At 66.2% G+C, this 55,184-nt stretch carries 50 protein-coding genes, 1 tRNA gene and 2 rRNA genes (2 of these 53 cut by a window edge); 26 read left to right on the top strand and 27 right to left on the bottom strand.

Annotated features, from left to right (window positions below):
• Positions 1 to 1,354 carry the 3' portion of an ArnT family glycosyltransferase gene (locus tag ACZ5CM_RS02035; RefSeq protein WP_464640809.1) on the top strand. 221 nt of this gene lie to the left of the window's left edge, so only the last 1,354 of its 1,575 coding nucleotides appear in the window; its start codon lies beyond the left edge, outside the window; its stop codon occupies positions 1,352 to 1,354.
• Positions 1,347 to 2,105, top strand: a complete 759-nt coding sequence (locus tag ACZ5CM_RS02030) for a glycosyltransferase family 2 protein (protein WP_464640808.1) — start codon at positions 1,347 to 1,349, stop codon at positions 2,103 to 2,105. The genes ACZ5CM_RS02035 and ACZ5CM_RS02030 overlap by 8 nt, the downstream gene beginning before the upstream one ends.
• A 102-nt stretch (positions 2,106 to 2,207) precedes the next feature.
• Here ACZ5CM_RS02030 and ACZ5CM_RS02025 read toward each other — a convergent pair whose 3' ends face one another.
• From ACZ5CM_RS02025 to dapE, 5 genes are all read right to left on the bottom strand, one after another.
• The gene (locus tag ACZ5CM_RS02025; protein ID WP_464640807.1) at positions 2,208 to 3,191 is read right to left on the bottom strand and encodes a quinone oxidoreductase family protein; all 984 of its coding nucleotides are present in this window, start codon (positions 3,189 to 3,191) and stop codon (positions 2,208 to 2,210) included.
• Between the two features lie 102 nt (positions 3,192 to 3,293).
• Entirely contained in the window at positions 3,294 to 4,571 is a 1,278-nt protein-coding gene (locus ACZ5CM_RS02020) for a lytic murein transglycosylase (RefSeq protein ID WP_464640806.1), read from the bottom strand.
• 95 nt (positions 4,572 to 4,666) lie between these two features.
• Positions 4,667 to 6,916, bottom strand: coding sequence for a ribonuclease R (rnr, locus tag ACZ5CM_RS02015; protein WP_464640804.1), 2,250 nt, complete (start codon positions 6,914 to 6,916; stop codon positions 4,667 to 4,669).
• A gap of 31 nt (positions 6,917 to 6,947) precedes the next feature.
• Complete coding sequence (locus ACZ5CM_RS02010) at positions 6,948 to 7,562, bottom strand: TIGR04282 family arsenosugar biosynthesis glycosyltransferase (RefSeq protein WP_464640802.1); 615 nt, start codon at positions 7,560 to 7,562, stop codon at positions 6,948 to 6,950.
• A gap of 23 nt (positions 7,563 to 7,585) precedes the next feature.
• On the bottom strand, positions 7,586 to 8,731 hold the full coding sequence (gene dapE, locus ACZ5CM_RS02005; protein ID WP_464640800.1) for a succinyl-diaminopimelate desuccinylase: 1,146 nt from the start codon (positions 8,729 to 8,731) through the stop codon (positions 7,586 to 7,588).
• Positions 8,732 to 8,967: 236 nt separating this feature from the next.
• Here dapE and ACZ5CM_RS02000 point away from each other — a divergent pair, with 236 nt between their 5' ends.
• Positions 8,968 to 10,053, top strand: coding sequence for a Hint domain-containing protein (locus ACZ5CM_RS02000; RefSeq protein WP_464640799.1), 1,086 nt, complete (start codon positions 8,968 to 8,970; stop codon positions 10,051 to 10,053).
• Between the two features lie 21 nt (positions 10,054 to 10,074).
• Here ACZ5CM_RS02000 and ACZ5CM_RS01995 read toward each other — a convergent pair whose 3' ends face one another.
• The 7 genes from ACZ5CM_RS01995 to ACZ5CM_RS01965 form a co-directional block, all read right to left on the bottom strand.
• Positions 10,075 to 10,431, bottom strand: a complete 357-nt coding sequence (locus tag ACZ5CM_RS01995; RefSeq protein ID WP_464640797.1) for a hypothetical protein — start codon at positions 10,429 to 10,431, stop codon at positions 10,075 to 10,077.
• A 1-nt stretch (position 10,432) separates the two neighbouring features.
• Entirely contained in the window at positions 10,433 to 11,260 is an 828-nt protein-coding gene (gene dapD / locus ACZ5CM_RS01990; protein WP_464640795.1) for a 2,3,4,5-tetrahydropyridine-2,6-dicarboxylate N-succinyltransferase, read from the bottom strand.
• 111 nt (positions 11,261 to 11,371) lie between these two features.
• Positions 11,372 to 13,321 (bottom strand): hypothetical protein, encoded by a 1,950-nt coding sequence (locus tag ACZ5CM_RS01985; protein ID WP_464640793.1) that lies wholly within the window; start codon positions 13,319 to 13,321, stop codon positions 11,372 to 11,374.
• Complete coding sequence (motA, locus tag ACZ5CM_RS01980) at positions 13,318 to 14,187, bottom strand: flagellar motor stator protein MotA (RefSeq protein ID WP_464640791.1); 870 nt, start codon at positions 14,185 to 14,187, stop codon at positions 13,318 to 13,320. The genes ACZ5CM_RS01985 and motA overlap by 4 nt, the downstream gene beginning before the upstream one ends.
• Before the next feature lie 27 nt (positions 14,188 to 14,214).
• On the bottom strand, positions 14,215 to 14,865 hold the full coding sequence (locus ACZ5CM_RS01975) for a MotE family protein (RefSeq protein WP_464640789.1): 651 nt from the start codon (positions 14,863 to 14,865) through the stop codon (positions 14,215 to 14,217).
• The gene (locus ACZ5CM_RS01970) at positions 14,862 to 15,263 is read right to left on the bottom strand and encodes a hypothetical protein (protein ID WP_464640787.1); all 402 of its coding nucleotides are present in this window, start codon (positions 15,261 to 15,263) and stop codon (positions 14,862 to 14,864) included. Before ACZ5CM_RS01970 ends, ACZ5CM_RS01975 begins: the two co-directional genes overlap by 4 nt.
• A 9-nt stretch (positions 15,264 to 15,272) precedes the next feature.
• Positions 15,273 to 15,782 carry a flagellar basal body-associated FliL family protein gene (locus ACZ5CM_RS01965; protein WP_464640785.1) on the bottom strand — a complete coding sequence of 170 codons (510 nt, stop codon included), beginning with the start codon at positions 15,780 to 15,782 and terminating at the stop codon, positions 15,273 to 15,275.
• Positions 15,783 to 15,902: 120 nt separating this feature from the next.
• On the opposite strand from ACZ5CM_RS01965, the gene fliF reads away from it, so the two are divergent.
• From fliF to fliP, 4 genes are read left to right on the top strand one after another with little or no spacing between them, the layout of a single operon-like run.
• Positions 15,903 to 17,489, top strand: a complete 1,587-nt coding sequence (gene fliF / locus ACZ5CM_RS01960) for a flagellar basal-body MS-ring/collar protein FliF (RefSeq protein WP_464640783.1) — start codon at positions 15,903 to 15,905, stop codon at positions 17,487 to 17,489.
• Positions 17,489 to 18,088, top strand: a complete 600-nt coding sequence (locus ACZ5CM_RS01955) for an ABC transporter ATP-binding protein (RefSeq protein WP_464640781.1) — start codon at positions 17,489 to 17,491, stop codon at positions 18,086 to 18,088. The genes fliF and ACZ5CM_RS01955 overlap by 1 nt, the downstream gene beginning before the upstream one ends.
• Positions 18,081 to 18,368 carry a FliM/FliN family flagellar motor switch protein gene (locus tag ACZ5CM_RS01950; protein ID WP_464640779.1) on the top strand — a complete coding sequence of 96 codons (288 nt, stop codon included), beginning with the start codon at positions 18,081 to 18,083 and terminating at the stop codon, positions 18,366 to 18,368. Before ACZ5CM_RS01955 ends, ACZ5CM_RS01950 begins: the two co-directional genes overlap by 8 nt.
• Positions 18,365 to 19,111, top strand: a complete 747-nt coding sequence (gene fliP, locus ACZ5CM_RS01945) for a flagellar type III secretion system pore protein FliP (protein ID WP_464640777.1) — start codon at positions 18,365 to 18,367, stop codon at positions 19,109 to 19,111. The genes ACZ5CM_RS01950 and fliP overlap by 4 nt, the downstream gene beginning before the upstream one ends.
• Before the next feature lie 197 nt (positions 19,112 to 19,308).
• Here fliP and ACZ5CM_RS01940 read toward each other — a convergent pair whose 3' ends face one another.
• From ACZ5CM_RS01940 to ACZ5CM_RS01925, 4 genes are all read right to left on the bottom strand, one after another.
• Complete coding sequence (locus ACZ5CM_RS01940; protein ID WP_464640775.1) at positions 19,309 to 20,517, bottom strand: ABC transporter permease; 1,209 nt, start codon at positions 20,515 to 20,517, stop codon at positions 19,309 to 19,311.
• Between the two features lie 6 nt (positions 20,518 to 20,523).
• A complete protein-coding gene (locus ACZ5CM_RS01935) occupies positions 20,524 to 21,795 on the bottom strand; it encodes an ABC transporter permease (protein ID WP_464640774.1) in 1,272 nt (423 codons plus the stop codon).
• Between the two features lie 68 nt (positions 21,796 to 21,863).
• Positions 21,864 to 22,973, bottom strand: a complete 1,110-nt coding sequence (locus ACZ5CM_RS01930; RefSeq protein ID WP_464640772.1) for an extracellular solute-binding protein — start codon at positions 22,971 to 22,973, stop codon at positions 21,864 to 21,866.
• A gap of 77 nt (positions 22,974 to 23,050) precedes the next feature.
• Positions 23,051 to 24,172, bottom strand: coding sequence for an ABC transporter ATP-binding protein (locus ACZ5CM_RS01925; protein ID WP_464640771.1), 1,122 nt, complete (start codon positions 24,170 to 24,172; stop codon positions 23,051 to 23,053).
• A 244-nt stretch (positions 24,173 to 24,416) separates the two neighbouring features.
• On the opposite strand from ACZ5CM_RS01925, the gene ACZ5CM_RS01920 reads away from it, so the two are divergent.
• Positions 24,417 to 25,601: a M24 family metallopeptidase gene (locus ACZ5CM_RS01920; protein ID WP_464640770.1), complete on the top strand. Its 1,185-nt coding sequence runs from the start codon at positions 24,417 to 24,419 to the stop codon at positions 25,599 to 25,601.
• Positions 25,598 to 26,758, top strand: coding sequence for an acetylornithine deacetylase (gene argE / locus ACZ5CM_RS01915; protein WP_464640769.1), 1,161 nt, complete (start codon positions 25,598 to 25,600; stop codon positions 26,756 to 26,758). The genes ACZ5CM_RS01920 and argE overlap by 4 nt, the downstream gene beginning before the upstream one ends.
• 84 nt (positions 26,759 to 26,842) lie before the next feature.
• On the opposite strand, the gene rpsU is transcribed toward argE, so the two are convergent.
• Positions 26,843 to 27,049, bottom strand: coding sequence for a 30S ribosomal protein S21 (rpsU, locus tag ACZ5CM_RS01910; protein WP_464640767.1), 207 nt, complete (start codon positions 27,047 to 27,049; stop codon positions 26,843 to 26,845).
• A gap of 108 nt (positions 27,050 to 27,157) precedes the next feature.
• Between rpsU and ACZ5CM_RS01905 the strand changes: the two genes are divergently transcribed.
• Together ACZ5CM_RS01905 and ACZ5CM_RS01900 are read left to right on the top strand one after the other, a co-directional pair.
• The gene (locus tag ACZ5CM_RS01905; RefSeq protein ID WP_464640766.1) at positions 27,158 to 27,853 is read left to right on the top strand and encodes a COQ9 family protein; all 696 of its coding nucleotides are present in this window, start codon (positions 27,158 to 27,160) and stop codon (positions 27,851 to 27,853) included.
• 40 nt (positions 27,854 to 27,893) lie between these two features.
• Entirely contained in the window at positions 27,894 to 28,877 is a 984-nt protein-coding gene (locus ACZ5CM_RS01900; protein ID WP_464640764.1) for an NAD(P)H-quinone oxidoreductase, read from the top strand.
• A gap of 74 nt (positions 28,878 to 28,951) precedes the next feature.
• On the opposite strand, the gene ACZ5CM_RS01895 is transcribed toward ACZ5CM_RS01900, so the two are convergent.
• From ACZ5CM_RS01895 to ACZ5CM_RS01885, 3 genes are all read right to left on the bottom strand, one after another.
• Positions 28,952 to 29,974: a Fe(3+) ABC transporter substrate-binding protein gene (locus ACZ5CM_RS01895; RefSeq protein ID WP_464640762.1), complete on the bottom strand. Its 1,023-nt coding sequence runs from the start codon at positions 29,972 to 29,974 to the stop codon at positions 28,952 to 28,954.
• A gap of 190 nt (positions 29,975 to 30,164) precedes the next feature.
• Positions 30,165 to 30,290, bottom strand: coding sequence for a type B 50S ribosomal protein L36 (gene ykgO, locus ACZ5CM_RS01890; protein ID WP_005850168.1), 126 nt, complete (start codon positions 30,288 to 30,290; stop codon positions 30,165 to 30,167).
• 79 nt (positions 30,291 to 30,369) lie between these two features.
• Positions 30,370 to 30,444, bottom strand: a tRNA-Val gene (locus ACZ5CM_RS01885).
• A 145-nt stretch (positions 30,445 to 30,589) separates the two neighbouring features.
• Here ACZ5CM_RS01885 and ACZ5CM_RS01880 point away from each other — a divergent pair.
• Positions 30,590 to 31,450 (top strand): N-formylglutamate amidohydrolase, encoded by an 861-nt coding sequence (locus tag ACZ5CM_RS01880; protein WP_464640756.1) that lies wholly within the window; start codon positions 30,590 to 30,592, stop codon positions 31,448 to 31,450.
• Positions 31,447 to 32,367, top strand: a complete 921-nt coding sequence (locus ACZ5CM_RS01875) for a hypothetical protein (protein WP_464640755.1) — start codon at positions 31,447 to 31,449, stop codon at positions 32,365 to 32,367. Before ACZ5CM_RS01880 ends, ACZ5CM_RS01875 begins: the two co-directional genes overlap by 4 nt.
• Before the next feature lie 10 nt (positions 32,368 to 32,377).
• On the opposite strand, the gene ACZ5CM_RS01870 is transcribed toward ACZ5CM_RS01875, so the two are convergent.
• The gene (locus ACZ5CM_RS01870; protein WP_464640753.1) at positions 32,378 to 32,596 is read right to left on the bottom strand and encodes a DUF1674 domain-containing protein; all 219 of its coding nucleotides are present in this window, start codon (positions 32,594 to 32,596) and stop codon (positions 32,378 to 32,380) included.
• A 52-nt stretch (positions 32,597 to 32,648) separates the two neighbouring features.
• On the opposite strand from ACZ5CM_RS01870, the gene ACZ5CM_RS01865 reads away from it, so the two are divergent.
• The 9 genes from ACZ5CM_RS01865 to ACZ5CM_RS01825 all read left to right on the top strand — a co-directional run bounded on the left by ACZ5CM_RS01865 (position 32,649) and on the right by ACZ5CM_RS01825 (position 42,656).
• The gene (locus ACZ5CM_RS01865) at positions 32,649 to 33,956 is read left to right on the top strand and encodes an RsmB/NOP family class I SAM-dependent RNA methyltransferase (protein WP_464640751.1); all 1,308 of its coding nucleotides are present in this window, start codon (positions 32,649 to 32,651) and stop codon (positions 33,954 to 33,956) included.
• Positions 33,957 to 34,013: 57 nt separating this feature from the next.
• Positions 34,014 to 35,759 (top strand): heparinase II/III family protein, encoded by a 1,746-nt coding sequence (locus tag ACZ5CM_RS01860; protein WP_464640750.1) that lies wholly within the window; start codon positions 34,014 to 34,016, stop codon positions 35,757 to 35,759.
• Between the two features lie 22 nt (positions 35,760 to 35,781).
• Positions 35,782 to 37,371 carry a bifunctional phosphoribosylaminoimidazolecarboxamide formyltransferase/IMP cyclohydrolase gene (purH, locus tag ACZ5CM_RS01855; protein ID WP_464640748.1) on the top strand — a complete coding sequence of 530 codons (1,590 nt, stop codon included), beginning with the start codon at positions 35,782 to 35,784 and terminating at the stop codon, positions 37,369 to 37,371.
• A 6-nt stretch (positions 37,372 to 37,377) separates the two neighbouring features.
• Positions 37,378 to 37,863 (top strand): signal peptidase II, encoded by a 486-nt coding sequence (gene lspA / locus ACZ5CM_RS01850; protein ID WP_464640746.1) that lies wholly within the window; start codon positions 37,378 to 37,380, stop codon positions 37,861 to 37,863.
• Between the two features lie 80 nt (positions 37,864 to 37,943).
• Positions 37,944 to 38,459 (top strand): DUF3035 domain-containing protein, encoded by a 516-nt coding sequence (locus ACZ5CM_RS01845; protein WP_464640744.1) that lies wholly within the window; start codon positions 37,944 to 37,946, stop codon positions 38,457 to 38,459.
• A 92-nt stretch (positions 38,460 to 38,551) separates the two neighbouring features.
• Positions 38,552 to 39,895: a M16 family metallopeptidase gene (locus tag ACZ5CM_RS01840; protein WP_464640742.1), complete on the top strand. Its 1,344-nt coding sequence runs from the start codon at positions 38,552 to 38,554 to the stop codon at positions 39,893 to 39,895.
• Complete coding sequence (locus ACZ5CM_RS01835; RefSeq protein WP_464640740.1) at positions 39,892 to 41,211, top strand: M16 family metallopeptidase; 1,320 nt, start codon at positions 39,892 to 39,894, stop codon at positions 41,209 to 41,211. The genes ACZ5CM_RS01840 and ACZ5CM_RS01835 overlap by 4 nt, the downstream gene beginning before the upstream one ends.
• Positions 41,212 to 41,325: 114 nt before the next feature.
• Entirely contained in the window at positions 41,326 to 42,315 is a 990-nt protein-coding gene (locus ACZ5CM_RS01830) for a DnaJ C-terminal domain-containing protein (RefSeq protein WP_464640738.1), read from the top strand.
• Positions 42,315 to 42,656, top strand: a complete 342-nt coding sequence (locus ACZ5CM_RS01825) for a hypothetical protein (RefSeq protein ID WP_464640737.1) — start codon at positions 42,315 to 42,317, stop codon at positions 42,654 to 42,656. The genes ACZ5CM_RS01830 and ACZ5CM_RS01825 overlap by 1 nt, the downstream gene beginning before the upstream one ends.
• A gap of 206 nt (positions 42,657 to 42,862) precedes the next feature.
• Here ACZ5CM_RS01825 and ACZ5CM_RS01820 read toward each other — a convergent pair whose 3' ends face one another.
• The gene (locus tag ACZ5CM_RS01820; protein ID WP_464640736.1) at positions 42,863 to 45,205 is read right to left on the bottom strand and encodes an aldehyde dehydrogenase family protein; all 2,343 of its coding nucleotides are present in this window, start codon (positions 45,203 to 45,205) and stop codon (positions 42,863 to 42,865) included.
• Positions 45,206 to 45,209: 4 nt separating this feature from the next.
• Positions 45,210 to 46,199, bottom strand: coding sequence for a deoxyribose-phosphate aldolase (gene deoC, locus ACZ5CM_RS01815; protein WP_464640734.1), 990 nt, complete (start codon positions 46,197 to 46,199; stop codon positions 45,210 to 45,212).
• A gap of 161 nt (positions 46,200 to 46,360) precedes the next feature.
• Here deoC and mutL point away from each other — a divergent pair, with 161 nt between their 5' ends.
• From mutL to ACZ5CM_RS01795, 4 genes are all read left to right on the top strand, one after another.
• Complete coding sequence (gene mutL / locus ACZ5CM_RS01810) at positions 46,361 to 48,226, top strand: DNA mismatch repair endonuclease MutL (RefSeq protein WP_464640732.1); 1,866 nt, start codon at positions 46,361 to 46,363, stop codon at positions 48,224 to 48,226.
• The gene (locus ACZ5CM_RS01805) at positions 48,223 to 49,470 is read left to right on the top strand and encodes a DNA recombination protein RmuC (protein ID WP_464640730.1); all 1,248 of its coding nucleotides are present in this window, start codon (positions 48,223 to 48,225) and stop codon (positions 49,468 to 49,470) included. The genes mutL and ACZ5CM_RS01805 overlap by 4 nt, the downstream gene beginning before the upstream one ends.
• Before the next feature lie 57 nt (positions 49,471 to 49,527).
• The gene (locus tag ACZ5CM_RS01800; protein ID WP_464640728.1) at positions 49,528 to 50,877 is read left to right on the top strand and encodes an adenylate/guanylate cyclase domain-containing protein; all 1,350 of its coding nucleotides are present in this window, start codon (positions 49,528 to 49,530) and stop codon (positions 50,875 to 50,877) included.
• A 70-nt stretch (positions 50,878 to 50,947) separates the two neighbouring features.
• Positions 50,948 to 51,265, top strand: a complete 318-nt coding sequence (locus ACZ5CM_RS01795) for a DUF3775 domain-containing protein (RefSeq protein ID WP_464640726.1) — start codon at positions 50,948 to 50,950, stop codon at positions 51,263 to 51,265.
• A 70-nt stretch (positions 51,266 to 51,335) separates the two neighbouring features.
• Here ACZ5CM_RS01795 and ACZ5CM_RS01790 read toward each other — a convergent pair whose 3' ends face one another.
• The 4 genes from ACZ5CM_RS01790 to ACZ5CM_RS01775 form a co-directional block, all read right to left on the bottom strand.
• On the bottom strand, positions 51,336 to 52,478 hold the full coding sequence (locus ACZ5CM_RS01790) for a saccharopine dehydrogenase family protein (RefSeq protein WP_464640724.1): 1,143 nt from the start codon (positions 52,476 to 52,478) through the stop codon (positions 51,336 to 51,338).
• A gap of 4 nt (positions 52,479 to 52,482) precedes the next feature.
• Positions 52,483 to 53,538, bottom strand: coding sequence for a saccharopine dehydrogenase (locus ACZ5CM_RS01785; RefSeq protein WP_464640722.1), 1,056 nt, complete (start codon positions 53,536 to 53,538; stop codon positions 52,483 to 52,485).
• 210 nt (positions 53,539 to 53,748) lie between these two features.
• Positions 53,749 to 53,863, bottom strand: a 5S ribosomal RNA gene (gene rrf, locus ACZ5CM_RS01780).
• 75 nt (positions 53,864 to 53,938) lie between these two features.
• Positions 53,939 to 55,184, bottom strand: a 23S ribosomal RNA gene (locus ACZ5CM_RS01775); it runs 1,584 nt beyond the window's last position.

The raw sequence follows: 55,184 nt of genomic DNA, 5'->3' as shown, positions 1-55,184 counted from the left end.
GGTTACCGGCGTCAGTGAATTCGCCGCCCGGCTGGTCGCGCCGCTGTTTGCCGGGGCGACCATCGTCCTGACCGCACGCCTGGCCGGCGAACTCTGGCCCGGCGACCGGCAGGCCGCGCGCCGGGCAGCCATGGTCCTGGCCGGGATGACGATCTTCGGCGCCTATGGCGGGGCGACGATGTTCGACACCATGCTGGCAACCGCCACGCTGGTCGGGCTGCTGGGGCTTTTCCGTGCCTTGACGCGTGGCGGGTGGGGATACTGGGCGCTTTACGGCTTCGGCATTGCCTTCGGTATCTACGCCAAGGGGCCGGTGATCTTCTTTCACCTGATCCCCGCGCTGCTGCTCTATCCCCTGTGGCTGGAGCGCGACCGGCGCCCGCCGTTGAAGTCGGTGCTGGCGGGTTTCGGTCTTGCCCTTCTGGTCGCGCTTGTCCTTGTCGGGCTGTGGCTGGGGCCGGCGCTGATCATGGGCGGGCCGGAATATCGCGAGGCGGTGCTGTGGAAACAGAGCGCGGGACGGGTGACCAACGCGTTCGCCCATGCGCGCGCGTGGTGGTTCTACCTGGCGGTGCTGCCGGCAATCCTGTTCCCGTGGTTCTGGGTTCCGGCCGTCTGGCGGGCCGCCCTTTCCGCCCGGCTGGAGCCGGGGTTGAAATTCTGCCTGTCCTGGGCGCTGGGCAGCGGGCTTCTGTTCGGTCTCATCAGCGCCAAGCAGCTTCACTATCTTCTGCCGGTGCTGCCGGCGGTGGCGCTGATGATCGGCCGCATCCTGCCCGACGACGCCGGGCGCGCGCGCTGGCCCGTGGCGATCGTGCCGGTGATCCTGACCGTCATCGCCGTGGTCGCGATCGATCTGGGGGTGGGCAATGTCGAGGACGCGCAGCGCTTCCTCTCGCCGGGTTGGGCCGTCTGGGTCTGGGCTGCGCTGGTCATCGGGCTGTGCGTTCTGGCGGCGCGGCTGCCGGTTCTGGTCGGCAATTTTGCCCTCGGCCTGGGGATCGTCCTGTCGTTGAATGTGCTGCTTGGCATCTCCGACCCGCGCGAGACCTACGACACCAGCCGGATCGGCGCGATTCTGGCCGAGCGGCAGGAAGAGGGAATCGCCATGAACCAGGGCGGCTATCATGCCGAGTTCAACTTCACCGGCCGCCTGAGGCGCCCGCTGGACATCATCACCACCGAGGATGCCGTGCGGGCCTGGGCGAAGGAACATCCCCGCGGCGTCCTGGTCGGCCAGCCCCGGTATTCGACAATTCCGTGGGAGCCCCGAAAGGTTCTGGTCTTCCGCAACAAGGATTACGGCATATGGTATGTCGAGGATGCGCCGGCCGGGATTGCGGGAGATGAGTGAACGGGACGAAACGATCAGCGTCGTGATCCCCGCGCGGGACGAGGAAGCGGCGATCGAAGGGCTGGTGCGGGAAATCTCGGCGGCGCTGAGCGAGCGCGAACACGAGATCATCGTCGTCGATGACGGGTCCACCGACGGGATGCCGGAAGTGCTGGACCGGCTGGGCGCCGTGATCGGCACGCTCAGGGTGCTGCGTAACGAACGGTCGGTTGGGCAGTCGGGGTCGGTCCGCCGCGGGGTCAAGGCGGCGCGCGGAGCGCTGATCGTGACGCTGGATGGCGACGGGCAGAACCCGCCCGACCAGATCCCCGTTCTTCTGGCGCCTTTTACCTCGGCAAGAGCCGGGCGGCTGGGGCTGGTGCAGGGTCAGCGCGCCGGACGCAAGGACACGCTGGCGCGGCGCTGGGCATCGGGTTTTGCCAACTGGCTGCGCTCGGCGGTGCTGAAGGACGGCGTGCGCGATTCGGGCTGCGGGTTGAAGGCGTTTCGGCGCGAGGTCTATCTGGATCTGCCGTTTTTCGACCACATTCACCGCTTCATGCCGGCGATGGTCCTGCGCGAGGGCTGGGACGTGTGCACCGTGGACGTGACCCATCGCCCGCGCGAGGGCGGGCAGTCGAAATACAGCAATATCGGGCGCGCATTGGTGGGCATTCCCGACCTGATGGGCGCGGGCTGGTTGATCCGCCGGTCGGGCCGGGCGGAGCGGGGCGTGACCCGCGATGTGGCGCATTATCTTCGGGCAGACTGAACCGGAGGCGAGGGCCGGAAATGGGGGGAAGGGGGCTCTGCCCCCTCCGGGCCTGCGGCCCGTTCACCCCCGGAGTATTTCAGGCAAGAGGAAGAGCCGGCTTCAGGGCAGCAGGATGGTGCTGCCAGTGGTTTCGCGTGCCTCCAGCGCCCGGTGCGCCTGAGCCACCTGATCGAGCGGGAAACGCCGGCCGATGCGGATGGTCACATCGCCTGCAAGCACCTTGTCGAACAGCCGTCTTGCCATGGCCTGGCAGGTTTCCTGTTCGGCGATATGGGTAAACAGGGTGGGCCGGGTGATCTTGAGCGATCCTTTCTGCGCCAGCGTGGCAAGGCTGAAGGGGGGGACCGGCCCCGAGGCATTGCCGAAGGAAATCATCATCCCCAGCGGTTTGAGGCTGTCGAGCGAGCCTTCGAAGGTGTCCTTGCCGACCGCATCCATGACCACGTCAACGCCCTTGCCCCCGGTGAGTTCCCGCACCTTTTCGGAAAAGTTTTCCTTGCGGTAGTTGATGCAGTGCGCAGCCCCGTGTTCGAGTGCCAGCGCGCATTTTTCATCGGTGCCGGCGGTGCCGATCAGGATGATGCCTTCCGAGCGGGCCCATTGACAGGCAATCAGGCCGACACCCCCAGCGGCGGCGTGGAACAGGACGGTGTCGCCGCGCCGGATCGGCGTGGTGCGGTCGAAGAGGTATTCCACCGTCAGCCCCTTGAGCATCATCCCGGCGGCGGTGTCGAAATCGATCCCGTCCGGTAGCGGGCAGACCTGGGCCGCGGGCATCACGCGCACATCGCAATAGGCGCCAGGCACACCCGCCGCATAGGCCGCACGGTCACCGGGTTTCAGATGCGTCACCCCTTCGCCCACGGCCTCGATCACGCCGGCGGCCTCCATGCCCATCGGGCTGGGCAGTTGCACGGGGTAGAGTCCGGTGCGCAGGTAGACGTCGATGAAGTTCAGCCCGCAGGCGTGGTGGCGGATGCGGACCTCTCCGGGGCCGGGGTCGCCCAGGGGCCAGTCTTCGAGCTGGAGCACCTCGGGACCGCCGGTTTCGTGGATCACCACCGTTCTTGCCGTGTCGGTCATGGCCATTCTCCCTGGTCTTGTGCGAAGCTTTCGGGCGGATCATGCCGGTTTTTCCGGCGCTGTCCATGGGCGATGCCCTGAAAGGTCGCCCGTTGCGCCGGGTCAGCCGCGGTCCTCGCGCAGCACCTGCAGCATCTCGGGCGAGGCAAAGCCGTCGGGGACCAGCCCGCGCGTCTTTTGCCATCTGCGCAGCGCGTCAATGGTCAGCGGCCCGATGCGCCCGTCGATACCCCGGGTGTCGAAGCCCAGTTCGGTGAGGCGGGCCTGCAGTTCGGCCCGCTCGTCATGGCCGAGCGCGCGGATGTCGCGCGGCCATCCCTGCCGGATGGGATCGCCCCCCATCAGCCGGTCGCCCAGGTGCCCGACGGCAATCACATAGGCGTCGGCCGGGTTGTAGCGTTCGAGAACCGCGAAATTGGAAAAGATCATGAAGGCCGCGCCGCGGTGCCCGCCCGGCAGCAGGATCGAGGCGGGGCCATGATCCGGCACCGGCCTGCCATCCATGCCCAGAACGCCAAGCCGCGCCCATTCCGAGGGCAACCGGGTGATCCTCCGGTCCGCCTGCAGGTAGTCGAAATCTTCCGGCAGGGTCACCTCGACCCCCCAGGGCTGCCCGTATGTCCAGCCGAAGCGGGCCAGATAGCGGGCGGTCGAGGCCAGCGCGTCGGCGGGATCGTCCGACCAGATGTCGCGGCGGCCGTCGCCGTCAAAATCCTCGGCGTAGAGAAGGTAGGATGTGGGCATGAACTGGGTGTGCCCCATGGCGCCGGCCCAGCTTCCGCGCAGGTTTTCGGGCGTGGTTTCGCCCTTTTGCAGAATGGTCAGCGCGGCGACGAGTTCGCTTTCGAAGAAATCCGCCCGGCGGCCGTCGAAGGCCAGGGTGGCCAGCGCCTCGATCACGTTGGTCGAGCCGCGCCAGGATCCGTAGGCGCTTTCCAGCCCCCAGATGGCGGCCACGATCTGCTTTTCGACGCCATAGCGGGTTTCGATCGCGTCCAGCGTGCGGGCATGTTTGCGCATCATGGCGCGGCCGTTGCGGATCCGGGCCTCGGACACCGCCGTTTCGAGATATTCCCACAGCGTCCGGGTGAATTCGGACTGGCTTTCGTCGCGCCGGATGATGCCGGGATCATAAGTCACGCCCCTGAAGGCGCGGTCGAGCACATCCTCGTCCAGGCCCAGCATCGCCGCCCGGTTGCGGAAATCGTCCAGCCATTCGCCGAACTGCTTGCCGGGAAGGGATGCGGGTATCGGGTTCATGCGGTCCTCGGCGATTTCCGGTCGCGCCAGCGGGCGCACAGAAGTGCCGATCGACCCGCCCGCCTGCGCCGCCACGGTCCCGGCGGCGAATGCCAATGCCACAATCAAGGCCCTTGCCATGGAATTGCCCCGTTGTCGTGCCTCCCCGCCATCCTAGCGGCAAGACCGCCCCCGGGAAAAGATGCGGGCATCCCCGGCGCGCAGGACCTTGCCGATCAGCGCCGCCGGCGCGCGGCTTTTCGCCTGAGCCTGTCCTTCTTGCGCGGGCCCGGGCCGGCCTTCCCCCTGCGGCGACCGGCGGGGCGTGGGCCGCGCGGCAGCGGCTTGTCCTCGATCGACAGAAGCTCCAGCTCGATCCCGCCGGTGATCGGCTGGGCCTCGACCAGGCGCACGGTGACGCGCTGGCCGATGGCGATGGTCAGCCCGGTATCCGCGCCCATGAGCGTGCCGGCCTCGCGGTCGAAATGGAAATATTCCCGCCCCAGAGACCGCACCGGGATCAGCCCGTCTGCCCCCGTCTCGTCCAGCTTCACGAAAGCCCCGAACCGGGCGATACCGCTGATGCGACCGGTGAATTCGTTGCCGACCCGTTCGCTCAGATAGGCGGCGAGATAGCGGTCGGTGGTGTCGCGCTCGGCCATCATCGAACGCCTTTCGGTGTCCGAGATATGTTCGGCGGTCTTGTCGAGCTGTTCGATTTCCTCCGGCGTCAACCCATCGCTGCCCCAGCGATGGGCCGAGATCAGGGCGCGATGCACGATCAGGTCGGCATAGCGCCGGATGGGCGAGGTGAAATGCGCATAATTCGCCAGCGCCAGCCCGAAATGGCCGAAATTCTCGGGGCTGTAATAGGCCTGTTGCATCGAGCGCAGGGTGGACAGGTTGATCAGCTCGGCATCTTCCGTCCCGGCCGCCTGGTCGAGCAGCGCGTTCAGGTGGCGGGTCTGAAGCACCTGCCCCTTGGCCAGTGTCAGCCCGGCGGCCTGGGCGATCTCGCGCAGCGCCTCCAGCTTTTCGGGCGAGGGTTCCTCGTGCACCCGGAACAGAAGCGGCGAGCGTTTCGCAATCAGCGTCTCGGCCGCGCAGACATTGGCGAGGATCATGAATTCCTCGATCAGCCGGTGCGTTTCGAGCCGCTCGCGGAAGTTCACGGAAACGACCCGACCATCCTCGGACAGGACGATCTTCCGCTCGGGCAGGTCAAGGTCAAGCGGCTGGCGTTCCTCGCGGGCGCGGTCAAGGGCGCGCCAGGCGGAATGAAGCGGCCTGAGAACCGGGTCGAGCAGCGGCGCGGTGCGCTCGTCCGGGTTGCCGTCGAGGGCCGCCTGCACCTGCCCATAGGTCAGCGACGCGGCCGAGCGCATGAGGGCGCGCACGAAGCGGTGGTCCAGCTTGCGGCCCTCGGCATCGATGCGGATGCGCACGGCGATGCAGGCGCGCGGCACACCTTCGTGCAGGGAACACAGGTCCCCCGACAGGCGCTCGGGCAGCATCGGCACCACGCGGTCGGGGAAATAGGTGGAATTGCCGCGCCTGCGCGCCTCGCGGTCCAGCGCGCTGCCGGGGCGGACGTAATTGGCCACATCGGCAATCGCCACCCAGATTACATGCCCGCCAGGGTTCTTCGGATCGTCGTCGGGCCGGGCGCAGCAGGCATCGTCATGGTCGCGCGCGTCCGACGGGTCGATGGTGATCAGTGGCAGCTCGCGCAGGTCTTCGCGCCCGTTCAGACCCGCGGGCCGGCAGCGGTCGGCCTCGGCGAGCACCTCGGGGGGGAACTGGTCGGGAATGCCGTGCTGGTGAATGGCAATCAGCGACACCGCCTTCGGCGCCGACGGGTCGCCCAGCCGTTCGACCACGCGGGCGCGGGGCAGGCCCAGCCGCCCCCTGGGGCCGGCCTGTTCGGCCTCGACCAGCTCACCGTCCTTCGCGCCGTGGCGGTCGGCCTCGGCCACCAGCCATTCGGTGGCCGCCGCCTTGTCCACCGGCACGATGCGCCCCCCTTCCGCGGTGGCCCGGAAGATGCCCACCACCCGACGCGGGCTGGTGCCGATGCGCCGGATCAGCCGGGCCTCGTAATTGTGATCTTCCTCGTGCACGACCGTCAGGCGGGCGAGGATGCGGTCGCCTTCGCCCAGCGCCGGGTCCGAAGCGCGCGGCACGATCAGGACGATCGGCTCGACTCCCTCGCCATGCCACTCCAGGGGGCGGGCGAACAGGTCGCCATCCGCGTTCGGCGCCTTGACCTGAAGCACCGATACCGGGGGCAGGCGGTCGGGGTCGCGATAGCTGCGCTTGCGCCGTTCGAGGTGCCCCTCGGCCTCAAGCTCTTTCAGCACCCGCTTGAGCTCGATCCGATCGGCCCCCTTGATGCCGAAGGCCTTGGCGATGTCGCGTTTCGAGGTTCGGGTCGGGTGCGCCGAGATCCATTCGAGAATCTCGGCCTTGGAAGGGATGCGCGTCATGCGCCCCGCCTAGCAGAAGGTGCGGGAAAGGTCATGCGCAAAAGCGACCCCCCCGTGGGTCGGGTGGCGGCACCCGCAGGTCCTGGGCCCGGTCCACATCGCGCAGCCGGTCCACCAGCGCCACCCGCAGCCCCGTGACCGAGGCGATGGAGTCGACCAGCGCGTGTTCCGTGGACCACCGCACCCCGGCAAACAGCCGCGCCGGAACCGCCCGCCCCCGCCGGGCGCCGACCAGCCAGAAGCCCCCGTCCAGCGCCGGGCCGAACACCAGATCGGCATGCCCCAGCGCCGCAAAGGCCCGACCGAGATGGGCGCGGCGCAGGCCCGGGATGTCGGCGCCGATCAGGCAGACCGGCCCCGGCACCATTCGCAGCAGCCGCCGCATCCGCACCCCCAGATCCCCCCCGCCCTGCGGCAGCCGGGGCAGGTCGGCCGGCCAGACGCGGCTTTGCAGCCCCTCGCGGTCGGGCGTGACCGCAAGAACCATGTCCCAGCGCCGGTCCCGCAACCTCCGCAACAGCCGCGCCGAAGTCTGCCGGAACCACCACGCCGCGGCGGTGGGGCCGATCTCGCGCCCCAGGCGGGTCTTGACGCGGCCCGGCCGCGGTTCCTTGACCATCACGATCAGCGTCGGGCGGTGGGGCATGGGGCAAGGCATGGCGAGCGGGGTCAGGAGAAATAGTCGCGCAGGATGCGCCCGTAGATGGCCTTGAGCCGGTGGATCTGCGCCTCTTCCACGCATTCGTCCACCTGGTGCATCGTGCGTCCGACCAGCCCGAATTCGACCACCGGGCAGTGATCCTTCACAAAGCGGGCATCCGACGTCCCCCCCGAGGTGGACAGCACCGGGTGGATGCCGGTTTCGGCCTCGACCACCGCAGCGACCAGATCCGAAAGCGGCCCCGGCGGGGTGAGGAAGCTTTCGCCCGAGATCTTCACCTTCACCGCCACCGAGACGCCGAATTCCCGCGCCACCGCATCCGCCTCGGCCTGCAGCCATTGGCTCAGCCCCGCCCCGCTGTGAAGGTCGTTGAAGCGGATGTTGACCGCGGCGCGGCATTGGGCGGGGATCACGTTGGTGGCAGCATTGCCGGTGTCGATGGTGACGATGGCCAGGGTGGAGGGATCGAAATGTTCGCTTCCCTCATCCAGCCTGTGGCCGGCCAGCCGGTCCATCAGCCGCACCATCGCCGGCAGCGGGTTGCGCGCGCGGTGGGGATAGGCCGCGTGGCCCTGCACCCCGGTCACCGTGAACCACGCGGTCAGCGAACCGCGGCGGCCGATCTTGATCATCTCGCCCAGGCGGTCGGGGCAGGTCGGCTCGCCCACCAAGCATGCGGACATGCGCTCGCCCTCGCGCGCCATGTAGTCGAGCAGCGCCCGCGTGCCGTGCTCGGCCTCGCCCTCTTCGTCGCCGGTGACGGTCAGGATGACGGCCCCGTCGGGCGGGGTGGCGCGGACGAAATCGACCGCCGCCGCCACAAAGGCGGCCACGCCCGATTTCATGTCGGTGGCGCCGCGCCCGTAAAGCAGCCCGTCGCGGCGCAGCGCGCCGAATGGCGGCACCGTCCAGGCGGATTCGTCCCCCACCGGCACCACGTCGGTATGACCGTTGAAGCCGAAGCTTCTGGGATGCCCCTTGCGCCCCCAGCGGGCGAACAGGTTGGCCACCCCGCCCCGGTCCACGCGCGCGCAGTCGAAACCGGCCTCGCTCAGCACCCGCTCCAGCAGGACCAACGCGCCCCCCTCCTGCGGCGTCACCGAGGGGCAGCGGATCAGGTCGGCCGTCAGCCGGGCCGGGTCGAGCGGGGTCATGGGGTGGCCTCCTGTGATTGTGCTGTGCAACAATTGTGACGAAAACGGCGCAAAGCCAAGCCCTTCGCAGGGTTTGCGGCTTAACAGGGACGGGGCGCGCGTGATAGTCACGAAGCAAAGGAAAGCGCCGGGGCCGGACAACCGGCAGTGACATGCGCGCGGTCGAGGGGAGGGGTACCCCGGCCGGACGGAACGGGCGGCCGGGCCGCGGCAACCGGCGAGGATGGGGCAGGAAAATGGGCTGGATCGCGCTTGCGGACCATGACGGCCACCGGTTTTGCCCGGGCGGGCTGGACGGAGGTCATGTCGCCGCTGTCGCACCCTGTACCCGGTGGCTGGAGCGCGGCACTCTCGTTGTCGAAACCATCCTGCCCAGCATCGGGAAGCCGACACCGCTGGTCTATTGCGAGCTGCCGGGAAAGGTGCCGTTTCACCTCTCGCTGCAGGCGGTTCCGGGCGGCGGGCTGACCCTGGTCCTGGTGGTCGGCGACGAGATCCTGCACCAGTCCTTCGCCCATTGCGGCCGCGAACGAACCGATGCCGCCCGGATTTCCTATTCCTGGGACATCACCGCAGGTCATGGGCATATCGCGCTGGAACGTCCGGGCCGGGACGCGCTGCAGATCAGGCCGGTTCGGGCCCCGGTGGCACTGCTGCTGGATCATGCCCGAGCACTGATGGCCGATCCGATATGCCGGTATCTGGCGCCTCTGGTGCAGTTCATGGCACTCTCGACCGCAATCGAACCGGTCGGCCCGATGCCGTCGCTGCACCCCGACACGCCGGTGGCAACCCCGCAGGGCTATCGCCCCGTCGGCCAGCTGAGCCGGGGCGATACGGTCCTGACCCCGCAGGGCGAGATCGTGCCGGTGCTGCACCGCGTGTCGCGAACCCTGCCGGCGCGCGGCAACCTGCAGCCGGTGCGTCTGCGCGCGCCCTATTTCGGCCTGCGCAGCGATATCGTCGTGGCCCCTCAGCAGCGCCTGCTCATGTCCGGTTCCGACGTGGAATATCTTTTCAACCACGAGGCCGTCCTGGTCGAGGTCAGCCACCTTGTCGGCGAAACCTCGGTCCTGCCTGACGATACCGGGCCGCTTGCCACCTATACCCAGCTGATCCTGCCGCGGCACGAGGCCGTGATCGCCGCCGGTTCGGCCCTTGAAACCCTCTTTCTGGGTCGGATTCGGCGCAAGAAGGAGTGGCTCGGCGTCAGCGTGCTGCGCGACATGGATCGTCAGAGCCTGCCCGAACACGGCCGGTCGCTGTTTCCGGTTCTGCGCCCCTTCGAGGCGGTCGTTCTTGCCGAACAGCGGGCGGCCTGAAGGGCAGCCCCGCGCCGCACGTCAATCCTCGCCGCCCCCGGCATCATTGTCCGCATCGTCGAAAAACGGCGTCATCCGGGCAACGATCACCGAATTTTCGTCAAGCGCGCGCTGCATCAGCGCCCGCTCCTCGGCATCGACCTCGTGCCCCTGGGCCTCGCGTTCCTCGATCGTGCCGTATCCGGTCACATCCAGCGGCGCCATGTCCGCCTGCTTCAGGATCGCAACCGTTTCACGCACGGCCTCGGCCTCGTCCACGCCCGAGGCATAGCACATCAGCGCCGCGCCGGTCGCCCCCTTCGGCAGGCCGTCGCCGGCCTTGCGCCCGACATGCACCAGAAGCGTGTAGACCTTCTGCCGCGAGGCTTTGCCGGGCATGTCAGTCACGCAGCAACTCGTTGATGCCGGTCTTGGAACGGGTGCGCTCGTCCACCCGCTTGACGATCACCGCGCAGTAAAGGTTCACCCCACCGGTCGAGGGCATCGAGCCCGCGACCACCACCGAATAGGGCGGAACCTCACCATACATCACCTCGCCGGTCGCGCGATCCAAGATCTTCGTGGACTGGCCAATGAATACCCCCATGCCCAGAACCGAACCTTCGCGCACGATCACGCCTTCGACCACCTCGGAACGCGCCCCGATGAAACAGTTGTCCTCGATGATCGTGGGGCCGGCCTGCATCGGCTCAAGCACCCCTCCGATGCCGACCCCGCCGGACAGATGCACGTTCCTGCCGATCTGCGCGCAGGATCCGACCGTGGCCCAGGTATCCACCATGGTGCCCTCGTCCACATAGGCGCCCAGATTGACAAAGGACGGCATCAGCACCACCCCCGGCGCGATATAGGCCGAACGTCGCACCACGCAGTTCGGCACCGCACGGAAGCCGGCGGCACGCCACCGGCTTTCATCCCAGCCGGCGAACTTGCTGTCCACCTTGTCCCACCATCCGCCGCCCTGGGGGCCGCCCTCCTGCAGCTCCATGTCCTTGATGCGGAATCCCAGGAGAACTGCCTTCTTGGCCCACTGGTTGACATGCCAATTGCCGTCGGCCTGCCTTTCGGCCACTCTGAGCGCCCCCGAATCCAGCCGGTTCAGGGTTTCCTCGATGGCTTCGCGCGTCTCCCCCCCGGTAGCCGGGGTGATGGTATCGCGGATGTCCCAGGCCGCTTCGATCGCGGCTTCCAGCTGGGCGTTTGACATGGCCGTCTGCTCCTCCAATTCGGCACCCGTTTCGACCGCCTATAGACTGCGGCAACGCGCAGCGCAACGAACTGTGCGGGCGACATCGCCCGCCGGTCAAGGCGCGGACCGTCATGTATCGGGCACCGGCCCCGACGGGGCGATGGCTTCCGCCTCTTCGGAAAAGCCGAGATCCTTCAATCGCTGCGAGATCGCCGCAACAACCTGCACGGGAAGCTCGATCCTTTCTGCACTCGCCAATGTCAGCGCATGGCGAAGGAAGGTGATATCGTCGCCATTTTCGGTCAGGAGCATGAATACCTTCCCCTCCTCGACCGCTTTCCCGGCCTCCCCCGGTTGTTCACGAGAGCCGGGGCCGCCTGGCGCATGCCGATCATCGCCGCCCCTTGCGACAATCGACAACGCCTCGTCGAACCTTCCGTTCAATGCCAGGGCGATCGCATGCGCCCTTTCAAGCGCATCGCCAAGGTCCGTTCGGCGAAATTCCAGCGCATAAGAAGCCACTAGGTCCGGTATGCTCTCGGGCAAGCTCTCGCGCGTCTGGAAATGGCGCGCAATCATGTCGAGCAGGCGATAAGGCGTTTCCGGCACATCCACATCTCGTGATGCGATTGCTTCCTGCGCCACTTCCATTCCGTTCTCCGAAATCACCCCCGCAAACGGGAACGCTGGCCCCGCTTTCGATGCGGTACCTTCCACGGCCCTTTCCCATGACCTCGAAACGATCCTGGCAGGCTCCAGGCGGTTGTCGGAAACCAGAAGCCTCACGACACGCGGCCCGAGATGGGCGCGCAAGTTTACCGGCAGCGCGAGGAATGCACGCGCAATCTTTTCCCCGGCATCCAGACCCAGGGGCGCATCCGCCAGAAGGCTTTGCCAGAACGTGACGTTGTCGCCGCAATCGGCGGCTGCGAACCGCGCCTGAAGATCCTGCACCTTTCCGCTTTTCGGGAGTGCATCCATGATTTTGGCAATCTCCCTCAGCTGACGCACTTCATCGTCTGCCTCCGGCAACATCGCCAGAACCCGTCCTGCCTCGGCCCCGAAGCCGAAATGGAGATAGGCCTTGGCAAGCCCTTTTCCCGCCTCGGGATTCAGACTGTCGAACTCGCCATACAACCCGGATCTCCGGATCGCCACGGCGCGGGAGAACTTGTCTCCATCAGCCCACTCGGCCACTCGGAGAAACTCCTCTCCCGCGCACAGGTCGCTTTTTCCAGCCGTCCCGTCGAGTTTCAGGGCGGCGTCCAACAACCCCTCATCACGCATCCCGGCGACCGAGATCCGCAGGTTTTCGGCAGATTCCACCCCCGCCTGCCGAACCTGATCGCTTTCCTTGCGTTGCGGTACAGATGATATCTCGCCGGGCGCTTGAACGTCCCTGCCGGTGCGCTTCATGTCACCGTCGACCAGCGCGAATTCATCTGGCTCCCAAAGCTCACCACGCAAAGCGATTTCCTTCATGCGGTCGATCAACCGGTCGCGCCATGCACTTTTCGGCATGACCGGAAACGGGTCGAAGGTGAGCGCCACGCCGTCAACGCGCTTCCGCTTCGGGCTGGACTGCCTGCCGAACCTCTCCCGCGGACCACTCCGAACAAATTCACCCAATGCAAATTCACGCCTGGCGAACTGCCATCGGGCAAATCGATACGGTCCAGCATCGGCCGCCAGGCGTGCAAGGCGACGCTGCGCCCCCGCCTTGGCGGCATCCGCAATATCGATGACCAGATAGCTTCCCTCCTGAAGGAATGTCCTTACCTGGCAGTCGCAGCCCAGCGACAATGCAAGGACCGCTTCCCTGGGATCGGCAACAACCTCTTCCAGTCGCTTTCTCGGAATCCGGTCAAACACGGTTCGCGTGTCGAAAACCAGTCCAGGGGCCGATACGGAAACCCGCACCGATCGGCGGTTGCGCTGTACATCCCACACGGCCCCGGGACGGATCTTCGCCACCAGCCGAGAAAAGCCTGGATGTTCACCCGAGCGAACCGTGACGATTTCCGCCAGTGAGGATGTCGCGAAGGTCAATGCGATCGGAAGAAGCCACCAGAGCCTCATGCGGCCTCCCGCTTTGCAGCATTGAGCGCCTCTTCGATCTCGGCGAATGCAGGCCGGATATGCCTTGGCGTGTTCTGGCGACCGACCTCGACACAGACGGCGGCAGAGTGGTTGTGAAGGTTGGCTACGAGAACTTCGCGGATGAGCTGATAGAAATGGCTGTCTTCCTCGACGACGGCCTTTACCTTTGCGGCAAATGGTCCGACCAGCCCGTATGCAAGAAACACACCAAGAAACGTGCCGACAAGCGCACCGCCGATCAGCTTGCCCAGAACCTCGGGCGGCTGGTCGATCGATGCCATCGTCTTGATCACACCCAGCACCGCCGCCACGATCCCGAGCGCTGGCAGGCCGTCTGCAAGCGTTTGCAGGGCATGGCTGGAGTGCAGGGCATCATGCAGATTGTTTTCCATTCTCTTGTCGAGGATTTCCTCGACCTGATGGGGATCATCGTAATTCATCGTCGCCGACCGCAGGGTGTCGCAGATCAGTTCGACAGCCTCCTTGTCGCCTTGTATCCGCGGGTATTTCCCGAAAATATCCGAGCCCTGCGGATCCTCGATATGCTGTTCAAGTTCCACCGGATTGCGGCGCGCAATGCGGATCAGGACGAACAGCAGACACAACAGGTCGCGATAGTCGTCGGCTTTCCACTTCGGCCCGGAAAATACCTTCGCGATGTCCTTCAGCGTGTGCTTGACCACATGAGGGTCATTTCCGATCAGAAAGGTGCCAACCCCGGCTCCACCGATCATGGCCAGTTCGAAAGGCAGCGTCTTGAGGATGATCGCCATCTTGCCACCTGCAAGCAGGTAACTGCCAAAGACCATCACGAAGATCACTACGATGCCAATGATACCAATCATCCCGGTTCCCCGCCTGTTGCGACGCGCTCAGCCACCGTCGGACCCATCAAGAAGCGCCCGGTACCCGGCCAATTCGTCCCCTTTCGGAGTGGTCGTATTCCGCCCGGCCAGAATGACGCTGACCGCATAGGCGCTTTCCGGGTTCATCCCGGCCATGATCCCAGCCGAGGCCTCGGGCTTCATTCGGGCGAGGAACCCGGCCGCAAAACGTGGATCCATCTGTTCGAACAAGGTAGCCGCATCCTTCGGTTTCATCTGCTCGTAAACCCGGGTCAGCCGGGCCACGTCATCTTCGGCTGCGGCATCCGCCTGGGCGATGGTCGCGCGCAACTCTTCCCGGGCCGAGGTCAGTTCGGCCAATCTGGCCTCGGCCTCGGAGGCGGTGACCGCAAGCTCCTTTTCCCGCCGCGCGATCCGGTCTTCGCGCGCGGCCAGGGTCGCCTCTCTCTTTCGCAGAGCATCTAGGATGCGCTGCAGCTCGGGCTCCCGACAGATCTGAGGGACCGCGTCCCGTTCCTGCACAACCGCGTCTTCGGCAGGGCCGTCAGCCGCCATCTGCCTGGCCATGACCGGCCCGGCCGTGACGGCAAGGCGAACCGCCGCCGATCCGATCATCAGTGCGGCAATCGTGAACAGCACACCGCCGCGAATGCGCGCGCCAGCCGGCTTGTCCGTCATTGGATCCTCTCCTTCTCGCGGTGGCCGTGGCGAATGAACATCGGTCCCCCCGTTTCCGCGGGCTCTGCCGAAGCCGCGGCCGGTTTTTCAGCTTCTTCCGGGTGGGCCTGCGCAGCCGTCACGTCATGCATCGACGCCATGAGAAGCTCGAGGCGATGGGCCACCTTTTCGGCCCGTTCGGTCAGGCCGCCAAGCGCGGCATTGGAAGCCTCGGAGGTTTCGCGCGCCGTATCCAGAGATTGTTTCAGCTCTTCCACCTGGGCCGAAAGCACGGCCACAGCACCGCCGACCCCCTTTTCAAGGCTGTTGAACCGTTTGAGCCGCCTGGCGAGGACAAAGCAGTACAGCCCGGCCCCCAGAGCCCCGGCGACAAGAAGAATGTCGGAAATCAGCTCCAATCCCGCCTCCTAGTTCATCACGAATTCCATGATCAGCAGATCGCGGACCCGCCCATTGCCGGCAACGATGTTGACCCGCCGGAGCATCTGGGCACGCAAGCGCACCAGAATCGCCGGCTCGGACAGGTCCGCCGGCTCCAGCGCGCGCAGATAGCCGTTCAGGACATCGATGATTCGCGGCATGATCCGGGTGACCTCCTCGACCTCGCCGGGCTCCACCTCCAGCTGGGCGCGGAACCGCAGCTGCCGAATGCGCCGATCACCGATCAGCGATACGATGATTGGCTCGATCGGCACGAAGGCGCCCGGGGCAGGTGATTCGGCCACGATGTCCGCGGCTTTCCCCTTCTCTGCCTTCTTGGCCATTTCGGCGGCAGGTGCGGCCCCGATCGGCACAAGGCCGAAGTGAACCGCGGCAAAGCCGATGCCGGCCCCGAATACGGCCAGGATCGCCCAAAGGATCACGCCCCGTTTCTTGTCCTTCTCGCCTTTTTCCGGTTCCGCCACTGCGTCCGTCATCGCGATCTTCCCGCTTGTCCTTGCATCGCCTGTTTAAGCCGAGAACGACTAACCGATTGTTAAGCCCGATCATCCAATGTCGGCCCCGACAGAGAAATGCCCCGACGCGAGGAGGTTCCATTGAATCAGGTCGTTTCCGCATGGGCCCGGCTGGGCCGGGCGAAGCAGATCGCCGTGATGCTTGCGGCTGTGGTGGTGATTGCCGGCATCATTCAGCTGTCCCTTGCGGCCACGACGCCGACGATGAAGCTGCTTTATGCGAATCTTGAAGAAAATTCGGCCGGAGAGGTGATCCGCGCGCTCGATCAGCGGGCGGTGAAATACGAGGTGCGCGGCACTTCCATCTATGTGCCGGCGGCGATTCGCGACGAACTGCGGATGTCGCTGGCGGCCGACGGGCTGCCGGCGGCGGGCGGGCGCGGGTACGAGCTGCTCGATTCGCTCAGCGGGTTCGGAACCACGTCGCAGATGTTCGATGCCGCCTACTGGCGCGCCAAGGAAGGCGAACTGGCCCGAACGATCGTTGCGAACCGCTTTGTTTCCAGGGCGCGGGTTCATATCGCGCGTGACGGCAACAATCCCTTCCAGAGGCGGACCAGACCGACGGCATCGGTTGCCCTGGTTCCCGCCGGAGGCCCGATCACACCTGCCCAGGCGAACGCGATCCGTCACTTGGTCGCCTCTGCGGTGGCCGGAATGGCGGCAGAGGACGTGACCGTCATTGATGCCGATGGCAACCTGATCCCCATGCCCGAATCGGGCAGCGCCACGGCCCGTGCCCAGGATCTGTCGGAAGAAATGCGGACAAGGATTCTCCGCCTTGTCGAGGCTCGGGTCGGTGCAAACAACGCCGTGGTCGAAGTCAGCGTCGATACCGTGACTGCAAGAAAGTCGGTTCGGGAAAGGCGTATCGACCCGGACAGCCGGGTGGCGATCAGCACCGATATCGAGGAGAAGTCGGACGCCTCCACCGGCCCCGCCGGGGCGGTTACGGTGGCTTCGGACCTGCCCGACGGCGAAGCCGCACCCGGAGGCGGGTCGAAATCGCAGGCCAGCGCGACCCGCGAAAGGGTCAATTACGAGGTTTCGGAAACGCGTCTGGAGGTCACCGAAGATCCGGGCGCCATCAAGCGCGTGACCGTGGCGGTACTGGTGAACTGGGTGCCTTCCGAAGGGGGGGATGGCGCGCAGGGGATGCAGCCCCGAAGCGAGGAAGAACTTGCCGCGCTGCGCGAACTGGTCGAGGCAGCGATCGGTTTCGACCCTGAAAGGGGGGATGTTGTCACCCTCAAATCCATGGCCTTTCCGGCACGGTCCGAACAGGGTGTGACTGTCAGCTCGTCCTGGCTCAACCGGATCGATCTGGACCCGATGTCGGCAATCCAGACGGCGGTTCTTGCGCTGGTGGTTCTGGTGCTGGGGTTGTTCGTGATCCGTCCCATCCTGACACGCCCCGCCTCCGGGACGCTTCCCCGTGCTCTCCCGGCGGCCGAGCCCGAGCTGCCGGTCCTGACAGGAGAAATCGCTGATGATCCGGTTTCCGCCCCGGCATCGGCACGGCAGGAAAGCGATACCTCCAACCTTCCGGTCGCCCTCGCGAATGAAGGTGATCCCGTGGAACGTCTGCGCGCGATGATCGGGGATCGCCAGGAGGAAACCGTCCAGATCTTGCGCGGATGGCTCGAAGAACGCGAGGAGACCGCCTGATGGCCATTTCGGACCTCTTCGAGGACTTCGGCAACCGATCCGAGACGGCCGGTGTCGCGACTTTCATATCCACGGACGACCTGGAGGAAAAACGGCTGGAGGCTTTCGAAAACGGGTACAAGTCCGGCTGGGAGGATGCCGTTGCGGCCCTGGCGCAAAACCACGCCCGCATCAGTGAATCGCTGGCAGAACGCCTCCAGGACGTTTCCTTTTCCCGGCAGGAAGCAACGGTCGAGATTCTTCAGGCGCTCGAGCCGCTGTTTTCCCAGCTGCTGTCGGTCGTTCTTCCGGAGCTCATGTTCCGGTCTTTCGGGCAGCACATCGTCGATGAGCTCATGGCAACCGCCCGAACCGTCTCGAACGCCCCGACGGAAATCCTGGTATCCGAGGGGACGGCAGACGCGCTGCGCCCGCTTCTGCCCCGAACCTTGCCGATGAAGGTCGAAGTCCGGGAAACGCCGGATATCGCCCCCCATCAGGCCTGTCTTCGGGTCGGGCGGCAGGAAACGGAACTCGACGCTCAGCGCCTGATGCGGGAGGTCCGGGAAGCCGTCGAGTCATTCTTGTCACAAGCCAGAGAGGAATTCGCCAATGGGTAACCTCAGCAAGGATGCCGCCGATTCAACCAATCCTTTCGAAACCGTTCCGATCGAGATCGTCGTTTCGGTCGGCAAGGCCCGGCCGCTGGTTCGGGATCTGGTGAACCTGCGGGAAAATGCCGTTCTCAGACTGGACCGGCGGATCGAGGATCCGGTCGAGCTTTTCGTCGGCGATCGTCTCGTCGCACGGGGACGGCTCGAAGAACTGGAAGATGGCGAGGCGGGGCAACTGGGTGTGCGCCTGACCGATATCGCCGATTTCTCGGGCAACCTGGAATGAACCGGAAGAATGTCATCCCGGCGGCGGTCGCCGCCTGCCTTCTGTATCTCGCTCTTGCCGATCAGGCCGCCGCCCAGGAGATCAGCCTGTCGCTTGGGCAGGGCGGCTCCCTCTCTGCCCGGACGATCAACCTGTTCCTTCTGATCACGGTTCTCAGCATCGCCCCTGGCATCGCGATGATGGCGACCAGTTTTCCCTTTCTGGTCACGGTCCTCGCCATTCTCCGGCAGGGCATCGGCCTTCAGCAATCCCCGCCGAACATGCTGATCGTCAGCCTTGCCCTGTTCCTGAGCTACTTTGTCATGGAGCCCACGTTTACGGCGGCTTGGAACGAAGGCGTTGCGCCCATGCTGGACGAAACGGTCGATACGCGAACCGGCCTCGAACGTACGGTCCGCCCTTTCAGGAGCTTCATGGCCAGCCGCGTGGATCCGGACGCATATCTTTCAATGGCCGATCTGCGCCCCGATCTCGGCTCCTTCCAACCATCCGAGGATTCGCCGCTGTCCCTCCTGATCCCCAGCTTCATCCTGTCGGAAATATCACGGGCCTTCCAGGTCGGGTTCGTCGTCGTTCTGCCGTTCCTCATCATCGATCTGGTCGTCTCGGCCGTTCTCATGTCGATGGGCATGATGATGGTGCCGCCCACTGTGGTCGCGCTGCCGTTCAAACTCGCCTTCTTCGTCGTCGCGGATGGCTGGACTCTCGTGGCCAGGTCACTGGTTGAAGGGTATTCACCGTGATGCCTGCCACGCAGCCAGGGAAACCGGAAAGGCCGTCCCTCGCGCAGGATTCCGTCCGGGCGCCAAGGCGGCTGCGGGCCCGACATGCCCTCGGCCGAATCCCGGCGAAAGACCCCAGGCACGGCGTGCACGGTCACGAGCCGCCGCCAGGGGTGGTGCCAAGCCGCGGTGCAAGTCGTGCAGACGGTCGCGCGTGCTCAGCTTGGCGACATGCCACGCAGCCGCTCGGACCGCCGCCGCAACAGTTCCAGGGTCGTCAGCAACACGATGGAGATGCCCACCAGAATCGTGGCAACGGCAAGGATCGTCGGGCTGATCTGTTCGCGCAGACCCGTGAACATCTGCCACGGCAGGGTCTTCTGGCTGGCCGAGCCCACGAAAAGAACGACCACGACCTCGTCGAAGGAGGTGATGAACGCAAACAGCGCCCCCGAGATCACTCCGGGCAGGATCAGCGGCATCTGCACGCGGAAGAAGGTCGTCACCGGATCCGCCCCCATGTTCGCCGCCGCGCGAGTCAGGGAACGGTCGAAACCGACCAGTGTCGCCGTCACGGTAATGATGACAAAGGGAATGCCCAGAACCGCGTGGGCGAGGATCACCTTGATATAGCCCACAACCGACTTGCTCAGGCCCAGCGTTCCCTCGAGGAAATTGCCCACCGCCGAGTAGAAGAAGAACATGCCGGTGGCCGAGATGATCAGCGGCACGATCATGGGCGAGATCAGGATCGCCATGATCGGGCGACGGAAGGGCACGTGGCTCTGGCTCAGCCCGATCGCGGCCAGCGTTCCCAGCGATACCGAGATCACCGTCGCAAACGGCGCGATGATCAGCGAGTTCTTGAAGGATCGCTGCCATTCATTGTTGGTGAAGAAATCCTGATAGTGTTTCAGCGAATAGCCCGCCGGGTCGAAGCGCAGCATCTCGGGGGTGAAGGTGAAGAAGTCCTGGGCATTGAACGACAAGGGCAGCACCACGAGGATCGGCGTGATCAGAAAGACGAAAACCGCCCCCGCGATCACGCGGAAGGTATAGTGCCACAACACCTGGCCTGGCGTCAGGTAGGGTGCCAGCGGCGCGCGATAGCGGCCGGTTCCGACCCAGAAGACGAACCAGCCGAAGAACCAGCCGAACAGCGCGCCGACCACGGCGCCGGCCACCTCGCCCATGAGGAAGCCCACGGCCGCGAAGGCAAGCAGGATGAACCGCCGCGCCGGGCGCTCCCGGGTGAACCGGGTGGTGAAAACATAGGCAAGGAGCGCCATGACCACCGCGCCGATGACGGCGCCCGATCCCGGCTGGTCCTGGGCCGTCCCCACAAGCAGGCCGGCGAAAGCTCCGGCCAGCGCGGTGACGGATGCGGTAAAGGCCGTGGAAGGTTTCTGCACCGGGTTCAGGCTCATGCGACGTTACCCCAGCTTCACGTTGTCGATGCCCACGATCTTGTCATAGGCCCAGTAGAGCACCAGCACGATAACCAGCAGGATCGTGCCCAGCGCCGCCGCCAGCCCCCAGTTGAGCGAGCTGGAGATGTGATAGGCGATCCGGTTCGAGATGAAGACCCCCTTGGTGCCGCCGACGATCTCGGGCGTGATGTAGTAGCCGATGGCGAGGATGAAGACGAGGATGGACCCGGCACCGATCCCCGGCACCGACTGCGGGAAATAGACCCGCCAGAAAGCGGTCCAGTTCGTCGCCCCCAGCGACTTGGCGGCGCGCAGATAGCTGGGCGGAATGGTCTGCATGACCGAATACATGGGCAGGATCATGAAGGGCAGCAGAATGTGGGTCATGGCCACGATGGTGCCGAACTGGTTGTTGATCATCACCAGCCGGTTCGCATCATCGACCAGCCCGAGCCACACCAGAACGTCGTTGATGACGCCCTGCTGCTGCAGCATCACCTTCCACGCAGAGGTGCGCACCAGAAGCGAGGTCCAGAAGGGCAGAAGCACCAGAATCATCAGCATGTTCGAGGACCGCTTTGGCAGGTTCGCCAGCAGCCATGCCACCGGGTAGCCCAGCGCGATACAGGCGAAGGTGATGACCAGCGACATCACGATCGTGCGCCAGAACAGCTTCAGCAGGATCCGCTTGTCCTCGGGCTGCATCGCCGGGCCGTCCGGGGTCAGGCGCATGTCCACGGCATTAAGGAAATAGCCGGGCGTGATCGGACGAGAATGGAGCTTGATCGTCTGCCAGGTGGACAGTTCGCCCCAGCCCTTGTGCACCTTGATCAGCTTTTCCTTGAACGGCCCGTCCGTGTCCGGATCCCATTTCTTGATCTTCCGTCCGGTCTTGCGGAACAGCGACGAGATCCCCGTCTGTTCGTAATTGAGCCGCGTGCCCAGCCTGGTGTGGAGCTTGTTCGCGACCGCCACCTTCATGTCGCGCACGAAGGCCGCATAGACCGGCTCGGGCGGCAGCTGGCCGCTCTTTTCGTCCCAGTCCTTCAGCGCCTCGACCGTCAGCGGCAGGGTTTCGGCGACAATTTCGTTTTCGACCGACCGCCACAGCATCTGGATGATGGGCGAGATGAAGGTGATGAGAACGAAGATCAGCAATGGGGCGATCAGCGCCAGTGCCCGCAGCTTCTGCATCCTGAGCGCGCGGTTCAGGCTGCGTTTCAGCGGAGTCCCGTCGGCGGCAAGAACCGGTCCGTTCTGGGTGGCATCGCTCATCTTCGGCCTCTCGGGTCTGAAGACGCGGGCCGGAATCTCCGGCCCGCGAAACGGTTCGGGTCAGGCGATCACTTCGCCAGCCACGCCTGGAACTTGGCGTCGATGTCGTCGCGGTAGTCCGCCCAGAACTCGTAGTTGTAGAGCAGCGTGTTCTTGGCGTTGTTCGGGTCGGTTGGCATGTGCGGCGCCATGTCAATGCCCAGATCCGCGTGCTTGCCCACCAGCGGCGCCGAGGATTTCCGCGCCGGACCGTACGAGATGTACTTGGCCTGATCGGCCAGGCGCTGGGTGTCGGTGGCGAACTTGACGAAGTCCATCACGCGGGCCTTGCGGTCCTCGCTCAGACCCTTGGGGATGATCCAGCCGTCAAGGTCGAACACCTGCATGTCCCACAGCATCGCCACGGGCTGCTTCTGCTCTTCGATCACGCTGAACAGGCGGCCGTTGTAGGTCGAGCCCATCACCACCTCGCCATCGGCCAGAAGCTGCGGCGTGTCGGCGCCGGCCGACCACCAGATCACCTGGTCCTTGATGGTGTCGAGCTTCTTCAGCGCCCGATCCTGACCCTCGGGGGTGGCCAGCACGTCATAGATGTCTTCCTTGGCCACGCCGTCGCAGTAGAGCGCCCATTCCATGTTGTTGATCGGGCGCTTCTCCAGCGACCGCTTGCCCGGATATTTCTCCAGGTCGAACACGTCGCAGACGCTGGTCGGCGGGTTGTCGCCCACCATGTCGGTGCGATAGCCGAAGGTGGTCGAATAGACGATCTGCGGAATGAAGCATTCGCTCACCAGAAGATCGCCGAAATCCTTGCTCGCCGGGGTGCCGTCCGGGGCGGCGGCAAGATCCTTGTCAGGGTCGATCTCTTCTGCCAGCCCCTCATCGCACAGCCGGATCGCGTCCGCCGCCACCACGTCCACGATGTCCCAGGTGATGTTGCCGGCCTCGTTCATGGCGCGCAGCTTGGCCACCGCCTCGGCCGAGCTTTCGTCCCAGACGATTTCCACGCCGGGGTTCAGCTTCATGTAGGGTTCGGCATAGGCGCGGATCTGCGACTTCTGATAGGCGCCGCCCCAGCTGACCGCCGTGATCTTGTTGGCCATGTGGCCATCGGCAAGCGCCGTTGACACGCCAAGCGCCGTCGTGGCGACAAGGGCTGCGATTGCTTTGAGTTTCATGTTCAGACTCTCCTTGTTGAATTCGATTTCAGTTTCCTGCCCCCCGATCTTCCGTCGAGGTTCCTGCGCGGACCTGCTCAGGCATCCAGTGCGCGACAATCCTGTGGCATCCAGCCGATCTCGATCTTCTGGCCGGGCTGCAGGCGCACCTGATCGGGAGCGTTCCGGGTCTTGATGATGAATTCGTCATTCCCGGCCACCCGCAGCCGGGTGCGGAAGATGTCGCCCATGTAGATGAATTCCAGCACCTCGGCCTTGAGGGTGTGGGCCCCTTCCTGAAGGCGGTCCTTGTTGTATTCCACCCGCTCGGGGCGGATCGAGACGCGGGTGCGCTCGCCCACCCGGCTGACATTGACCGGCCGCGCGTCGATCAACTCGCCATCGTCCAGCTGCACCAGGCAACGGTCGCCGCTGATTTCCCTGACGACGCCTTCCAGCGTGTTGTTTTCGCCGATGAACTGCGCGACAAAGCTGTTCTGCGGCTCTTCGTACAGCACGTCGGGCGGGTCCAGCTGCTGGATGATGCCGTCATCGAACACCGCGACGCGGTCCGACATGGTCAGCGCCTCGGTCTGGTCGTGGGTGACATAGACCACGGTGATGCCCAGATTGTCGGCGATGCGCTTGATCTCGAACTGCATGTGTTCGCGCAGCTGCTTGTCGAGCGCGCCCAAGGGTTCGTCCATCAGCACCAGCTCGGCCTCGAACACCAGCGCGCGGGCCAGCGCGATGCGCTGCTGCTGGCCGCCCGAAAGCTGCGCCGGCCGCCGGCCGCCGAATTCGCCCATCTGCACCATGTCCAGCGCCCGGCGGACCTTTTCCTCGCGCTCGGCCTTGCCGATCTTGCGCACCTCCAGCGGGAAGGAGAGGTTTTCGGCCACGGTCATGTGCGGAAACAGGGCATAGTTCTGAAACACCATGCCGATGCCGCGCTTGTGCGGAGGGATGTTGTTGATCGACACCCCGCCCAGGCGGATGTCGCCATGGGTCGCGGTTTCAAACCCCGCAAGCATCATCAGGCAGGTGGTCTTGCCCGATCCCGAAGGCCCGAGCATGGTCAGGAACTCGCCCCTGGGCATGGTCAGATTGAGGTCCTTGACGACAAGCGTTTCGCCGTCATAGCTCTTCTGGACACGCTCGAACTCGACGAACGCGTCGTTGCTTGAAGCTGACACCAAAGCTGGCTCCCCGTGTGTCATTCTTGTGCGAACAGACCGCTTGTTGCCCCATCTAAAACCTGCGACGCCCCATGACGCAACCGATTTGCGACATCTGAGGGCAAAATGCGTCATTCGCACGAGAGTTTGCCCCGCGGCGGGCGGGCATTTGTGACGTTGCGTCACGAATCCCCTGCCGGACGGGCGACCGGGCCGCGCAAGAAAGTCGTTGGACGAAGGCCGGTCATGTGGCCAAATGCATCCATCGAACACGGGAGCGCATTACATGGCCGCAAGGGAACTTCCGTTTTCACCGGACGAGTATGCCGACCGCCTGAAGCGGACGCGGGACAGCATGGCCCGGCGCGGGCTGGACGCGCTGTTCGTCACCGACCCGTCGAACCAGGCCTGGCTTACGGCATATGACGGATGGTCGTTCTACGTTCACCAGGGGGTCATTGTCCTGCCCGATGCCCCGCCCCTGTGGTGGGGCCGGCAACAGGACACCAACGGCGCCCTGCGCACGGTCTGGATGGGCTCGGACCGGGTGCTCGGCTATGCTGACAACTACGTTCAATCGACCGAACGCCACCCCATGCAGGATCTGGCGCGGGTGCTGGACGGGTTGTCGCTTGCACGCGGGCGGATCGGGGTCGAGATGGACAACTACTATTTCTCGGCCAGGGCCTTCGAGGTTCTGCAAACCGCGCTGCCCAAGGCAACCTGGGAGGACGCCACCGGCCTTGTCAACCGGCTGCGCGCGGTCAAGTCTCCGACCGAAATCGTATTCATGCGCAAGGCGGCGGCAATCTCGGAAAAGGTCATCGACGGCCTGCTGGAGCGGGTCGAGCCGGGGGTGCCCAAGAACGAGGTGGTGGCCGAGATCTTCCGCGACGCGATCCGCGGCACCGATGACGCATGGGGCGACTACCCGGCCATCGTGCCGCTGCTGCCCTCGGGAAGCGACGCCGCGGCGCCTCATCTGACATGGGACGGACGTCCCTTCGCCAAAGGCGAAGCGACCTTCTTCGAGATCTCCGGCTGTTACCGGCGATACCACGCGCCGCTCTGCCGGACCCTGTTCCTGGGCGAGCCGCCGGATTTCATGCGCCGGGCCGAGGCGGCGCTGGTCGAGGGACTCGAAGCCGGCCTTGATGCCGCGCGCGCCGGCAACCGCGCCTGCGACATCGCCAACGCACTGGCGGCACCGCTGGAGCGCGCGGGAATCGAGCGCGGCGCGCGCTGCGGCTATGCCATCGGGCTGAGCTATCCCCCCGACTGGGGCGAACGGACGATCTCGTTGCGGGAAGAGGACGAAACCGTGCTGGAGCCGGGCATGACCTTCCACTTCATGCCGGGGCTGTGGATGCAGGACTGGGGGCTGGAGATCACCGAAAGCATCCTGATCCGCGAAGAAGGCCCTGCCGAAACCTTCTGCAACCGCCCGCGCAAGCTGTTCGTGAAGCCATGACCGCCCGGCTGGAACGGACCATTGCACTGCTTGAACGTCTCGTCGCCTGGCCGACCGTGTCTTCCGATTCGAACCTGGAGATGATCGCGGATCTTGCCGGGATGCTCGAGGCGGCCGGCGCGCGGGTCGATCTGTTCCACGACGCCACCGGCACCAAGGCCAACCTTTTCGCCACGCTCGGCCCCGAAAGGCCGGGGGGCATCGTGCTGTCGGGTCACAGCGATGTGGTGCCCGTGGCCGACCAGGTCTGGACATCCGACCCGTTCAGGCTGCGCCGCGAGGGCGGACGCCTTTACGGGCGCGGCACATGCGACATGAAGGGCTTCATCGCGGCGGCGCTGATCACGGTGCAGGATCTGCCCGCCCGCGACCTGCGCCGGCCCCTTCACCTTGCCTTCACCCATGACGAGGAAGTGGGCTGCCTCGGCGCACGGGCGCTGATCCCGGAACTGAAGGCGCGCGATGTTCGCCCGGCCATGGCGATCATCGGCGAACCGACGGAAATGCGCGTGATCGAAGGCCACAAGGGGTGTTGCGAATACACCGTCCGGTTCCGGGGGCAGGAGGGCCATGGCTCGGCCCCGCACCGGGGCGTGAATGCCGCCGAATACGCGGTCCGCTACGTGTCGCGCCTGATGGAACTTCGGGCGGAACTGATGCTGCGTGCCCCGCAGGGCGGCCGCTTCGAGCCGCCCTGGACCACGGTCAATGTCGGCCGGATCAGCGGCGGCGTGGCGCACAACGTCATTGCCGGCCTGGCCGAGGTGGACTGGGAAATGCGCCCGGTGCAGGACTCGGACGCCGTTTTCGTGAAAACCGCCATGCGCGATCTGGTGGAAAAGGACCTGCTGCCGGCCATGCGCGCGATCTGCCCCGAGGCCGGCATCGAGACGCAGGTCGTCGGCGAGGTTCCGGGCCTGGAGCCGATGGACGACAACGCCGCGCGCGATCTTGTGGCCAGGCTCACGGGCACCAGCGGGGCCGACGTGGTGGCGTTTGGAACCGAAGCCGGGCTGTGGCAGGGGCTAGGCATGTCGGTGGTGGTCTGGGGCCCCGGCTCGATCGACCAGGCGCACAAGCCGGACGAATTCGTCACGCTGGAGCAGCTGGAGCGCTGTCTGGACCTTCTCGGCCGGCTGATGCGCAGCCTTGCCTGACGCGCCATGGCCCGGGAAACGACAAACCCCCGGGCAGGGCCGCGGGGGTCGTCAATTTCAGTGCCAGAAGTTCGCTGCGGGTCTTCAGAGCAGACCTTCGCGCTGGGCCTTCTTGCGCGCCAGCTTGCGGGCACGGCGGATGGCCTCGGCCTTCTCGCGCGCACGCCTTTCCGACGGTTTCTCGTAATGCTGCCGAAGCTTCATTTCACGGAAAACGCCTTCGCGCTGCAGCTTCTTCTTCAGGGCACGAAGCGCCTGATCGACATTGTTGTCGCGAACACTCACCTGCATGTGGTTGTCACCACCTTTCTAAGTTCGAGTTGCAAGGATTTGCAGGACGCCGCCCTATAGCAAAGCGCCGCCAACTTGTCTAGTAGTGTGGCAAAGGAAGAGACCCCGATGACGCAAGACCTCTACCACGAAACGCGCGACCGCCTGCTGGATGCGGCCTTGCTGCACGTGCCGTTCGACGGCTGGTCCGAGGCGACCCTTGACGCCGCCATAGCCGATACCGGAACCGATCCGACGCTGGCCCGCGCGATCCTGCCGCGCGGGGCGGTCGATCTGGCGCTGGCCTTCCACGCCCGCGGCGACCGCGCGATGCTGGCCCGCATCGCGGCCGAGGACATGTCCGCCATGCGCCTGCGCGACCGGATTGCCACCGCCGTGCGGTTCCGCCTGGAGGCCGTGGACGACAAGGAAGTGGTGCGCCGCGGCGTCACGCTGTTTGCCCTGCCGCAACACGCCGCGGACGGGGCGCGGGCGATCTGGGGCACGGCCGACGCCATCTGGACCGCGCTGGGCGACAGCTCCGAGGACGTCAACTGGTATACCAAGCGCGCCTCGCTCTCGGCGGTCTACTCGGCAACGCTGCTCTACTGGCTGGGCGACCAGAGCGAGGGGCATCAGGCCAGCTGGGCGTTTCTCGACCGGCGCATCGAAAACGTGATGCAGTTCGAGAAGCTCAAGGCCCGGATCAGGGAAAATCCCCTGTGCAAGCCGCTGCTCGCCGTTCCCGAATGGCTGTTCGACGGCATCAGCCGCCCGTCCGCCGGCCGCGACGACCTGCCCGGCACGCTGCACCCGCGGGACTGAAGCCCACGCCCTGTACCAGTTGAACCCACAGGAACCCCCCATGCCCGAAACCATGCGCGCGATTGAAATCACCAAACCCGGCGGACCGGATGTCCTGCAACCGACCGAACGCCCGCGACCGGTGGCCGGCCACCGGGAGGTGCTGATTCGCATCGCCTGGGCCGGGGTGAACCGCCCCGACGCGCTGCAACGGGCCGGCACCTACGCCCCGCCACCGGGGGCCAGCGATCTGCCGGGGTTGGAGGCCGCGGGCGAGGTGGTGGCCATCGGGCCCGGCGTCACCGAGTTCCGGCCCGGAGACGAGGTCTGCGCCCTGCTTCCCGGAGGCGGCTATGCCGAATACGTGGCCACCCCCGCGGCGCACTGCCTGCCCGTTCCCCGCGGCATGGACCTGCGCGAGGCCGCCTGCCTGCCCGAGACGTTCTTCACCGTATGGACCAATGTCTTCATGCGCGGAGGGCTGAAGGCGGGCGAACGATTCCTCGTCCATGGCGGCACCAGCGGCATCGGCACCACCGCCATCCAGCTGGCCCGCGAATTCGGAGCGCGGGCATTCGCCACCGCCGGCACCGACGAAAAATGCCGGGTCTGCGCGGATCTGGGGGCCGAACGGGCAATCAACTACCGGACCGAGGATTTCGTCCAGATCCTCCGGGCCGAGGGCGGCGCCGACCTGATCCTCGACATGGTGGGCGGCAGCTACCTGCCGCGCAATGTCAAGGCGCTTGCCGATGACGGGCGACTGGTACAGATCGCCTTCCTCACCGGACCGAAGGTCGAACTCAACTTCGCCGAAGTGATGATCCGCCGGCTGACGATCACCGGCAGCACGCTGCGCCCGCAAAGCGACCTGGCCAAGGCGCGCATTGCCGCGGCGCTGCGCGAACGGGTCTGGCCGCTGCTGGAGGCGGGCCGCATCGCGCCGGTCATGGACAGTGAATTCCCCCTCGAAGAGGCCGCTGCCGCCCACGCCCGCCTCGAAAGCGCCGATCATGTGGGCAAGATCGTCCTGAAGGTGGCCTGAGCACCCCCTTCCTCTTGCCGGAAATACTCCGGGGGGCGCGGGGGGCTGGCCCCCCGCACCCGGCGGCGATGTCGCTACTTCCAGCCGACCTCGTCAAAGATCTTCTGCGCAACGGGCAGGTTCGCGGCCACTTCCGACAGGTTGATCCTGTCTGCCTTGAACGTCCCCAGCCGGGCCACCGAGGGGGCGACGGCCACACCCTCCACCACCGGGTATTCGTCATTGCCGGCCGAGAAATATTCCTGCGCCTTGTCGGATGCGAGATACTCCAGAAACTTCACCGCGTTCTCGCGATGGGGCGCATTGGCAGCAACACCGCCACCGCTGAGATTGATATGGGTGCCGTTGCCGTCCTGATCCGGCCAGACCCAGCCGAACATGTCGATGTAGTCCGACACGCCGCGCACGTTCTTGCGCAACGCGCGCGAGAAATAATAGGTATTGACGACCGAGATTTCACACTCTCCTGAAACGATCCCGCGCAGCTGATCGGTGTCGCCCCCCTGCGGCGGACGCGCCATGTTGTCCACCACCCCCTGCGCCCAGGCCCGCGCGGCCTCCTCGCCCTCATGGGTCACGATGGCCGCCAGAAGCGTCTGGTTGTAGGTGTTGGACGAAGACCGGATGCAGATCATGCCCTTGTACTTCGGGTCGGCAAGCGCCGCATAGGTCTGCGGCGGATCGGTCACTTTCTCCTTGTCATAGAAGAAGATCCGCGCGCGCTTGGAAAAGCCGAACCACTGGTTGTCGGCATCCTGGAGGTGATCGGGGATGCGCTCTTCCAGAACCGGACTGTCCACGCTCTGCAGCAGGCCCATGTTCTTGGCCCGCGCCAGCCGCGACGTATCGACCGTCAGAAAGACATCCGCCGGGGAATTGCGCCCCTCGGCCCGCATCCGGGCCATCAGCTCGTCAGCCTTGCCCTCGATCCGGTTGACCTTGATCCCGGTCGCCTTCTCGAAATCGCTGTAGAGGCGTTCATCCGTGTCATAGTGACGCGACGAATACAGGTTCACCACCTTTTCTCCACCAGCGAACGCATTCTGCGCGGCCAGACCGAGAAGGACGGCGGCACCGTACAGGACCAGACGTTTCATGGGCTTTCTCTCCGTACCCGATAATTTCCGACTGAATTTATCGGATACACGATCCGGATGCGAATGCAACTCATTTCCGACAAAACAACTCAGATAATTTTGTCGCACCTGTCACAGCCCCGGAAACGCAAAAGCCGCGCCCCGGACAACGGGGCGCGGCCTTGCAGCTGCAACGCAGATCTTGCGCGATTCAGCCCTGACGGGCCTTGAACCGGCGCTGGGTCTTGTTGATCACGTACACGCGGCCTTTGCGACGCACGACCCGGCAGTCGCGATGCCGGTTCTTGAGCGAGCGGAGCGAGTTTCGGACCTTCATGGCCTGTCTCCTGTTCCTGCGGCGCCGGCCAGCGCCTGGGTTAGCGGGTGTCTCGGACGGGTCCGAAACCGTGAAATCATGGTGGGCGGTACTGGGATCGAACCAGTGACCCCTACGATGTCAACGTAGTGCTCTACCGCTGAGCTAACCGCCCTTGTCACCGCCGCCGACAGGCCCCAACGAAATGGGGCGCGGAAGCCCGCGCCGGTAGCGGGGTCTATAAAAGGAGTCGCCAGGGTGTTCAAGGGCTTTTGATGGCAATCGGTTCCGCGTTATGTTCGTCCCCGAAAGGAGAGGTCATGCCGAAGGTCGCCTATCGAGTGCTTCGTCCGAAACGCCGGCTCACCGCGGTGGTGTTCGCCTCGCCGCACAGCAGCCGGGATTATCCCGAGTCCTTCCTCGCCCGGACGGCTCTGGACCGCAACACGATTCGGTCGTCCGAGGATGCCTTCGTCGATCAGCTTTTCGCGCCGGCCCCCGATTTCGGCGCGCCGCTGCTTCTGGCAGGCGCGCCGCGCGCCTTCGTCGATCTCAACCGCGGCGTCGATGAACTCGATCCGGCGCTGATCGTCGGCGCCCCCAGGATGGGCCACAATCCGCGGGTTGCCTCGGGGCTGGGGGTGATCCCGAGGGTGGTGGCCAATGGCCGTGCCATCTATCGCGGCAAGCTGCCGCTGGCCGAAGCCCGGCAGCGAATCGCTCGCTACTGGCATCCCTATCACGAAGCCCTGCAGGGGCTACTGCAGGAATCGCACGACCTGTTCGGGCAGGCGATCCTGATCGACTGCCACTCCATGCCGCACGAGGCCATGGACAATGTCACCCGCGGCCTGCCCCGGCGGCCCGACGTGGTTCTCGGAGACCGTTTCGGTGCCGCCGCCGCGCCCGCGATCATCGAAAGGGTCGAGGCCGCCTTCACCTCGGCCGGGCTGCACGTGGCCCGCAACACGCCCTTCGCCGGCGCCTATGTCACCCAGACTTATGGCCGCCCGTCGCGCAATCAGCACGCCATCCAGATCGAGATCGACCGGCGCCTCTACATGGATGAACGGCGCATCCGGCCGAACGGGAATTTCAATGCCTTCCGCGACATCCTGCGCGGGGTCATCGCCGAAATCGCCGAGATCGGCCGGAGCAAGACCGCGCTGGCAGCTGAATGACAGGCGCTGACGCGGCACTCGGCACGGTGCAAGTCGCCGAGGCGCTGACACGGGCATATGGCCGCGCGTTGACGCCCGACGACATCCACCCGGTCCGGTCCGGCCCGACGGCGGACTTCGCCGATGCGACCGCGAAGTTCCGGGTCCCCGGCCCGCAATCGCACGGAGCGCGCGGATTCTGCATCGTCTCGGGGCCGGGCAATCCGGATCTGATGGCGCGCGCGGCCGACAACATCGCGACCGCCCGCAAGACCCTGCCGCCGCCGCTTGCCGCTCCGATCCTTGCGCCGCTGGCAACCGGGCGGATCGGCGGACGCGCCTTTGCCGTCTGGCCCGAGGGCCGGCCGTTCCCCTCGGACCGGAGGGTCATCCGCCTCTGGCGACGCCAGCGGCTTGCCCGGCCGGTCATGGACTGGTGCGTGGCCGTCGCCCGCGCCACCGCGACACCGGCCGCGCCGGACACCATCGCCGCGGATCTCGACACGATCCTTGCCGATGCCGCCATGCCCGAGGACATGAAAAGGGACGCAGACCGCGCCCGGTCCCGGCTCGCCTCGGGCATGTGGCAACCGGTTCACTGCCTGCACCACGGCGATTTCTGGGAAGGCAACCTGCTGCTGCCCCTCGCCGCCGAACGCGACCCCGTGTTCCATGTCATCGACTGGCCGGGAATGCGGCTGCGCGGCTATCCGTTTCTCGACATGGCGCGCATGCTGATCTCGATGCGCCGCCCGAAGCGGTTTTCGGCCCGCGCAATCGAGCGCCTGCGGGGCAGGCTGGGGTGCTCCGGGGATGACGTCCTGCCGCAACTGCTGGCCGGCATCGGCCATGTGGGGCGAAACCTCGAACATTTCCCACCGCCGCTCTACCGCGAGATGGCAACGGGCCTTCACCGTTTCGTCCGGGCGCTTGCCTGAGCGGCAGCGCTCAGAAATCTATGGCGATTCCCTTTTTCTCCCAGTCGCCGTAGCGGACCGGCTCGGGCCCGTCGCGGCCGCCGTATTCCTTCGGCAGCGGTCTGGCATTCTTCTCGGCCAGCCGGCGCCTTTCCTCGGCCTCCGCCAGCGCCCGTTGCGCTGCCGGCGGCAGATCCTTGCGCGTCTCGTTCTCGCTCATGCTCATGGCGTGTTCCCTTGTGTGCTTCATGTGATATACGCCCCTGTCCCGCGGGGGCAAGACACGGACAGGAGCAGCCGAGATGGGGGACAGCGGCGGGGATATCGGCGGCGCGGATGCGCGGCGGGGCGCGCTGCGCCTGCTCGACCAGGTGCTGGGCGAACGCCGCCTGCTTTCGGAATGCCTGAACGCCGGGATGCTGGACCGGCTGGCGCCCGAAGACCGCGCCCGCGCGCAGCGCCTGGCGCTGGACACGCTGCGTGGGCTGGAGCGCGCCGACCGGCTGTTGCAAAGGTACCTGCGCAAGGCGCCGCCGCTGACGGTGCGCAACGCGCTGCGGCTGGGCACGGTCGAGCTGTGCACCGGCGCGGCCGCGCATGGTGTCGTCAACACCCTGGTCGCGATCATCGGCGAACACCCCCGGCACCGGCAGCTGAGGGGGCTGGTGAATGCGGTGCTGCGCAAGATGTCCCGCGACGGCCCGCAGCAGTGGCAAAGGCTGCGCATCCCCCGCCTGCCGAAATGGCTGCGCAAGCCGCTGGTGCAGGCTTGGGGCGCCCCCGCAGTCGCCGCAATGGAGGCCGCCCACTTCGCCGGCGCGCCCCTGGACGTGACGGCAAGACCCGGCATCACCCCGCCCCTGCCTGCCGGGGCGCTCGCCCTGCCCACCGGGTCGTGGCGCCTGCAGCGGGCGGGCCGGGTTTCGGCCCTGCCGGGATACGCCGAAGGCGCGTGGTGGGTTCAGGATGCCGCCGCCGCCCTGCCGGCCAGGCTGCTGGCCCCGCGCGCGGGAGAGCGCATCCTCGACCTCTGCGCGGCCCCCGGCGGCAAGACGCTGCAACTGGCCGCGGCCGGGGCCCGCGTGGTGGCGCTGGACATATCCGAAAGCCGGCTGGAGCGGCTGCACGAAAACCTCGCCAGATGCGGCCTCGCGGCCAAGGTGATCGCCGGCGACGCGCTGGCCCATCGCGGTCACTATGACGCGATCATGCTGGATGCGCCCTGTTCCGCCTCCGGCACGATCCGCCGCCACCCCGACCTGCCCCATGCCCGCGACGGCGCGGGGATTGCCGAGCTGATCGAACTTCAGGGGCGGATGCTCGATCACGCCTGGGGCCTGCTGAAACCCGGCGGGCGGCTGGTGTTCTGCACCTGCTCGCTGCTGCCCGACGAAGGAGAAATACAGGTGCAGGCGGCGCTGGCCCGCACCCCCGGCATGACCGTCGAGCCCCCCGGCCCCGAGCTGGCCGGGATCGACCCCGCATGGATCACCCCCGAAGGCGGGCTTCGGCTGCGGCCGGATTACTGGCCCGATCTTGGCGGCATGGACGGGTTTTACATGGCACGTCTGCGCAAAGCCCCCCGATTGCCGGTTTCGCCGGTGACTTGAAGGGGCAGGCCCGCTATGATCCGCCGCCAACGCCGCAGAGCGTAAGAGGCCGAGCGCATGTCCATACCCGTCACCCTGGCCAACCGCCGGGCCCGGTTCCTCAACCGGCTCCATGCCTGGCTGAGCCGCCGGCAGCGTGCGGCCACGGCCTTCGTCTCGCAGCCCGAGCCGCGCACCATCGGCAGCTTCGCCCGTGGCCGCCAGCTGATCGCCGGCAACCTGCTGTTTGCCGGCTACCTGGTCGAGGCCCCCGGTGCCGACCTGTGGGAGATCGAAGCCCCCGATCCGGCCTTCGAGGCCGAGCGGCAGGGATTTGCATGGCTCGACGACCTCGCGGCGGTGGGGGACATGGCGGCCCGCCAGACCGCACAGAAATGGGTGTGGGGCTGGATCGACGGCCAGGGCCGCGGGACCGGCCCCGGCTGGACGCCCGAGCTTGCCGGGCGGCGCGTGATCCGGTGGATCAACCACGCCCCCTTCCTGCTGCGCGGACGCACGCCGGGCCAGAGCGAAGCCTTCTTCCGGTCGCTGGCCGCCCAGGCATGGTTTCTTTCCCGGCGCTGGCACGCGGCAGCGCCGGGCCTGCCCCGGTTCGAGGCGCTCACCGGCCTGATCCATGCCGGGCTGGCGCTGGAGGGGCATGAGGAAATGGCCGACGGGGCGGTGCGCGCGCTGGCCCGGGAGTGCGCGGCCCGGATCGACGACCAGGGGGGGCTGCCGACCCGCAACCCCGAGGAGCTGCTCGAAGTTCTCACCCTGCTGACATGGGCCGCCACCGTCCTGCACGAGGCCGGCCGCGGCATCCCCCAGGCCCACACCGCCGCCATCGGGCGCATCGCCCCCACGCTGCGCATGCTGCGCCATGCCGATGGCGGGCTGGCGCGGTTTCACGGCGGCGGGCGCGGGGCAGAGGGGCGGCTGGACCACGCCCTGGCCGCCAGCCATGTCACCTCGTGGAAGCCGGCGGGGCTGGCCATGGGCTATGCCCGCCTGTCGGCCCGGCGCACAAGCGTCATCATCGATGCCAGCCCCCCGCCAACGGGCGCGGCCTCGTATGATGCGCATGCCTCGACCCTTGCCTTCGAGCTGACCTCGGGGCGGCGGCCGCTGATCGTCAACTGGGGCTCGGGCGCCTCGTTCGGGCCGGAGTGGCGCCGGGCGGGCCGGGCGACGCCGGCGCATTCGACGCTGTGCCTTGACGGTTATTCCTCGGCCCGGCTGGCCGACCCCGAACGCGGCACCGGCCGCGAAGCCCTTGTAGAGGGGCCACGGAACGTGCCGGTCGAGATGTTGGAGACGACCGAGGGATACCGCTTTCAGGGTGGGCATGACGGCTATGTGCGGCATTTCGGTCTGACCCATGCGCGGATTCTGGACCTTTCCGTCGATGGGCGCCGGCTGGCCGGCGAAGACATGCTTCTGGCTGTCGAGGACGAAGACAAGCACCGATTCGACAGGGCGATGGATGCCAATCTTCTGGCCGGGATCGCCTTCGACCTGCGCTTTCACCTGCACCCGGATGTGGACGCGACGCTGGATCTGGGGGGCACGGCGGTATCGATGGCGCTGAAAAGCGGCGAAATCTGGGTGTTCCGCCATGACGGCACGGCGAAGCTTTCGCTTGAACCCGGCGTCTATCTCGAAAGGGGGCGGCTGAAGCCGCGCGCGACAAAACAGATCGTTCTGTCCGGCCGCGCGATGGAGTATGCGACGCGCATCCGGTGGACGCTGGCCAAGGCCCATGATACGGCCGTCGCCGTCCGCGACCTGAATCGGGACGACGCAGAGCTGCCTTACGACTGACCCAGAAGGGATTGCCAGACCCATGACCGATCAAACGCCTGTGCGCCGCGCATTGATTTCCGTTTCCGACAAGACCGGCCTCATCGCGCTTGCCCAAGGGCTGGCCGAGCGCGGAGTGGAGCTCGTTTCCACCGGGGGCACGGCGAAGGCCATGCGCGACGCCGGGCTCGAGGTGCGCGATGTCTCGGAAATCACGAAATTCCCGGAAATGATGGACGGGCGGGTGAAAACGCTGCATCCGGCGGTGCATGGCGGGCTGCTGGCACTGCGCGACAATGCCGAACACGTGGCGGCGATGGAGCAGCACGGCATCGGCGCCATCGACCTGCTGGTGGTCAATCTCTACCCGTTCGAGGCCACCGTGGCCGCCGGCGCGGACTGGGAAGACTGCATTGAGAACATCGATATCGGCGGGCCGGCCATGATTCGCGCCGCGGCCAAGAACCATGCCTTCGTGACCGTGGTGGTGGATGTCGAGGATTACGAGAAGCTCCTGGGCGACATGGACCAGCACGACGGCGCCACCTGCCCGAAATTCCGCCGCAAGCTGGCGCAGAAGGCCTTTGCCCGCACCGCCGCCTATGACGCGGCGGTATCGAACTGGATGGCCGGGGCGCTGGAGATCGAGGCGCCGCGGCGGCGCGCCTTCGCCGGCCGGCTGGCCCAGACCCTGCGCTATGGCGAGAACCCGCATCAGCGGGCGGCCTTCTACGTCGACGGCTCGGACCGGCCCGGCGTGGCCACCGCGGTGCAGCTTCAGGGCAAGGAGCTGAGCTACAACAACATCAACGACACCGATGCCGCCTTCGAGCTGGTGGCCGAATTCGACCCCGCCGAGGGGCCGGCCTGCGCCATCATCAAGCACGCCAACCCCTGCGGCGTGGCCCGGGGCGGAACGCTGGCCGAGGCCTATCGCCGCGCCTTCGACTGCGACCGCACCTCGGCCTTCGGCGGTATCGTGGCGCTGAACCGGCCGCTGGACGCCGAGACCGCGCGCGAGATCACCGGCATCTTCACCGAGGTGGTGATCGCGCCGGGCGCCTCGGACGAGGCCCGCGAGATCTTCGCCGCGAAGAAGAACCTGCGCCTGCTGACCACCGGGGGCCTGCCCGATCCGCGTGCCGGGGGGCTGGCCTTCCGGCAGGTGGCCGGGGGCTTTCTGGTGCAGGACAGGGACAACGGCTTCGTCGCCATGGACGATCTGAAGGTGGTGACGAAGAAGGCCCCCACCGATGCGCAGATGCGCGACCTTCTGTTCGCATGGAAGGTGGCCAAGCATGTGAAATCCAACGCCATCGTCTATGTGAAGGATCAGGCCACCGTGGGCGTGGGCGCGGGGCAGATGAGCCGGGTCGATTCGGCCCTGATCGCCGCGAAGAAGGCCGAGCGCATGGCCGAATCTCTGGGGCTTGAACAGCCGCTGACGATCGGTTCGGCGGTGGCGTCCGATGCGTTCTTCCCCTTCCCCGACGGGCTGCTGGAGGCCGCCGCCGCCGGGGCCAGCTGCGTCATCCAGCCGGGGGGCTCGATGCGCGACGCCGAGGTGATCGCCGCTGCCGACGAGGCAGGCCTGGCCATGGTGTTTACGGCCATGCGCCATTTCCGGCACTGAGGCCCGATGCGGATGGCACTCATAGCCTGGGGGGCGGTTGCGGCCCTTCTCACCGATCAGGTCGGGAAATTTCTGGTCATCTCGGTCATGGAGCTTGATCGGACCGGGGGGATCGACATCCTGCCCCCGGTCCTGAATTTCCGCTATGGCGAGAACCGGGGAATCAATTTCGGCCTGTTCGCCGGCGATTCCGAAGCCTCGCGCTGGCTGCTGATCCTTTTCGCGGTTCTGGTCTGCATCGCCGTGCTGATCTGGGTTCGCCACGGTCCTGCCCGGCCGATGGGGCAGCTTGGCGCGGGGTTTCTCATCGGCGGCGCGCTGTCCAACGTTCTGGACCGGCTGATGTTCGGCTATGTCCGCGATTTCCTCAACACCTCGTGCTGCGGCATCGACAACCCCTTCGTCTTCAACCCGGCCGACGTGTTCATCTTCCTCGGCGCGGCGGCGCTGATCCTGTTCGACGGCCGGCCTGAGCCGAAAAAGGCCCCGTGAAAGGATGGCGTGAAAAAGGCCCCGTGACCTCGCCCGGCAAATGCGATAAAAGCGCCGGAAACAGGCAGGAGTAGGGGGCCATGCGGATCCCGTTGAGCGTTGTCATTCTGGCCGGGGCCACCGCCGTCGCGGGCTGCGCCAACAAGGGCCTGCGTGATCTGCGCGCGCCCGGGACCGGGCCGGACGAATTCATGATCGTGCCGGCCAAGCCTCTGACCCAGCCCAGGGACTACACGACCCTGCCGACGCCCACCCCGGGCGGCGCCAACCTGACCGATCAGTACCCCACCGAGGACGCGGTCGCCGCGCTTGGCGGCCGGCCCGAGGCGCTTCGGACCACCGCGGTTCCGGCCTCGGATGCCGCGCTGGTCGCCGCGGCCGGCCGTTACGGGGTGCCCGCGAACATCCGCACCGCACTGGACGAGGCGGATGCCGAGTTTCGCCGCCGCCAGGGCCGCATGACCCGGATCAAGCTGTTCCCGGTGGATCGCTACAGCCAGGCCTATGCCAAAGAGGCGCTGGACCCGTTCCAGCAGACCGAACTCTTCCGCAAACGGGGCGTCGGAACCCCCACCTCGCCGCCAGCAACGCCCTGATGCAGGATTACATTTTCGTAATCTTCGCCCCGGCGGGTTGAACCCGTGCCGGGGCGACGTAGGTTGAACCCCACATGATCGGAGGAGAGCGGATGTTTTCACGGATCGCGCTGATCGCGGGCCTTGTCGTCATGGCACTGCCGGCGGCCGCGACGGGCATCGACGATGCGGTAACGGATTTCACGCTGGACAACGGGATGCAGGTCGTCGTGATCGAAGATCACCGCGCCCCCGTGGTGCAGCAGATGGTCTGGTACAAGGCCGGGTCGGCGGACGAACCCCGCGGCGCGTCGGGCATCGCGCATTTCCTGGAACATCTCATGTTCAAGGGAACCGATACCATGGCACCGGGCGAATTGTCGGCCACCGTCGCGGCCAATGGCGGCCAGGACAATGCCTTCACCACCTATGATTATACCGCCTACTACCAGCGCGTCGCAGCCGACCGTCTGGAACTGATGATGAAGATGGAAGCCGACCGGATGGTGAACCTTCGGCTGACGGAAAAGGATATCGAAACCGAACGCAACGTCGTGCTCGAAGAGCGCAACCAGCGCACCGAAAACAACCCCCGCGCCCTTTTCCGCGAACAGATGAACGCGGTTCAATACTACAACCACCGCTACGGCGTGCCGGTCATCGGCTGGAAGCACGAGGTGGAGGCGCTCGACCTCGACGATGCGCTGTCCTTCTACAGGACCTACTACGCGCCCAACGACGCGATCCTCGTGGTCTCAGGCGATGTCGATCCGCAAGAGGTCAGGGCCCTGGCCGAGAAATATTACGGCGCCATCCCCGCCAACCCGGACCTGCCCGAACGGATTCGCGCGCAGGAACCGCCCCAGCGTGCGGCGCGGCGCCTGGTGTTCAGGGATCCGCGCGTCGCGCAACCCTATGTCAGCCGCTCGTACCTGGCCCCGGAACGCGACCCGGGCGCGCAGGAGAAAGCAGCCGCGCTCTACCTTCTGTCCGAGCTTCTGGGCGGCGGCAGCACCTCGTATCTGACCGATCGGCTGCAGTTCCGCGACAAGCTGGCGGTCTATACCGGCGCCTTCTACAGCGGCACCTCGCTTGACGATACCACCTTCGATTTCGTGGTCGTGCCCCGCGAAGGCGTCAGCCTGCAGGAGGCCGAAGCGGCGCTGGACAAGGCGCTGGCCGATTTCATGCGCGAAGGCGTCGACCAGGAGATGCTGGACCGGATCAAGCTGCAGCTTCGGGCGGCGCGGATCTATGCGCTGGACAACGTTGACGGCATCGCCAGCCGATACGGCCGCGCGCTCAGCATCGGCCTGACCGTCGAGGACGTGAAGGCCTGGCCCGAAATCCTGCAATCGGTCACGGCCGAACAGATCATGGCCGCCGCCCGCGAGGTGCTGCGCCCCGAGGTTTCGGTGACCGGCTGGCTGATGCGCGACGGAGAAATGACACAATGAAAACCCTTGCCGCAATCGCGATCGCCTGGATCCTGGCCGCCATCCCCGCCCTGGCCGAGGTGAAGATCCAGGAAGTCACCTCGCCCAGGGGCATCCGCGCCTGGCTGGTCGAGGAACACTCGATCCCCTTCACCGCGCTCGAAATCCGCTTCAAGGGCGGCACCTCGCTGGATGCACCGGGCAAGCGGGGTGCGGTCAACCTGATGGCCGCGCTGCTGGAAGAGGGTGCCGGCGACATGGACGCCCAGAGCTATGCCCGGGCGGTCGAATCGCTCGCGGCATCGTTTTCCTTCGGCGCCGGCGACGACACCGTGTCGGTCAGCGCCCGCTTCCTGAGCGAAAACCGGGACCGGGCCATCGAACTCCTGCGCATGACCCTGCTTGAGCCGCGCTTCGATCAGGACGCGATCGACCGGGTGCGCGCGCAGGTCATTTCGGGGCTGAAATCGGACGCCAAGGATCCCAATGCCATTGCCGGCGAAGCTTTTGCGAAAATGGCCTATGGCGATCATCCCTATGGCAGCAAGGGCGAAGGCACCATCGAAAGCGTCTCGGCCCTGACCCGCGACGATATCCTGGCGGCGCATCGGGGCGTCTTCGCCCGCGACCGGCTGTTCGTCGGCGCCGTGGGCGACATCACGCCCGAAGAGCTGGGCGCGCTGCTCGACCGTCTGCTTGCCGATCTGCCCGAAACCGGCGCGCCGATGCCGCCAAAGGCGAATGTGACGATCGATGGCGGTATCACCGTCATTCCCTTCGACACGCCGCAATCGGTGGCGCTGTTCGGGCAACCGGGCATGGATCGGCACGACCCGGATTTCTTTGCCGCCTATGTGATGAACCAGATCCTCGGCGGCGGTTCCTTCGAAGGCCGCCTGATGAAGGAGGTCCGGGAAAAGCGCGGCCTGACCTACGGCGTCTATTCCTACCTCGTTCCCAAGGATCTGGCCGCCGTCTACATGGGGCAGGTTTCATCGGCCAATGACCGTATCGCCCAGGCGATCGAGGTCATCCGCGCAGAATGGCAGCGCATGGCCGAAGAGGGCGTGACCGAAAAGGAGCTTCAGGACGCCAAGACCTATCTCACCGGCGCCTATCCGCTGCGTTTCGACGGCAATTCGCGGATTGCCTCAATTCTCGTCGGGATGCAGCTTGACGACCTGCCCATCGACTACGTGAATACCCGCAACGACCGGATCAACGCGGTCACGCTGGAAGAGGTGAACCGGGTCGCGCGCGAATTGCTGCAGCCGGACAAGCTGCATTTCGTTGTCGTCGGCCGGCCGGTGGGGCTGGAGACGTCGGACCCGGACTGATCGGTCCGGGAAAATCGCGCTGCGGCTTCTTCACGCGGAGCCCCGGGGTTGCGAAAGTGGCCCCGGATACTTTCATTCATTGGCAACACAAGGTTCCGAACCATCGAGGATTTCATGAGTGACGATCTCTACGCGGCCCTCGGGCTGAAAAAGACAGCGACGGACGAGGAGATCAGGAAGGCCTATCGCAAGATCGCCAGGACCTCCCACCCCGACCTGAACCCCGACGACCCGCAGGCCGAAGCGAAGTTCAAGGCAGCCTCGGCCGCCTACGACATCCTGGGCGACCCCGAAAAGCGCGCCCGCTACGACCGCGGCGAAATCGACGCCCAGGGGCAGGAGCGCGCGCCGCAGGGCTTCTACCGCGAATATGCGGAAGAACCGGGCAACCCCTACCGCTCGGGGCGGAGCTACTACTACAGCTCCGGCGATGGCGGCGATTTCGACTTCGACGCCTCGGACATCTTTGCCGAATTCATGCGCCAGCGCGCCCGTGAAGGGGCCGATTTCGGCGGCTTCGGGTTCGAGCGCGGCCCCGCCGGCGGCGGCTTTTCCGGGCGCGAGTTCCACGCCCGCGGCGCCGACCGCCACTACACGATGGAGATCCCCTTCCTGGACGCGGTGAACGGCGCGACGAAACGGATCACCCTGCCCGAGGGCGGCACGCTCGAGGTGAAGATCCCCAAGGGCACCGCCGACGGCCAGACCATCCGCCTGCGCGGCAAGGGCGCACCCGGCATCGGCAACGGCCCGCCGGGGGACGCGCTGGTGACGCTGACGGTGACCCCGCACCGGTTCTTCACCCGCGAGGGCAACGACATCGTCCTGACCCTGCCCATCACCCTGGATGAGGCCGTCCTGGGCGGCAAGGTGGCCTGCCCGACGATTTCGGGCACCGTCAACCTGACCATCCCCAGAGGCGCCAGCAGCGGTCAGGTCCTGCGCCTGCGCGGCCGCGGCGTGCAGACCCGCGACGGCCGGCGCGGCGACCAGCGGGTGATCCTCAGCATCGTCCTGCCGCCGAAGGTGGATGACGAGCTTGCCAGCTTCTTGGAAGACTGGCGCAAGAGACATGCCTACGATCCGCGCAAGGGGATGAAGTGATGACCCGCTATCTGACCGAAGAGGAACTGATCGCCGCGATCCCGCAACTGTCCCGCCAGCGACTGACCGCCTTCATCGAGGCCGAGATCCTCTCCCCCGTCCAGTCGGACCGGGGCCGCGTGTTCCGCCGCATCGACCGGGCACGCGCGGCGCTGGCCTGCGACCTGGCCCGGGATTTTGACCTGCACGAAGACGCCCTGTCGATGGTGCTGTCACTGATCGACCAGCTGCACGGCGTGCGGGCCGAATTGCGCGCGGTCCTGAATGCGCTTGAATCCGAACCGCCCGAGATCCGCCGCCGCATCTGCGAAGCCGCCTTTTCCGCACGGATGCCCCGTTGAAGGCCTCCCGGCTCCTCCGCAGCCCTGCCCGACACCCGCAGGCACGGCGCCGGCATTCCGGGCGGGGGCTCTGCCCCCGCACCCCCGGAGTATTTGAAGCAAGAGGAAAGGGGTCTGTCATTTCCCGATCTTCCTTCCTCTTGCCCGAAAATACTCCGGGGGTGAATTGCCCCGCAGGGGCAAGAGGGGGCAGAGCCCCCTCGCCATCAGGCGCCATAAGGAACCCAGATGTTCTTTACCTCGGTCGCCGCCTCGAGAAACGGGCGGCAATCGGGGTCGTGCCAGTCCCGCGCCAGACCGTGATTGACCCATGTGCGCTTGAGATTTCCGGCTGCGGCCTTCTCGACCACCTCTGACAAGTCCGAGGAAGAAAAGCACCACACCGCATCCACCCCCAGATGCGCAGCCAGCGGGGGGGCGATGTGGGCGTGGCTCCCGGTCAGGATGTTGACCACCCCCGCCGGCAGGTCCGAGGTCTCCAGCACCTGGCAGAAATCCGTGGCCGCAAGGGGGAAGGGCTCGGACGCGGCCAGCACCACCCGGTTGCCCATGGCAATGGCCGGGGCCATTACCGACACCAGCCCCAGCAGCGGCGCCTCGTCGGGGCAGAGCGCGCCGATGATGCCCACCGGCTCCTTCATGGCAATGGCCACCCCGCGGATCGGAACCCCATGCACCTGCCCGTCATACTTGTCGGCCCAGGAGGCCGCGGAAAACAGGCGCTGGATCGCGGCCTCGACCTCGCGCGCGCCCTGCCGCCTGCCGGTCATGGCATCGATGCGTCGCGCGAACTCCGCCGCCCGCGCCGACAGGTTCTCGGCCATGAAATAAAGGATCTGCGCCCGCTGATGCCCCGAGAGCGCAGCCCAACCCGGGGCCGCTGAGGCGGCCTCGACCGCATTGCGCACATCCTTGCGGTTGGCCAGCCCCACATGCCCCAGCAGCGCCCCGCGCGGCCCCCACACGGCGCGGGAATAGCCGCTGTCGGGGCGAACCTGCCGGCCGCCTACATACATCTTGGCGGTGCGATCGATCGGATCGAGGGGCGCCCCGCCATTGCCGGGGAAGGGGGCGATCCGGGTCAGCGGTTTCGCCCCCCCTTTCGGGCGGGTGTAGGCGGAAAGCCCCTCCCAGCCGCCTTCGCGGCCGAAACCGCTTTCGCGCACCCCGCCAAAGCCAGCCGCCGCGTCGAAAAGATTGGTGGCATTGACCCAGACCACCCCGGCCGCCAGCCGAGGCGCCACATCCAGCGCGACATTCACGTTTTCGGTCCATACCGTCGCGGCCAGCCCGTAGCGGGTGTTGTTGGCCAGGCTCACCGCCTCGGCCGGGGTGCGGAAGGTGGTGGAAACCAGCACCGGGCCAAAGATTTCCTCCTGCATCAGCGGGTCGGAGGGCGCCAGCCCGGTAATCAGCGTGGGCGGATAGAAACACCCCGACCCGGGCAGCGGAGCGGCGCTGCGATAGACCTCGCCCGCCGTGCAGCCCTCGACCATGCGCGCGATATTGCGCAGCTGCACCGGATCGACCACCGCGCCCACGTCGATGCACTTGTCCAGCGGATCGCCCACGCGCAGCCGGTCCATCCGCGCCCGCAGCCGGTCATGGAACCGCGCCGAGATGCCCTCCTGCACGATCAGCCGCGACCCGGCGCAGCACACCTGCCCCTGGTTGAACCAGATCGCATCCACCAGCCCCTCGACCGCCGAGTCCAGATCGGCGTCCTCGAACACGATGTAGGGCGACTTGCCGCCCAGTTCGAGCGTCAGCGCCTTGCCCGACCCGGCTGTGGCCTCGCGGATGCGCCGCCCCACCTCGGTCGAGCCTGTAAACGCGATCTTGTCGATGCCGGGATGCGCCACGATCATCTCGCCCACCGCGCCGTCGCCGGTGACGATGTTCACCACACCCTTCGGCAGCCCCGCCTGGCGGCAGATATCGGCGAACAGCAGCGCCGTCAGCGAGGTATATTCCGCGGGCTTGAGCACCACCGTGTTGCCCATCGCCAGTGCCGGAGCCACCTTCCACGCCAGCATCAGGAGCGGGAAGTTCCACGGGATGATCTGGCCGCACACGCCGATTGCCTCGCGGTCGGGCAGTTCCTGCTCCATCAGCTGGGCCATGCCGGCGTGATAGTAGAAATGCCGCTGCGCCAGAGGCAGGTCGATGTCGCGGCTCTCGCGGATGGGCTTGCCGTTGTCCAGCGTCTCCAGCACCGCGAACAGGCGGGCGTGCTTCTGCAAGAGCCGCGCCAGCGCATAGAGATACCGCGCCCGTCCCGAACCGCCCAGGCGCTCCCATTTCGGCTGCGCCCGCCGGGCCGCCGCCACCGCCGCATCCACATCCGCCCCGCTGGCCTGCGTCAGCAGCGCCAGAACCTCGCCCGTAGCCGGGTTGCGGCTTTCGAAGCCCTCGCCGGGCGGGGTGAAGGCGCCATCGATGAAATGGCCGAAACGGTCGCCCTGGTCCACCAGCCAGGCCAGCGCCTCAGCCGCGCTTTCCGGGGCGGGGCCGTAATCCATGGTTTCGAAGATTTCCTTGACGGTCATTGTCTCATCCCATCGCGTGCCGCCATGCGGCGGAATAGGCCCCGGTGACGTGGTGCTCCAGCTGCCGTTCGATATCGCCCAGCAGCGAAGAGGCGCCGAAGCGGAACAGGTCGGGGCGCAGCCAGCGCGTGCCCAGCTCCTCCTTCATCAGTGCCAGGTAGAGCAGCGCATCCTTCGCCTTCGAGATCCCCCCCGCAGGCTTGTATCCGACGCGGTGGCCGGTGCGCTCGTAATAGTCGCGGATCGCGCGGATCATCACCAGCGACACCGGCAGGGTGGCATTCACCGCCTCCTTGCCGGTCGAGGTCTTGATGAAATCCGCGCCCGCCATCATCGCCACCAGCGAGGCCCGCCCCACATTGCGCAGGCTGCCCAGCTCGCCGGTGGCAAGGATCGCCTTCATGTGCGCGGGGCCACAGGCGGCGCGAAAGGCGCGCAGCTCGTCGTAAAGCGCCTGCCAGTCGCCGGTCAGGACATGACGGCGCGAAATCACGATGTCGATTTCGGCCGCGCCGGCACGCACGCTTTCGCGGATTTCCTCGACCCGCAGCCGGAAGGGCGACAGGCCGGCCGGAAAGCCGGTGCTGACGGCGGCCACGGGAATGCCCGAGCCACGCAGCGCCGCCACCGCCGGCGCGATCATCTCGTGATAGACGCAGACGGCGCCGACGGTGATCGGCCCCATGCCCATCGCCTCCAGCAGATCGGCGCGCACCGGCTGGCGCGCCTTGGCGCACAGCCGCCGCACCCGCCCGGGGGTGTCGTCACCGGCCAGCGTGGTCAGGTCGATGCAGGTCACCGCACGCAACAGCCACGCGGCCTGGTGGTCCTTCTTCACGCTGCGCCGCCCCGGCAGGCCGGCCGTCCGCCGCTCGATGGCGGACCTGTTCGCCTGAACGCTGCGGACCCAGGCAAGATCCAGCTCCATCCCCGGATTTCGCGGCTCTTGCGCCAGGGGAAGCTGGCTGTCGCGGTTTCTGGTCAAACTCTTCATGTCTTCTCCGCCCGGTTCGGAAAGGGCAGGCTGACATGACCCGGCCCAGCTTTCAAGCAGTGGCATGGGTGACATGGCGTCGGTCGCCCCGTCACCCGCCGGCGCGACCGGCACCACAATCGGGTGGCAGAATCGCATGCGCGCATGCTAGGTATTGCGGTATGGCACATCCCGACCTCAACATCAGCGACAAGCGCCCCGTCATCCGCCAGCTGGACGAGGCCGCGATCAACCGTATCGCCGCCGGCGAGGTGGTCGAAAGGCCGGCCTCGGCTGTCAAGGAGCTGGTGGAAAACGCCATCGACGCCGGGGCCACGCGGATTGCGGTGGACGTGGCCGACGGTGGCAAGACGCTGATCCGGGTGACCGACAATGGCTGCGGCATGACGCCCGATGACCTGCCGCTGGCGCTGACGCGTCATGCTACCTCGAAGATCGACGGCTCGGACCTGCTGAACATCCACAGCTTCGGCTTCCGGGGCGAGGCGCTGCCCTCGCTGGCCGCGGTGGGGCGGCTGACCATCACCAGCCGCGCCGCCGGGGCCGAGGCGGCCTCGATCCGGGTCGAGGGCGGCCGGGCCGGGCCGGTCAGGCCCGCCGCCCTGCGGGCCGGCACGGTGGTCGAGCTGCGCGATCTGTTCTTCGCCACCCCGGCGCGGCTGAAATTCCTGCGCTCGGATCGGGCGGAATCGCAGGCGATTGCCGATACGGTCAAGCGGCTGGCCATGGCCGAACCTTCAATCGGCTTCACGCTGCGGGATGTCTCGGGCGGGGGCGAAGGACGCGTCACCTTCCGGGTCGAGCCCGAAAGCGGCGACCTGTTCGACGCGCTGCACGCCCGCCTGGCCCGGGTCATGGGCCGCGAATTTGCCGAAAACGCCCTGCGCATCGAGGCCGAGCGCGAGCGGATCCGGCTGTATGGCTATGCCGCCCTGCCCACCTATTCGCGCGGCGCGGCGGTGGCCCAGCATCTTTTCGTCAACGGCCGCCCGGTGCGCGACAGGATGCTGACCGGCGCCCTGCGTGCGGCCTATTTCGACTTTCTCAGCCGCGACCGGCACCCGGCGGCGGCACTGTTCGTGGACTGCGACCCGCATCTGGTGGACGTGAACGTGCACCCGGCCAAATCCGAGGTCCGCTTTCGCGACCCGGGCGTGGTGCGGGGGCTGATCGTGTCGGCCCTGCGCCACGCGCTGGCCGAGGCCGGGCACCGCGCCTCGACCACCGTGGCCGGCGCGACGCTGGGCGCGATGCGCCCCGAACCGGCGGGCGCGCGCATCTATCAGATGCAGCAGCGGCCCTCGGCCACGGCCCGGCAAACCGCCCTTGCCGCCCAGTCCCCCGGCTTTGCCGAGCTGCGCGACGCCTTCAGCGGCCGGGTGGACCCGCCACCCGAACCCGCCGCCGACGCCCCGGCCCCGGCGTCCCCCCCTGAGGATGCCCTGTCCCTTCCTCTGGGCGTGGCGCGCGGACAGGTGCATGAAAACTACATCATCGCCCAGACCGCCGACGGCATCGTGATCGTCGATCAGCACGCGGCCCATGAACGGCTGGTCTATGAACGGCTCAAGCGCCAGATGGCCAAGAACGGCGTTGCCGGCCAGGCTCTGCTGATCCCGCAAATCGTGGAGCTGTCCGAATCCGACTGCGCGCTGCTGATCGAGGCGGCAGGCGATCTCGCCCGCATGGGGCTGGTGATCGAACCCTTCGGCGGCGGCGCGGTAGCGGTGCGGGAAACCCCGGCGCTGCTGGGCGAGGTGGACGCCGGCGCGCTGCTGCGCGACATCCTGGACGAGCTTGCCGACCAGGACGCGACCATGGCCGTCCAGGCGCGCATCGAGGCGGTGCTCAGCCGCATCGCCTGTCATGGCTCGGTCCGGTCGGGACGCCGGATGCGGCCCGAGGAAATGAACGCGCTTCTGCGCGAGATGGAGGCAACCCCGCATTCGGGCCAGTGCAACCACGGGCGCCCGACCTATGTAGAGCTGAAACTGAAGGACATCGAACGCCTGTTCGGACGCACATGATCGAGATTGCAGGCCAGACCTATTCGCTGACCGACCCGGGGGTTCTTGCCCTGCTGGCGGGGATCGGCGGCGGGCTGGCGGTGTTGGCCCTGCTGCTCATGGCGCTGGGCGCGGCGCGGCGTTCGGCGCGGCTGATCGAACCGCTGGCGCAACAGATGACGCTGATGGGCCAGAGCGTGCAGCAGCTTGCCCAGGGGCAGGAGCATTTGCGCGGCGGGCTTCAACATGTCTCGGAACAACAGGCCAATGCGCAGATCCAGGTGATCCAGACCGTCGAGGCCCGGCTTTCGGACGTGCAGCAGCACATGAACGACCGGCTGGCGGACAACGCCATGCGCACCGCCCGCGCCCTGTCCGAAATGCAGGAGCGGATGAAGGAAACCCTGCATGGGGCCTCGAAACAGACGGTGACATCGCTGACCCAGCTGCAAGAGCGCCTTGCGGTGATCGACAAGGCGCAGGACAATATCACCCGGCTGTCAAGCGACGTGCTCAGCCTGCAGGACATCCTCTCCAACAAGCAGACCCGCGGCGCTTTCGGGGAAATCCAGCTCAACGACATCGTCAGCAAGGCGCTTCCCGCGGACAGCTATGCCTTTCAGGTCACGCTGTCCAACGGGCGCCGGGCCGACTGCCTGATCCACCTGCCGAAACCCCCGGGGCCCATCGTCATCGACAGCAAGTTCCCGCTGGAACCCTACGAGGCACTGCGCAAGGCCGGCACCGGGGCGCAGGCCAAACAGGCCGCGCAGGCCCTGCGGGTGGCGGTGCGCGCCCATATCCGCGCCATTGCCGAACGCTATATCATCGAAGGCGAAACCGCCGACGGGGCGATCATGTTCCTTCCATCCGAGGCCGTCTATGCCGAACTGCACGCGAATTTCGCGGACGTGGTGCGCGAAGGCTTCGCCGCGCGGGTGTGGATCGTGTCGCCCACCACCTGCATGGCCACGCTCAACACCATGCGGGCGATCCTGAAGGACGCGCGGATGCGCGAGCAGGCCGGCGCCATCCGCAAGGAGCTGGGCCTGCTGCACAAGGACGTGGAACGCCTTGGCGACCGGGTGGCCAACCTGGACCGTCATTTCGGACAGGCGGCAAAGGATATCGCCGAGATCAAGATCAGTGCCGAAAAGGCCGGGCGGCGGGCGCAAAGGCTTGACAACTTCGACTTCGAAGAACTGGCCCCCGAGGAAGCGGAAAGCACCGTGGCACTGAGCCAGCCGAGAGGACCCCGCACATGATCGGATTCGGCCGTACGTGTTCATATACGAACCGATGAACCGGCCCACGATGCGTCGATGAGCACCATCGCCAACACCTCCCCCGACACGGAACAGTTGCTGCGCAACGCCGAGGTGCAGGCAGAACGTCTCGTGGCGCTGTTGCGGATGGGCGTGTCGGTCGCGCTGTTCGGCGCCATCGTGGTCACGACCCAGCTCGATGCAGAATTCGCCGCCTTCCGGCTGGGTCACGGCGGCATCACGCTGGGCGCCTATTTCCTGCTGGGGCTGGCGTCGTGGCTGGCCGGCCGCCGCGGGCTGTTCCGCCACTGGATGGCATGGCCGACCGCCACCGCGGATTCCGTGTTCTTCCTCAGCGACCTGTTCCTGCGGCTGCACGATGCCGGGATTTCCGGGTCGCAGGCCTTCATGTTCCCGTCCATGTGGCTGATCCTGCTGGTTTTCGCCTTCGGAGCGCTGCGCATCAACCCCCGCCTTCAGGCATTTGTGGCCTCGCTGACCGTCATCGGACTGGCCGTCATCCTTGCCTATGCTCCGGCCGCGCCCGGCCTGCGACCCGAGGGGCTGACGGCCGTGTTCGGGTCCTTTCCCGCCAACGCGATGCGGGTCAGCATCATCGCGCTAGCGGCAGCAATCCTGGTCTGGGCGACGTGGCGCGCCCGTCGGCGCCTGCTGCGATCGATCAACGAGGAACGGCTCAAGGCCAACCTGACCCGCTATCTGCCCGAACAACTGGCCGTGGCGTTGGCCGACAGCGGGCTGGAGGCCCTGAAACGGGGAGAACAGACGGAAATGGGAATCCTATTCGTCGATATCCGCGGTTTCACCCGCTGGTCGCAGGACCGCCCACCGCAAGAGGTCCATGCCCTGATGAGCTCGTTCCGCGCGCGCGTTGCGCGGGTCGCGCGCGAGACCGCGGGGATCATCGACAAGTTCATCGGCGACGCGGCCATGATCCTGTTTCCCGCCGGCTCCGACCCGGCGGGGTCCGCCTGCGCCGGAATAAGCTGCGCCGAGAAACTGAGCGACGAGATGGCAAGATGGAACGCCGAGCGCAACAAGGCCGGTCTGCCCGCCGTGCGGGTCGGCATCGGAGTGCACTGGGGCGAGGTGTTCAGCGGCGTCATCGGCGACGAACATCGCCTGGAATACTCTGTCTTCGGCGACGCCGTGAACACGGCCGCGCGCCTCGAAGAACTTGCCAGGAACCTCGACTTCGAGATCGTCTCCTCCTGCGACGTGCTCAGGCGCTGCCACGGCGCGCAAGAGATGCCCGCGGTGCCCGAAGGCTGGCAGAAACTTGGCGCGGCCAAGGTACGCGGCCGCCGCGGAACCATCGAGATCATCGGCCGGGCCTTCCGTCACCCGCCGCATGAGGTATGGAAGTCCAACACCGATCCTGCATAAGATCACCGAAAGGCAGAATCGGCCGCGGCTTTGATCGGCCGGAAAACCACAGTCACGGAAGGATGTCCGAATGCTTGAGATTTCCCCGCGCAAGGTGGCACAGGTCGCGGTCATGGCACGGGAACTCGACCGCGCCGAGGGCGAGTTGCGCGCCTTCATCGATCGGATGAGCGAGGACGAACAGGCCGAACTGGTGGCGATCATGTGGATCGGCCGCGAAAGTTTCTTTCCCGAAGATCTGGAAGAAGCCATCGCAACGGCCCGGGCCGAGGCCTCGACCCCCTGCGCCGACTACCTGATCGGCACGCCGCATCTTTCCGATCATCTGGAAAACGGCCTGGACGCGCTGGGCATATCGCCCGAGGACGAGGAAAACGACCTGTTGTGAACCGGCCTCGGAGGCGGGCGCCACGCGCGGCGACCGATACGGCAGGCCGCGCCGCCGCGCCCGGAAAGCCTCAGGCGAGGTGATCCACCAGCAGCCGGTGCTGCGCCAGCCGGTCCACTTCCGCCAGCCAGGCATCCACCAGTTTCGGATCGCCCGGCGCGGCCTGCACGCCCGCGGGGATCTCGCGGCTCAGGACGGCCTCGACCGCCAGCGACACCGGCACCGAGACGAGGCGGGCCATCGCGCTGCCGCGTTCGTCGCCGCAGGCATCCATGACCCACGTCCTGTGCCAGACCGCTTTCCCGTCACGTTCAGCGCGCAATCCCACGCACAGGACGACGCGGTCGGGCTCGCCCGGCTCATAGGCATTTTCCTTCCAGAACCGGTCGGACATTTCCTTCAGGCGGGCTTCGCCCTCCGGGCCATCGAGCGTCTCCACCTCACGGAAGACGTCGGCCCAGGCCTTGGCCCAGCCGTTCAGGCGCAATGTGCCGCGCACGAAGTCGCGCACCTTCCAGTCGGGATCGAACCCGTATTGCTCCATGAACGGGATCGAGTCGCGATTGGGGTAGACCTCGAACTGCTCGGGCGTCGGCAGCGGCGCCACGTAGGAGGAAATCGCATCCCACGGGCGATCGACCCGCCATTCGGCATGATCCCGGATCGATCGCGAGGGCGAGCGCAGCGCCTTGAGCACGCCGAGCGGCGACCAGCTGAACTTGTAGCGGAACGTATTGGGGATCTTCGGAACGCCGCCGCAATAGGAAATGAAGCTGAGGTGATTGTCCGGGTCGAAAGCATCGGATCCGCGATACGCGGCCACGAGAGAATGCGCCATGAGGTGATCGATGCCGGGGTCCAGCCCGACCTCGTTCACCAGTGCGACGCCGGCCTTGCGCGCCTCGTCGTCCAGCGCGCGCATCTCGGGCGAGATATACGAGGACGACACGAAATGCGCGCCGTTCGAGATTGCCAGCCGAGCCAGCGGCACATGCCAGTCGGCCGGCAACATGGACACGATCACGTCGCCCTTGCCCACTGCTCGGGAAAGGCTGTCGATATCGAAGGCCCGGATATCCTCGGTCAAGTCCCCGACCGCCGCGCGCGCCTTTTCCGGCGTCCGGTTCCAGACCGTCACATCCAGGCCGGCCTCGATCAGCCTGCGCAACCCGGGAATTGCCGAAAGCCCCGTTCCACACCAGTGAATGGTCATTGCGTCAGATCCCTTTCATCTGTTCCTCGAAGACCGCTCTGGCCCGTCCCCAGACGCCCGAATCGATCTCGTTCAGCCTCAGCAGCGACGGAAGCAGCTGCGCAGCATAGTCTTCCGAGCTTTCCACCGGAAGCAACGAAGGCAGGTTGTCGATCGCCATCACGTCAAGGGGCGGGTCGTCATGCACCCGCAGCGCCGGTTCGGCCCAGCTGGTCGCCCTGTCATAGACCGGAACCGGGTTGTAGTCACTGTCCGGATCGCAGGCGACATCGCCGATCACCGTCAACCGGCGTGCGGCATTCAGCGCCGTGCACGGCACGAAAACCGGCGTGCCGGGCCGGGCCAGAATGCAGTTCAGGAACAGGTCGTGCTCCAGGATCTCGGGAAACGGCCCGCCATGAGCGGTTTCGGCCATGTCCCACCTGGTGACGGATACCCCGACAGCTTCGCACAGGTCGGATGCGCCCGTTCCGACCCGGCCCAGGGCGCCGATCACGATCGCCGTGGGACGCGGCCGGTCCAGCGCATCGAGCTCGCCCCGAAGTTCGGCCAGCAATTCGGTCTTGCCGGAACAGGTTTCCACCGGGCCGCAGCCTTGCCCGCGCTGCTGCGCCGCCCAACATCTCAGCGACACCGCCGCCCCGGCATAGCCGGCCCAGTAGCCAAAGGCCGCCACCCGGCGCCCTTGCTCATCGACAAGGTATTCCAGGTCATAGAGCGTGCCGCCGCCAGCCTTGAACCGTTCCAGCAATTTCCTTCCGGAATGCTGGCCCTTGAAGGCGTGGCCAAACATGATGTGGCGATGAATCAGCGGCGTTCCGTCGTCGGGAAGCTCCTTCAGGCCGAAGACGATGGCTTCCGACGGGGCCGAGGGCCAACTGTTTTCCGGAGCGATATCGCAACCGGCCGAGCGAAACCCCTCGATCGGAATGGCACGTGCGCGGCTTTCCTCGACGGTTACGCGAATTCCGGCCTCGATCATCGCCCGCGCCCCTTCCGGCGTAAGGCCCACCCGCTCCTCGTTCGGACGCTGTTCCGCGCGAACCCAAAGATGTATCATTTCGCAGCCCTCGTTCGGCGATATGGCGTTGCGCAAGGGTCCGGGCCGACATGCGAAACGGCCTCCACCCCGTCACTGATCGGGATGCGACGGTGCATCGGCACGCGACAGAAGGCAAGGCCGTTTCCATCGCGACCTGCGCATCATCTTGATTGTTCTGATATTTGATTTTTCGTTTAGAGAGAGAGATTGTATTGGTGTGGTTATCAGGTTTGGCGGCGACCTACTCTCCCACGTCTTGAGACGCAGTACCATTGGCGCGGCAGTGCTTAACTTCCGGGTTCGGGATGGGACCGGGTGTTTCACTTGCGCTATGACCACCAAACCGGGTAACCACACCGTTTTTCCAAGTCAGGTATATTTGCGTATGCTTTTGATCCGAGTTCTGCTTTTACCGGCTCAGATCAAGCCAATCGGGCGATTAGTACCGGTCAACTGAACGCATTGCTGCGCTTACATCTCCGGCCTATCGACGAGGTGGTCTACCTCGGCCCTCAAGGGATACCTTGTTTTGAGGGGGGCTTCCCGCTTAGATGCCTTCAGCGGTTATCCTTTCCGAACATAGCTACCCTGCACTGCGGCTGGCGCCACAACAGGTCCACCAGTGGTTCGTTCACCCCGGTCCTCTCGTACTAGGGGCAACTCCTCTCAAGTATCCTACACCCACGGCAGATAGGGACCGAACTGTCTCACGACGTTCTAAACCCAGCTCACGTACCTCTTTAAATGGCGAACAGCCATACCCTTGGGACCTGCTCCAGCCCCAGGATGAGATGAGCCGACATCGAGGTGCCAAACACTGCCGTCGATATGGACTCTTGGGCAGTATCAGCCTGTTATCCCCGGCGTACCTTTTATCCGTTGAGCGATGGCCCTTCCACGCGGGACCACCGGATCACTATGGCCGACTTTCGTCTCTGCTCGACTTGTCAGTCTCGCAGTCAGGCTGGCTTCTGCCATTGCACTCAACGAGCGATTTCCGACCGCTCTGAGCCAACCTTCGCGCGCCTCCGTTACTCTTTGGGAGGCGACCGCCCCAGTCAAACTACCCGCCACGCAGGGTCCCGGGCCCGGGTTCACGGGCCGCGGTTAGACATCAAGCAATGCAAGGGTGGTATCTCAAGGGCGGCTCCACAGGAACTGGCGTCCCTGCTTCGAAGCCTGCCACCTATCCTGCACATGCATGGCCTGATGCCAGTGCGAAGCTGTAGTAAAGGTGCACGGGGTCTTTCCGTCTAACCGCGGGAAGCCTGCATCTTGACAGGCAATTCAATTTCGCTGAGTCGATGTTGGAGACAGCGGGGAAGTCGTTACGCCATTCGTGCAGGTCGGAACTTACCCGACAAGGAATTTCGCTACCTTAGGACCGTTATAGTTACGGCCGCCGTTTACCTGGGCTTCAATTCGAGGCTCTCACCTCTCCTTTTAACCTTCAGGCACCGGGCAGGCGTCAGTCCCTATACGTCGTCTTGCGACTTCGCAGAGACCTGTGTTTTTAGTAAACAGTCGCCACCCCCTGGTCTGTGCCCCCGGCCCGTGGTTGCCCACGAACCGGGCCTCCTTCTCGCGAACTTACGGAGGCATTTTGCCGAGTTCCTTCAACATCGTTCTCTCAAGCGCCTTGGTATGCTCTACCAGTCCACCTG

The sequence above is a fragment of the Piezobacter thermophilus genome, from assembly GCF_055386745.1.
The sequence above is the reverse complement of the archived record's forward strand: the minus strand, read 5'-3'. Positions and strand labels throughout refer to the sequence as shown.

Excerpts from the sequence above, each read along its gene's own strand:
- ACZ5CM_RS02030 (WP_464640808.1), top strand. The coding sequence starts at position 1,347 with ATGAGTGAACGGGACGAAACGATCAGCGTCGTGATCCCCGCGCGGGAC.
- ACZ5CM_RS02025 (WP_464640807.1), bottom strand. The coding sequence starts at position 3,191 with ATGACCGACACGGCAAGAACGGTGGTGATCCACGAAACCGGCGGTCCC.
- ACZ5CM_RS02020 (WP_464640806.1), bottom strand. The coding sequence starts at position 4,571 with ATGGCAAGGGCCTTGATTGTGGCATTGGCATTCGCCGCCGGGACCGTG.
- rnr (WP_464640804.1), bottom strand. The coding sequence starts at position 6,916 with ATGACGCGCATCCCTTCCAAGGCCGAGATTCTCGAATGGATCTCGGCG.
- ACZ5CM_RS02010 (WP_464640802.1), bottom strand. The coding sequence starts at position 7,562 with ATGCCCCACCGCCCGACGCTGATCGTGATGGTCAAGGAACCGCGGCCG.
- dapE (WP_464640800.1), bottom strand. The coding sequence starts at position 8,731 with ATGACCCCGCTCGACCCGGCCCGGCTGACGGCCGACCTGATCCGCTGC.
- ACZ5CM_RS02000 (WP_464640799.1), top strand. The coding sequence starts at position 8,968 with ATGGGCTGGATCGCGCTTGCGGACCATGACGGCCACCGGTTTTGCCCG.
- ACZ5CM_RS01995 (WP_464640797.1), bottom strand. The coding sequence starts at position 10,431 with ATGCCCGGCAAAGCCTCGCGGCAGAAGGTCTACACGCTTCTGGTGCAT.
- dapD (WP_464640795.1), bottom strand. The coding sequence starts at position 11,260 with ATGTCAAACGCCCAGCTGGAAGCCGCGATCGAAGCGGCCTGGGACATC.
- ACZ5CM_RS01985 (WP_464640793.1), bottom strand. The coding sequence starts at position 13,321 with ATGAGGCTCTGGTGGCTTCTTCCGATCGCATTGACCTTCGCGACATCC.
- motA (WP_464640791.1), bottom strand. The coding sequence starts at position 14,187 with ATGATTGGTATCATTGGCATCGTAGTGATCTTCGTGATGGTCTTTGGC.
- ACZ5CM_RS01975 (WP_464640789.1), bottom strand. The coding sequence starts at position 14,865 with ATGACGGACAAGCCGGCTGGCGCGCGCATTCGCGGCGGTGTGCTGTTC.
- ACZ5CM_RS01965 (WP_464640785.1), bottom strand. The coding sequence starts at position 15,782 with ATGACGGACGCAGTGGCGGAACCGGAAAAAGGCGAGAAGGACAAGAAA.
- ACZ5CM_RS01955 (WP_464640781.1), top strand. The coding sequence starts at position 17,489 with ATGGCCATTTCGGACCTCTTCGAGGACTTCGGCAACCGATCCGAGACG.
- ACZ5CM_RS01950 (WP_464640779.1), top strand. The coding sequence starts at position 18,081 with ATGGGTAACCTCAGCAAGGATGCCGCCGATTCAACCAATCCTTTCGAA.
- fliP (WP_464640777.1), top strand. The coding sequence starts at position 18,365 with ATGAACCGGAAGAATGTCATCCCGGCGGCGGTCGCCGCCTGCCTTCTG.
- ACZ5CM_RS01940 (WP_464640775.1), bottom strand. The coding sequence starts at position 20,517 with ATGAGCCTGAACCCGGTGCAGAAACCTTCCACGGCCTTTACCGCATCC.
- ACZ5CM_RS01935 (WP_464640774.1), bottom strand. The coding sequence starts at position 21,795 with ATGAGCGATGCCACCCAGAACGGACCGGTTCTTGCCGCCGACGGGACT.
- ACZ5CM_RS01930 (WP_464640772.1), bottom strand. The coding sequence starts at position 22,973 with ATGAAACTCAAAGCAATCGCAGCCCTTGTCGCCACGACGGCGCTTGGC.
- ACZ5CM_RS01925 (WP_464640771.1), bottom strand. The coding sequence starts at position 24,172 with ATGACACACGGGGAGCCAGCTTTGGTGTCAGCTTCAAGCAACGACGCG.
- ACZ5CM_RS01920 (WP_464640770.1), top strand. The coding sequence starts at position 24,417 with ATGGCCGCAAGGGAACTTCCGTTTTCACCGGACGAGTATGCCGACCGC.
- argE (WP_464640769.1), top strand. The coding sequence starts at position 25,598 with ATGACCGCCCGGCTGGAACGGACCATTGCACTGCTTGAACGTCTCGTC.
- rpsU (WP_464640767.1), bottom strand. The coding sequence starts at position 27,049 with ATGCAGGTGAGTGTTCGCGACAACAATGTCGATCAGGCGCTTCGTGCC.
- ACZ5CM_RS01905 (WP_464640766.1), top strand. The coding sequence starts at position 27,158 with ATGACGCAAGACCTCTACCACGAAACGCGCGACCGCCTGCTGGATGCG.
- ACZ5CM_RS01900 (WP_464640764.1), top strand. The coding sequence starts at position 27,894 with ATGCCCGAAACCATGCGCGCGATTGAAATCACCAAACCCGGCGGACCG.
- ACZ5CM_RS01895 (WP_464640762.1), bottom strand. The coding sequence starts at position 29,974 with ATGAAACGTCTGGTCCTGTACGGTGCCGCCGTCCTTCTCGGTCTGGCC.
- ykgO (WP_005850168.1), bottom strand. The coding sequence starts at position 30,290 with ATGAAGGTCCGAAACTCGCTCCGCTCGCTCAAGAACCGGCATCGCGAC.
- ACZ5CM_RS01880 (WP_464640756.1), top strand. The coding sequence starts at position 30,590 with ATGCCGAAGGTCGCCTATCGAGTGCTTCGTCCGAAACGCCGGCTCACC.
- ACZ5CM_RS01875 (WP_464640755.1), top strand. The coding sequence starts at position 31,447 with ATGACAGGCGCTGACGCGGCACTCGGCACGGTGCAAGTCGCCGAGGCG.
- ACZ5CM_RS01870 (WP_464640753.1), bottom strand. The coding sequence starts at position 32,596 with ATGAAGCACACAAGGGAACACGCCATGAGCATGAGCGAGAACGAGACG.
- ACZ5CM_RS01865 (WP_464640751.1), top strand. The coding sequence starts at position 32,649 with ATGGGGGACAGCGGCGGGGATATCGGCGGCGCGGATGCGCGGCGGGGC.
- ACZ5CM_RS01860 (WP_464640750.1), top strand. The coding sequence starts at position 34,014 with ATGTCCATACCCGTCACCCTGGCCAACCGCCGGGCCCGGTTCCTCAAC.
- purH (WP_464640748.1), top strand. The coding sequence starts at position 35,782 with ATGACCGATCAAACGCCTGTGCGCCGCGCATTGATTTCCGTTTCCGAC.
- lspA (WP_464640746.1), top strand. The coding sequence starts at position 37,378 with ATGCGGATGGCACTCATAGCCTGGGGGGCGGTTGCGGCCCTTCTCACC.
- ACZ5CM_RS01845 (WP_464640744.1), top strand. The coding sequence starts at position 37,944 with ATGCGGATCCCGTTGAGCGTTGTCATTCTGGCCGGGGCCACCGCCGTC.
- ACZ5CM_RS01840 (WP_464640742.1), top strand. The coding sequence starts at position 38,552 with ATGTTTTCACGGATCGCGCTGATCGCGGGCCTTGTCGTCATGGCACTG.
- ACZ5CM_RS01835 (WP_464640740.1), top strand. The coding sequence starts at position 39,892 with ATGAAAACCCTTGCCGCAATCGCGATCGCCTGGATCCTGGCCGCCATC.
- ACZ5CM_RS01830 (WP_464640738.1), top strand. The coding sequence starts at position 41,326 with ATGAGTGACGATCTCTACGCGGCCCTCGGGCTGAAAAAGACAGCGACG.
- ACZ5CM_RS01825 (WP_464640737.1), top strand. The coding sequence starts at position 42,315 with ATGACCCGCTATCTGACCGAAGAGGAACTGATCGCCGCGATCCCGCAA.
- ACZ5CM_RS01820 (WP_464640736.1), bottom strand. The coding sequence starts at position 45,205 with ATGACCGTCAAGGAAATCTTCGAAACCATGGATTACGGCCCCGCCCCG.
- deoC (WP_464640734.1), bottom strand. The coding sequence starts at position 46,199 with ATGAAGAGTTTGACCAGAAACCGCGACAGCCAGCTTCCCCTGGCGCAA.
- mutL (WP_464640732.1), top strand. The coding sequence starts at position 46,361 with ATGGCACATCCCGACCTCAACATCAGCGACAAGCGCCCCGTCATCCGC.
- ACZ5CM_RS01805 (WP_464640730.1), top strand. The coding sequence starts at position 48,223 with ATGATCGAGATTGCAGGCCAGACCTATTCGCTGACCGACCCGGGGGTT.
- ACZ5CM_RS01800 (WP_464640728.1), top strand. The coding sequence starts at position 49,528 with ATGAGCACCATCGCCAACACCTCCCCCGACACGGAACAGTTGCTGCGC.
- ACZ5CM_RS01795 (WP_464640726.1), top strand. The coding sequence starts at position 50,948 with ATGCTTGAGATTTCCCCGCGCAAGGTGGCACAGGTCGCGGTCATGGCA.
- ACZ5CM_RS01790 (WP_464640724.1), bottom strand. The coding sequence starts at position 52,478 with ATGACCATTCACTGGTGTGGAACGGGGCTTTCGGCAATTCCCGGGTTG.
- ACZ5CM_RS01785 (WP_464640722.1), bottom strand. The coding sequence starts at position 53,538 with ATGATACATCTTTGGGTTCGCGCGGAACAGCGTCCGAACGAGGAGCGG.